Here is a 51,004-nt window from a genome sequence, read left to right on the forward strand (position 1 = left end):
CGCAGGCTCGTCTGTCCGTTCAGCCGTTCAGTTGTTCGGGAGGGTCCAGCTGCCCGGTGGGCGCGGGGAGAGCTCCCGCCAGGTGTCCGTGCCGTCGAGCAGCGCCCGGACCGTCTCCTCGGCCTCGTCCGCACTGCCGTACTCGTAGAACCGGGAAATGCCCTCGGCGCCGCCGGCCCGCTGCTCGACGTGCCACCGGTCGGCGTCCACCCGCAGGAACACGTCCCGTCGGGCGAGTCGCCCCCATTTCCCGTTCCACCAGTGCTTGCGCTGCTCCATGGCGGGACTCTATCGAACACACGTACGAGAAAGTGCGGCCCCTGCGGGATTCCCGCAGGGGCCGATGTGCATCCGTTCGGGTCAGCGCTGCATCGGCGGGTCGGTGCGACGGCCCAGCACGTCGTCAAGCGCCCCGCGCTGCTGACCGGGGGTGGTGTGCCCGGCGGAGACGAGGGCGTCCCGGATCTCGGTGAGCAGCTTGACCTCTTCGCTGGGCGCCGAGGGCGGCGGCTCCTCGCCCCGCTTGCGCCGCTCGGCGAGCCGGTTCATCGGGTAGACGACCAGGAAGTAGAGCGCCATCGCGGTCAGCAGGAAGGTGATCACCGCGTTGACGAACGCCACCCAGTCGAACGGGATCTCCCGGAACGTGGGGACCGAGCCGGTGAGGCCGTTCTTGTTCCCGGTGATCAAGACGATGATCACCCGGACCAGCGGTTCGAGGAACGACTTGGTGAGCTGGGTGACCACGCCCGTGAACGCGGCGCCGATGACGACACCGACCGCCAGGTCGACGACGTTGCCGCGCATGATGAAATCTTTGAAGCCCTTGAGCATCCGTACTCCCGAGGTGTCCGTTTTTCCGTCGCGGACAACCTATGCCCCTTGGGCGGGCTCCAGAAAAGCGCCGGCTTCGATCGCCGCCCGGCTCGGATCGCCGGCCCGGATCGCCTCGACCAGTCGGGTGTGGTCGACGTAGCGCTCGGGCGTGAGCGCGCTACCCATCGCCTGGGCGACCGTGCTGCGCAGGGCCGTGCCGACCGAGGCGTACAGCTCGGCGAGCATGGCGTTGTGCGCGGCGGCGACCACCGCGACGTGCAGCGCCGCGTCGGCCTCGACGAACGCGTCGACCCGGCCGCCGCGCCAGGCCGCCTCGCGGTCGGCGAGCGCGCCGTCGAGCGCCGCCAGGTCGGCAGGTGTACGCCTCAGCGCGGCGAGCCGGGCGGCCTCCACCTCGAACGCGCGCCGCACCTCGATGACCTCGGTCATCCGGTCGTCGCCCAGTCGGCGGGCCACCACCGGCGCCAGTTCGTCGGTGGACACCACATACGTGCCGGAGCCCTGCCGGCACTCCAGCACCCCGGCGTGCACGAGGGCGCGGACGGCCTCCCGGACCGTGTTGCGTCCGACGCCGAGCGCGGCGACCAGCTGTGGCTCGGTGGGGATGCGCCCGCCGACCGGCCACTCGCCGCCCAGGATCCGGGCCCGGAGCTGCTCGATCGTCTGCCGGACGCGATGGCCGCGGGGCGGCACTGCGGACTGGCCGCGGGGCGGCACGGCGGACTGGCCGCGGGGCGGTGCCGGCGGTGCGGAGGGGGAATCGACCGACGGTGGCACTGGTTACATCACCGGCCCAGAATTCATCCCATGATTGTAGGTTAGAGGTCATGACCCCGCCACCCGTCGCCGCTTTGGCCCCGCCCGGTCCCGCCGTCGATATCCGCCCGACGCGCGACCCCGTGGGCCGGCGGCCGCACCCGGCGACCGGTGGCGCGCTCGTGCTTGTCGGGATGCTGCTGGTCGCGCTCAACCTGCGCACCGCCGTCACCAGCCTCGGCGCCCTGCTCGACGAGATCCGCGACGGCCTGGGGCTCTCCGGCACCATGGCCGGTCTGGTCACCACACTGCCGACCATCGCGTTCGCCGGCCTCGGCGCGCTCACCCCGTGGCTGGTCCGCCGGGTCGCGCCGGCCCGGGTGCTGGTGGTCGCCATGATCGCCCTGGCCGCCGGTCAGGTGCTCCGGGCGGCGACCGACTCGGCCTGGATCTTCGTGTTCACGAGCGCGCTGGCCCTGGCCGGCATCGCGGTCGCCAACATCCTGCTGCCGATGCTTGTCAAGCAGCACTTCGGCCACCGGACCGGCCTCGTCACCGGGGCGTACACCATGGCGTTGACCCTGGGCACGACCGTGGCCGCGGCCAGCGCGGTGCCGATCGCGCACGCCTTCGGCTCCTGGCGGGCCGGCCTGGGCGTCTGGGCGGCGCTGGCCGCGGTGGCCGTACTCCCGTGGGTGCCGCTGGCGCTGCGGACCCGGGCGGGCGCGCGGCGCGCGACCCCGACGGCGGCCGTCGCCGCGCCCACGCGGGTCCGGCCCGCGCGGACCCGGCTGGGCTGGGCCATGGCGGTCTACTTCGGGGCGCAGTCGCTCAGCGGGTACGCGATCATGGGCTGGCTGGCCCAGCTCTTCCGCGACGCCGGCTACCAGCCGGAGTCGGCCGGGCTGCTGCTCGCCGGGGTGACCGCGCTCGGGGTGCCGATCGCGCTGCTGATGCCCACAGTCGCCGGCCGGCTCGCCACCCTGCGTCCGCTGGTGCTCGGCCTGACCGCCGCCTCGGCGCTTGCCTACCTGGGGCTGGCGTTCGCTCCGCACGGCGCCGCACTGCTCTGGGTGGCCCTGCTGGCGCTCGGACAGGGCGCGTTCCCGATGATCCTGACGACGATCGGTCTGCGCGCGCGCACCGCCGAGGGGACCGTCGCGCTCTCCGCGTTCGCGCAGAGCACCGGGTACGTGATCGCCGCTCTCGGCCCGCTGCTGGTCGGCATCCTCTACGAGGTCACCGGCGGGTGGACGGCGCCGATCGGGTTCCTGCTGGGCGCACTTGTCGTGCAGACGGCCGCGGGCATGGCGATCGCCCGTCCCCGCTACGTCGAGGACGAGTAGGGCGCGACAGCGGTCAGGAGGACGCCGGAGTCGGTTCGCCGGCGACGGCCTCGTCCACAGTCGGATAGGTGTGCAGCACCTCGACGAGCCCGCTCACCTCGAGGATGCGCAGCACCCCGCGCTGCGGAGCGGCCAACCGCACCACACCGCCGGCCTCGTCACAGCTGTTCTTGGCGCGAACGAACACCGACAGCCCGGTCGAGTCGCAGAACGAGACGTCCGCCAGGTCGAACACCAGCCGGTTACGGCCCTTGTCGAGCAGGTCGGTGATCTGGTCCTGCAACTGCGGTGCGGTTGCCATGTCCAGCTCGCCCGCGACCGACACGACGACCACGTCGCCGCGTTGTTCCGTGTGCACCGTCAGGGACATTCGCCAGACCTCCTGTTATCGGGGGAACGGTATCCCACGACGGTGGTCCCACGCAGAACGGGAGCCGGCATCCGGTGGCCATCATCATTCCATTGCTGTGGGGCAAGTAGTTGCCTGGTTCCCGGTGATAGAGTCCGGCCGGTCCAGGTCGAGGGGGGTTTCACGATGGCGTTGAACGCCGAGGAAAGTGGTCGGCTCGTCGCGCTGCTGGGTGGGCACGCCGAGCGGGTCACGCAGCGGTGGACCGACATCGTTGCCGGTTCGCTGCGGGGCCGGCTGAGCCACGCCGAGCTGCGCCGGCAGGTCGAGGACCTGCACCGGGCCATCGTCGGCACGGGTGAGCAGGGCGCCATCGACCTGTCCGCCGAGAGCGCCGGCGAGCTGCGGGCGGCGCTCTCCGAACTGTCCCGGGGCAGGGCCCGGCAGGGCTTCTCCGCCACCGAGACGACGATCAGCATCTTCGCGCTCAAGGACGTGCTGGCCGAGCTGGTGCAGGAGGCCGGCGGCGCGAACGCGCTGCACGACTACGTCGCCTTCTCCAAGCTCGTCGACGAGCTGGGCCTGTTCACCTTCGAGAGCTTCGTACGCACCCGAGAGAGCCTGATCGCCGACCAGGCCGAGCAGCTGCTCGAACTCTCCACCCCGGTGGTCAAGCTCTGGGAGGGCGTGGTCGCCGTCCCGCTGGTCGGCACTCTGGACTCGGCCCGCGCCCAGGTGGTCATGGAGCGGCTGCTGCAGACCCTGGTCGACACCGGCTCCCCGTACGCGATCATCGACATCACCGGCGTCCCCGCGGTGGACACCCAGGTCGCCCAGCACATCCTGAAGACCGTGGTGGCCGCCCGGCTGATGGGCGCCGACTGCATCATCTCCGGCATCCGTCCGCAGATCGCGCAGACCATCGTGGCGCTCGGCATCGAGTTCGGCGACATCGCCACCAAGGCCAGCCTCGCCGACGCGCTGCGCCACGTGCTGCGGCTCACCGGGGTGGAGACCGCTCGTCGCCAGCCACGCCGGGACGCCTGATGGAGCGCGTGCCGATCCTCAAGATCGGTGACATCCTGCTCGTCTCCATCCAGCTCGACATGTCCGACCAGACGGCGGTCCAGCTCCAGGACGACCTCGCCGAGCGGATCGTGGCCACCGGCTGCCACGGCGTCATCATCGACATCACCGCGCTGGACATCGTCGACTCCTTCGTCGGACGGATGCTCTCCACCATCGCGTCGATCTCCAAGGTCCTCGACGCGGAGACGGTGGTGGTCGGCATGCGACCCGCCGTCGCCATCACCCTTGTCGAACTGGGGCTGTCGCTGAACGGCATCCGTACCGCGCTGAACGTCGAGCGCGGCATGGAGCTGATCGCGGCGGCCCGCGCCGACGAGCTCGACTACCAGCTCGACGACGATCCGGACGCCGAGACGGCCACGCCGTGACCGCGGGCGTCGACCTGGGCCAGCCGCAGGCGCAGTCGGTCCGCAGCGACGAGGACGTGGTCCGCGTCCGGCAACTGGTCCGCACGGTGGCGGTCGCCGTCAAGCTGTCGCTTGTCGACCAGACCAAGGTGGTCACCGCGGCGAGCGAGCTGGCCCGCAACACCCTGGTGTACGGCGGTGGCGGCACCGTGGAGGTGACGACCGTGGACAACGGGCGTCGCAAGGGCGTCCGGATCGTCTTCGCCGACTCGGGCCCCGGCATCGCCGACCTCGACATGGCCCTGACCGACGGCTACACCACAGGCGGCGGGCTCGGCCTCGGGCTCAGCGGATCCCGCCGACTGGTCGACGAGTTCGAGATCGAGACGTCGGCGGAGACCGGCACGCGGATCACGGTCACCAAGTGGTCCAGGTGAACGGGGACGCGGTCACCGACAGCGGCATCTGGTTCCGCGTGGAGGCCAGCAGCGCCGCCAGCGCCGTACGGCGGGCCGCGGAACGCCTCGGCGAGCAGATCGAGATGGGTGCGACGCGCATCGCCGACCTGGCCATCGTCGCCGCCGAACTGACCAGCAACCTCGTCAAGCACGCCGACAACGGCGTCCTGCTGCTCCGGCCGGTCCGCCGCGCCGGGCAGGCCGGCGTGGAGCTGGTGGCCATCGACTCCGGGCCCGGCATGGCCGACCTCACCGTGTCGTCCCAGGACGGGCACTCCACCACTGGCACGCTCGGCATCGGCCTCGGCGCCATCGTCCGCCAGGCGAGCTGGTTCGACGGATACTCCCTGCCTGGCCGGGGCACCGTCCTCGCCGTGCAGGTCTGGCCGGCCGAACCGGCCCAACCGTCCTGGGCCGGCGCCCTCACCCGGCCGATCACCGGCGAGACGGTCAGCGGCGACGGGTACGCCGTCCGGCTCGCCGACGGCCGGCACCAGGTGTTGGTCAGCGACGGACTGGGGCACGGCCCGTTGGCCGCCGCCGCCACCGAGGCGGCGCTCGCGGCCTTCCGTGACGCCCCGGCCAGCCCACCGGCCGCGGTGGTCAGTCACCTGCACCGGAGCATGTCGCACACCCGCGGCGCCGCGCTCGCGGTCGCCGAGCTGGCGGCCGGGGTGCTGCACTACGCCGGGCTGGGCAACATCGCCGGGGTGATCGTCGAGGGCGACGGTCAGCGCCGGGGGCTGGTGTCGCTGCCCGGTATCGCCGGGCACCAGCGGCCGACGGTCCGCGGCTACGACTACCCGTTCGGGCCGGGCGCCCGGCTGGTGATGCACAGCGACGGAGTGGTCGACCGCTGGCGGTTGACCGACTACCCGGGTCTCGCCGAACGGTCTCCGCTGGTGATGGCGGCGACCCTGCTGCGCGACGCCGGGCTGCGGCGCGACGACGCCTGCGTTCTGGTCGCGAGGTCCTGGGCATGACCGCCGAGCCGGCCGCGCTGCCGCTGTTGCAGATGGCGCTGCGGGTCGAGCAGGACATCTTCGTCATCCGCCAGCGCGGCCGCGAGGTGGCCGGCGTGGTGGGCCTCGAACACCAGGACCAGGTCCGGATCGCCACCGCGCTCAGCGAGGTCGCCCGGGACCTGCTGCGCATGACCGGCGGCGCGGACGTCGCGTTCCACATCGACGCGGGACCCGACGGCCGGTTCCACCTCCGCGCCGACCTGGCCCCGGTGGGTCCGCTGCCCGACGGCCGGTACGAGCCACAGTCGGGTGCGGTGTCCCGACTGGTCGACACACTGAGCGTGTCGACCGCCGAGGGGGTTACGGTCGTACGGATGTCCCGAAGAGTCCCGGCCAACGCGCCGACGCCGACCCCGGAGCGGCTGGCCGAGTTCCGCGCTGAACTCGGCCGCACCGCGCCGGGCAGCGCGCTGGACGAGTTGACCGTGCAGAACGGCCAGCTCATCGCCGCACTCGACGAGGTACGCAGCCAGCGCGACGAGCTGGCGGTGCTGAACGACGAGCTGGCCGAGACCAACCGCGGTGTGCTGGCGCTCTACAACCAGCTCACCGAGGAGCTGGAGGCGACCAACCGGGGCGTCGTCGCCCTCTACGCCGAGCTGGACGAGAAGTCGGCCCAACTGCGCGCCGCGAGCGAGTCGAAGAGCCGCTTCCTGGCGAACGTGAGCCACGAACTGCGCGCCCCGGTCACCGCGATCATCGGGTTGGGGCGGCTGCTCGCCGACTCCTCCTCCGACCCGCTCACCGCCGAGCAGGCCCGCCAGGTGGGCCTCATCCGCTCGTCGGCGGAGGATCTGCTCGGGCTGGTCAACGAACTGCTGGATCTCGCCAAGGCCGAGTCGGGCCGCATCGAGCCGGACTGGGCGGACGTGGATCTGCGCCCGGTCTTCGGTCAACTGCGCGGCACCATGCGGGCGCTCGCCACCCGGCCGGGTGTGGGCCTCGTGGTGGAGGAGCCGACCGAGCCGGCCGTGCTCCGCACCGACGAGGTGCTGCTCGGCCAGGTGTTGCGCAACCTGCTGCACAACGGGTTGAAGTTCACCGAGCGCGGCGAGGTGCGGCTGCGCGCCCGACGGCGGGACGACCGGTGGAATTTCGAGGTCAGTGACACCGGCCCGGGCATCGCGCCCGAGCTGCACGATCGGATCTTCGAGGAGTTCTACCAGGTGCCGGGGGCGACCCGGGTCGGCGGCACCGGCCTCGGCCTGCCGTACGCCCGGCGGCTGGTGACCCTGCTCGGGGGCACCCTGGAGCTGGCCAGCGAGCCGGGCCGGGGCAGCACGTTCACCGTCTCCCTGCCGACAGGCGGAGCGTGACGGTGGACGGCGGCCCGGCGACCGTCCTGGTGGTCGATGACAGTCGTACCAAGCGCTACCTGCTGGTCAGCTGGCTGACCCGGGCCGGGTACACAGTCCTCGAAGCGGAGAACGGCGCCGAGGCGCTGGCTCGCGTCGACACGGACCGGATCGACCTGGTGGTGCTCGACGTCCGGCTGCCCGATCTGAGCGGCTACGAGGTCTGCGAACGGATCAAGGCGGCGCACCCGGTGTTGCCGGTGATCCACGTCTCCGCGCACGCCGTGGACGTCGCCGACCGGGCCCAGGGGCTCACCCGGGGTGCCGACGCCTACCTGGCCGAGCCGATCGAGCCGGAGGAGCTGATCGCCACCAGCCGGGCGGTCCTGCGCTACTACCAGGCCCGCAAGCGTGCCGAACTGCTCGCCGAGCGGCTCCTCGGCCTCGCCGACACCACAGTGGCGGTGCACGCCGCGTCGACCTTCGCGCGGCTGCTCGAGGTCGCCGCGGAGGGGGCCGCGCAGATCTTCAAGAGCCCGGCGGCGGTGATCGCCGAGACGTTCGACGGCGACTGTCTGGCCGGGATCTGCGCCGGCCCGGGCGCCGAGGCGGCAATCGTGCCGTGGGTCGTCGACGACACCGGGGTGCCCACGGGCGCAACGGTCAAGGTGGAGGTTCCGGCGAACTGGGGGCTGCTGGCCTGGCCGGCGGACGACACGGTGACGGTGGCCGCCGCCCGGCTGCGGGAGGACCGGGCCCCGCTGTACGTGGTGGTCCCCACCGCCACCCAGACCGCCCGGACGCCGGTGCTCGTGCAGCTCGCCCAGGCCGTCGCGGCGGCGGTCGAGGCCCAGCGCTCCTTCGACGAGGAGCACCGGATCGCCGTCACCCTCCAGCGCAGCCTCCTCCCACGCAGCCTGCCGACGGTGGCCGGCCTGGACCTCGCGGTGCGCTACGAGCCGGCCAGCGCGCAGACCGAGGTGGGCGGTGACTTCTACGAGCTGGTGATGCTCGACGGGCACCTGCTGCTGGCGATCGGCGACGTGGCGGGCCACTCGCTGCACGCGGCCACCGTGATGGCCGAGCTGCGGCACGCGGTGCGGGCGTACGCGGTCGAGGGGCACCAGCCCGGCGAGATCCTGCACCGGGTCAACGAGCTGATGCGGACCCTGCTGCCGAACGAGTTGGCCACGCTCTGCGTCCTGCTGCTGCACCCGCCGACCGGGCGGGTCCGGCTGGCCAGCGCCGGCCATCTCCCCCCGCTGCTCCAGCAGAACGGCAAGATCGAGTTCGTGCAGCACTCGGCGCCACTGCTCGGCGTCCGCGCGCCCCGACCGGCCGACCTGGAGTTCGTCCTGCCGGCCGGCGCCACGCTTGTGTTCTACACCGACGGGTTGATCGAGCGTCGGGACGCCACCATCGACGAGGGGCTGGCCGCGCTCGCCGCGGTGGCCGCCACCGTCGACGACGACCTGGACGAGTTCTGCGCCCGCCTGCTTGTGGAACTGGCCCCGTCCAAGATCCAGGACGACGTCGCCGTGGTAGTCCTGCGCCGTCGCTGAGGGCCCGCTGCGCTGGCGGCTCAGTGCACCGAGCGCGCGTACGCGGCGGGTGACACCCCGGCGACGGCGGTGAAGTCGCGGACCAGGTGGGCCTGGTCGCTGTAGCCGAGGTTGGCGGCGAGTCCCGCCCAGTCGAGCGGAGCCCCGGCGGCCCGCTCGACTGCCTCCTGGAGGCGGTAGCGGCGGATCACCCACTTCGGGCCGACCCCCACGTACTCAGTGAAGAGCCGTTGCAGCCGGCGGACCGGGACGTCGTGCCGCGCGGCGAAATCGTCGACGCGCAGCACCGTCCGGTCGGCCCGGATGGACTCGGCCAGCCGGACGGCCTCCGCGGCGGCCGGGTCCGGGTCGGGCGCCCACGCGGTGAGTGCCGCATCGAGCGCGCGACAGCGGTCGGCGTCGCTGCCCGCGCACACCGGATGGGTGGGACCGGTCAGCCGGCCGACGGGCAGCGGCAGTCGACGTCCGGTCAACTCGGCCACGGAACGACGCCAGAACGGGTGGAAGCCACCTGGGCGGAACTGGATCCCGCAGACCCGGCCGGTGCCGGTGAGCGTGATCCGGAACAGGTCGCGGCCCACCCCGGCCACCTCGCCGGCCTCCACCCCGCCGCGGTGGCCGACGCCGTCGCGATCGCCGTTGCGGTCGTTGTCGCGGTCGTTGTCGCGGTCGCTTTCGCGGTCGCCCTCGTCGTCGCTCCGGAACACCACGTTGACCGCCGGGTGCGGCACGATGCGCTGCTCGAACGGCGCGCTCAACGTCCAGTCGATCAACCAGTAGTGCTCGACCCACAGGCGCAGGGGTTCGGCCGGCAGGTGCCGCCGGAAGCGGACCTCGCGCAGCAACCGCGCCGGGTCGAGAATGCCCCGACTGTCGCCACGCGGTCGCTGTCGCATTTCTTCAAGACCACCCTCATACGCTGGCCATATGGCCACTCAGACTAGCGATCTGCTGGCGGCTGCGGCGCCGCGAACCGTCGACGTGGTACGCGGTGTCGCCGACGACCAGCTCGACCTGCCCACTCCGTGCCGCGACTACGTGGTCCGTGATCTGCTCAACCACCTGTTCGAGGTGGTGGTGAACTTCCAGGACCTGGCTCAGAAGAGGCAGGTGGAGTGGGCCGAGAAACCCGACCACCTGGACGACGGCTGGCGGGACCGGTTCCCGGTCGAGACCGACCGCCTGGTCGCCGCCTGGTCCGACCCGTCCACCCTGGAAGGTGTCTCACCCGGCATGGGGCTGCCGCAGACCGTCATCGGCGGCATGGCGCTGCTGGACCTGATCGTGCACGGCTGGGACCTCGCCGTGGCGACCGGCCAGCCCTACCGGCCCGCCCCGGAGGCGGTGGCCGAGCTGCACGCCCTGGTCGAGCAGCTGGGCCCGACCGCCCGCAAGATGGGCGTCTTCGCCGACCCCGCCCCAACCGAACCCACCGCAACCCCCACCAACCCCGACCTGGACCGCCTCCTGACCCGGACCGGCCGAACCCCCACCTGGCCCCGGACTCCCTGACTCCACCCCATCCCCTGCGGTGATCAAGAGGTTTGCGTCATCAGCGCGACGAAATCTGACCCAAATCTCTTGATCACCGCTGCGGGAGGGGCGGGGCAGGGGAGTCGGAGCGGGGTGGGTGGTTGACTTGGGTATTCGCTCGGTGAATAGTGTGCCGGGTGTCCACGCCGCATGTGCTGCTCGGGTTGCTCGCTGGGGGCAGCCGGCACGGGTATGAGCTCAAGCGTGCGCACGACCAGCGGTTGCCCCGGGCTCGGCCGTTGGCGTTCGGGCAGGTCTACGCCACCCTCGGTCGCCTGGAACGGGACGGCCTGGTGGCCACCGCCGGCCAGGATCGGGCCTCCGGGCCGGACCGCACGGCGTACGAGCTGACCGGTGAGGGTCGCGCCACGCTGGACCGGTGGCTGTCCGCTGTGGAACCACCGATGCCGTACGTGGCCAGCACGCTCTTCGCCAAGGTCGTGGTGGCGCTGCTGGTGGCCGACGTCGACCGCGCCCGGTCGTACCTGGTCGCCCAGCGGGCCGCCCACACCGCACGGCTGCGGGAGCTGACGGCGGTCAAGGCCGACCCGGCCGCAACCCTCAGCGACGTCGTCGCGGCCGACTTCGCGATCGCCCACCTCGACGCGGACCTGCGGTGGCTGCACACCACCCTGGGCCGGGTCGCCGACTGGCACCGGGAGGTGCATCCGTGACGCAACTCCAGGCTCGCGGCGTGGTTCGGGCGTACGGCCCGACGCCCGCCCTGCGCGGTGTGACGCTCGACGTGGCCGAGGGCGAGATCGTCGCGGTCACCGGTCCGAGTGGCTGCGGCAAGTCGACCCTGCTGCACTGCCTGGCCGGGATCCTCCGGCCCGACGCGGGCGAGGTCACCTGGCGCGGCCACCGGATCGACACCTGGTCGGAGGCGGCCCGGTCCCGGCTGCGGCGCACCGAGTTCGGGGTGCTGTTCCAGTTCGGCCAGCTCGTCGCCGAGCTGACCGCGGCCGAGAACGTGGCCCTGCCCCTGCTCCTCGCCGGCACGGGGCGGCGAGAGGCACGGACGGCGGCGCTCACCTGGCTGGAACGCTTCGGGGTGGCCGACCTGGCCGACCTCCGGCCGGGGGAGATGTCCGGAGGTCAGCAGCAGCGGTGCGCCACCGCGCGTGCCTTGGTCACCGAACCGTGGGTGCTCTTCGCCGACGAGCCGACCGGCGCGCTCGACACGCTGACCGGCGAGCAGGTGCTCACCCAGCTCGTACGCCTGGCCCGCGAGCAACGCACCGCCGTCGTGCTGGTCACCCACGAGCCGCGGATCGCGGCGTACGCCGATCGGGAGATCGTGCTGCGCGACGGCCTGGTGGACCACACCGGCCTGGGGCTCGACGTGCCGTTGGCGGGCGGCGCCCGGTGAGGCCGGCGACGTTGGTGCGGCTCGCGCTGGCCGGCAACCGGACCGACACCGCACGGGTGGTGCTGACCGCGCTCAGTGCCCTGCTGGCGACGCTGGCCGGGCTGGCGGCGCTCACCGTGCTGGCGATCCAGAAACCGGCGGGTGACGCCTGGGCGGAGTCCGAGCAGTACCGCAACGAGTTGCTGCGGGAGCCGGGGTTGCGCGGGGGGACGGCGTTCGCGCTGCTGATGCTTGCCATCCCGGTGCTGGCGCTGGCCGGCCAGTGCGCCCGACTCGGCGCCCCGGCGCGGGACCGCCGCCTCGCTGCCCTCCGGCTGGCCGGCGCCACCCCCGGTCAGGTCACCCGCCTGGCGGTGCTGGAAACCGGCCTGGCGAGCCTGCTCGGCACCATTGCCGGGCTGGGCGTCTACCTGGTCGGTCGTGAGCTGCTGCACCGGCCGGACGAGCGGGGTCGCCTGGCCCTGCCCACCGACGTGCTGCCGTCGACAGGCGCGCTTGTCGCGGTGGTGCTGGGTCTGCCGGTGCTCGCGGCGGCAGCCACCGCCCTGATGCTGCGTACGGTCACGACCAGCCCGCTCGGGGTCAGTCGCAAGGCCGTGCGGGAACGGGGTCCCCGTCCCTGGGCCGGGCTGTTGATCGGCCTGGGCCTGGTCTCCTTCGTCGCCGTACGCCCGGCGATGGACCGGATCGACGGGAACGACGTGGTGCGGGGGTGGGTTCTGCCACTGCTGGTCCTGGCGGGTGGCCTCGCCGCGATGATCGGTGTGGTCATCGGCACCGGCTGGATCTCGCACACCTGCGGACGTCTGCTGCACCGGCACGCCCGTGGCGCGGCGGCGCTGCTCGCGGCGGGCCGGCTGATGGCCGACCCGTGGGCGGGCAGCCGGACGTTCGCCGCGCTGCTGGCGGCCGTGATCTTCGGTGCCGGCGCGGCGGCGCAGCGCGCCTACTTCGCCACCCAGGATGAGCTGGAACGGGAGCAGAACCGCCTCGCCGGGGTGGACGCCGGCACCAACCCCTTCTACCTCTCGACGATGGACCTGGTCGACGCCGCGGTGGCCGTGGCGGTGCTGATCGCGGCGGGCGGGCTGCTCGTCGCGCTGGTCGAGGGGATCGTCGCCCGCCGCCGCGCCTACGCCGCGCTGATCGCCACCGGCGTGCCGCGTTCCACGCTGAGCGGATCGGTGGCGTGGCAGGCGCTGGCCCCGGCGGTGCCGGCGATCCTGCTGGCACTCACCATCGGACTGCTGCTCGGCCGAGGACTCTTCGGCAGCGTCAGGGTCAGCGCGGGCGGGTCGTCGACGGTGGTGTGCGAGGCCACGGCGGCGCTCTGTGACGATCCGGCGACCCGCGACCAGTACACCCGGATCGTGCAGGTCGCCGGGGCGGAGCGGGTGATCCCCGTACCCCTGGAACAGCTGGCCTGGCTCGGCGCCGGCGCCCTGGCGGCGGTGCTGGTGACGGTCGGCGTCGGCCTGCTCTTCCTGCGGGTGAGCACGGCGGTGGACGAGCTGCGGACGGCCTGAGTCGGGGCCGACCGCCGACCGGCGTCAGGCGCTGAGCAGGCCGGCGGAGAGCGCGACAAGCGTGCCGACGACCGCCGAGCAGCAACACACCAGGAGGCCGGCGACGATCGCGAGGATCAGCCAGACGCGACGGTCCCGGGCGACGGCCGCGATGCTCGGCCGCCGGCGGGCCTCGTCGGCCGACCCGTCGTCATCCTCCGTTGCCCCGGTCACGCCGAAAGTCTAGGCCCGTGACCTTTCCGGCCCGGTCCGGACCGCGCCCGCCCCGTCATGATCGCGCTCGATCCTGGGAACACTCCCGGGATCGGGCGCGATCATGCGACGTGCGGCGGCGCTGGTCAGGCGCGACCGAGGCGGTCCAGGATCCAGGCGTTGATGAACGCCTCCTCGCGCCACGCGTCGTACCGGCCGCTCGGGCCACCGTGCCCGGCGCCCATCTCGGTCTTGAGCAGGTAGTCGCCCTGCGGGGCGGTCGCCCGCAGCCGCGCGATCCACTTCGCCGGCTCGGAGTAGAGCACCCGCGTGTCGTTGAGGCTGGTCACCGCGAGGATCGCCGGGTAGTCCACCGCCGCGACGTTCTCGTACGGCGTGTACGACTTCATGTACGCGTAGACCTCGGGGTCGTCGAGGGGGTTGCCCCACTCCTCCCACTCGGTGACGGTGAGCGGCAGCGACGGGTCGAGGATCGAGGTGAGCGCGTCCACGAACGGCACCTGCGCCACGATCCCCGTGAACGCGTCCGGGGCGAGGTTGGCGACCGCGCCCATCAGCAGCCCACCTGCCGAGGCGCCCCTGGCGACCAGCCGGTCGCCGGCCGTCCAACCCGACTTGACGAGGTGCCGGGCGCAGGCGACGAAGTCGGTGAACGTGTTCTTCTTGGCCAGCATCTTGCCCTGGTCGTACCAGCGCCGGCCCAGCTCGCCACCGCCGCGGATGTGCGCCACCGCGAAGACCACGCCCCGGTCCAGCAGGGACAGGCGGGCCACCGAGAACCAGGGGTCCATGCTTGCCTCGTACGAGCCGTAGCCGTACAGCTCGCAGGGCGCCGAGCCGTCCCGGGGCGTGCCGACCCGGCACACAAGCGAGATCGGCACCCGCGTGCCGTCGTCGGCGAGCGCCCAGTCGCGGTGCTGCTCGTACTCCGCCGGGTCGTACGGCCGCCCGTCCGGGCCGGGCAGCACCGGCTTCTGCTTACGCAGCACCATCTGGCGGGTGACCAGGTCGTAGTCGTACACCGAGTCGGGGGTGACGAGCGACGAGTAACGTAGCCGGATCTGCCCGGTCCGGTACTCCGGGTTGGCGTCCAACCCGACGCTGTAGAGCGGTTCGGGGAAGTCGATGTCGTACGAGTCGTCGCTGCCGACCGGCAGCACCCGCAGGCCGGTGAGCCCTTCGGTGCGCAGCGACACCACCAGGTGGTTCGCGAACGCGTCGACCGCCTCCAGGCGGGTGCCCGGGGTGTGCTCGATCAGCGGCACCCAGTCGCCCGGGGTGTCCGCCGAGGTGAACGCCAGCGCGAAGTCCTCCGCGCCGTCGTTGTGCAGGATCAGGAAGCGGTGGCCGTGGTGCTCCACGGCGTACTCGACACCCTGCCGGCGGGGCGCGATCACGGCCGGCGCCCCGGTGGGGTTGCCGGCCGGGATCACCAGCACCTCGCTGGTGATCTTGCTGTGGATGTCGATCAGGATGAACTTCTCCGACCGGGTCAGCTCCACGCCCACCCAGAACCGCTCGTCGTCCTCCTGGTGGACCACCACGTCGTCGGCCGCCGCGGCGCCGATGGTGTGCCGCCACACCCGGTTCGGCCGCCAGGCGTCGTCGACTGTCACGTAGAACAGCACCGACGCGTCGGCCGACCAGGCGGTGCCGTAGAACGTGTCGGGCACCTCGTCCGGCAGCAGCTCGCCGGTGCCCAGGTCCTTCACGCGCAGGGTGAACCGTTCGTCGCCGGAGAAGTCGGTCGAGTACGCCAGCCAGCGGCCGTCCGGGCTGACGTCGAACGCGCCGAGCGAGAAGAAGTCGTGCCCCTCGGCCAGCAGGTTGCCGTCGAGCAGCACCTCCTCGCCGTCGAGCGGGGCGCCGTCCGCGCTGACCGGTGGGTCGGTCTCGCCGTCGCGGACCGCGCGCCGGCAGTGCACCCCGTACTGCTGGCCCTCGATCGTCCGGGTGTAGTACCAGTGGCCGCCCTTGCGGGTGGGCACGGACAGGTCCGTCTCCCGGGTGCGCTGACGGGTCTCCTCGAACAGGTCCGCGCGCAGGGCGGCCAGGTGCGCGGTGCGCTCCTCGGTGTACGCGTTCTCGGCGGTCAGGTAGGCGATCGTCTCCGGGTCGTCCTTGGCGGCGAGCCAGGCGTACTCGTCGACGACCGTGTCGCCGTGGTGGGTGCGCTCGGTGGGCACCCGCTTCGCCGCGGGCGGGGCAGTCTCGGTGGTCACGGCGGCCACGTTACCGGCCGGCTCACTCCGTGCGCCGGACCCGCCGCATCCCGAAGGCCGTCACCACGACTTTCGAACACATGTACGATAGCCGGCATGGCGGCAGCAGCGAGTTCCCTCGGCCGGTCCGGAGCCCTTGAGATCACCAGGCGGCTGACGGCGATCTGCGGTCCGCCGTTCGCCCGACTCGCCGGCCCGGCCGACGAGGTGGCCGGCCGCCCGGCCCGCTGGGTGGCGGTGCCCGGTGGCCCGCACGCCGCGGCCGAGGTGCTGCGGCTGGCCGCCGCGCACGACCTGGCGGTGGTTCCCCGGGGCGCCGGCACGAAGATCGACTGGGGTGCCACCCCGACGCAGGTCGACATCATGCTCGACACCGGCCGGCTGGCGGGCATCGGCCACGAGCCGGTCGGAGCGCCGGTGGCCGAGGTGGGAGCGGGCACCCCGCTGCGGGCGGTGCAGGCCACTCTGGAGCGCACCGGGCAGCGGCTCGCGATGGACGCCCCGTCGCCGGGCGCGACGCTGGGCGGGGTGCTCGCCGCCGGGGAGGCCGGGCCGCTCCGGCACCGCCACGGCAGCCCGTGCGACCAGCTCCTCGGCGTTCGCTACCTCGCCGCCGACGGTGAGCTGGTCAGCGCCGGTGGTGGCGCGCCCGGGCTCGACCTGGCCCGGCTGCTCTGCGGCTCGCAGGGCGCCCTCGGCGTGCTGGTCTCGGCGAGCCTGCGGGTGCAACCGGTGCCGGCCAGCCGGCTCTGGGTGTCCCGTCCGGTGTGGACGCCACTGGAGGTCCACGACCTGGTCCGGGCGATTCTCGCCGCCCGACTGGAGCCGGCGGCCATCGAGCTGGACCTGCCCGGCGGGCTGCCCCGGCCGCGCACGGCCTATCCGCCGGGCCACCCGGCCGCCACCGCCCGCGAGCGCCACCCGTCGATGTCCGGCCGGTCCGGCGCCCCGTCCCGAGCGGGCAGCCTGGTCGTGCTGCTGGAGGGCGGTCCGGCCGAGGTCACCGAGCGCGCCGAGCGGCTGGTCGGCCTGCTGCACGGCGAGGCGACCGTCGCCCACTCCGCCCCGCCGTGGTGGCGGCGTTACCCGTTCGCGCCCGGCGACACGGCGCTGCGCCTGGAGGTGCCGATCAGCGACCTGCACGCCGCCGTCTACGCCCTGCGCGACGCGGCAGGCGCTCCCGTGCCGGTGCGCGGCTCGGCCGGGCTCGGCGTCGTGCACGCCGCCCTGCCCGGCGCGGTGGCGCCCGACCGGGTGGCGTCCATCCTGGCCGCCGTCCGCGGCGTGCTGCTGGCCCGGCAGGGTCGCTGCGTGGTCGTCTCCGCTCCCCCTGCGGTGCGTCAGGCCGTCGACCTCTGGGGCGAGCTGGCCGGCCTGGCCCGGCTCCAGGCCGCCAAGGAACACCTCGACCCGGAGCACCGCCTCGCCCCCGGCCGCCTCCCCGGTGGCCTGTGACCCGGCGGCCCGTGCTGCGGCGGCCCGTGACCCGGCGGCCCGTGACCTGGTGGCCCGCGACTTGGTGGCCCGTTGTGCGGCGGCCTGGCCCGGGCTCAGCCGCTGGGGTCGCGTCGGCGGTCAGACCGCGTCGTTGCGGAGCACCAGCACGGCGATGTCGTCCCGGGGCGGCTCGACCGAGAAGTTGATCGCGGCTGCGCGCAGTCGGGCGGCGACCACGTCCGCCGAGTAGCCGGCCAGCGGCGCTGCCGCGTCCCGCAGCCGGTCGGTGCCGAACAGCTCCCGGCCGCGCCGCCGCTCGGTGACGCCATCGGTGTAGAAGATCAGCGAGTCACCCGGCGCGAGCGTGATCTCCGCAGTCGGGGAGGTGATCGTGTCGAGCAGGCCCAGCGCCGTGCCCCCGGTGCCCACGAAGCGGGCGCCGCCTCCACCGGCCAGCAGCACCGGCCGGTCGTGCCCCGCCAGGTGCAGGGAGACGTCCAGGTGGTCGCCGTCGCCCGGGCCGACCGCCGCCAGGGCCAGCGTGCAGTACCGGCCGCCACCCCGCTCGACGAGCGTCTCGTTGAGTCGGGCCAGCGCCTCCGGCAGCGGCTTGCCGTCGCCGACCAGCACCCGGATCACGTCGCGGACCAGCCCGGTCACCGCCGCCGCCTGGACGCCCTTGCCCGAGACGTCCCCGATGACCACGAGCCAGCGCCCGTCGGGCAGCGGCACCACGTCGTAGAAGTCGCCACCCACCTCGGCGTCGTCTCCGGTCGGCACGTACTCGGCGGCGAAGCCGATGCCGTCCACCACGGGCAGCACGGGCGGCAGCAGGGACTGCTGGAGCGTCTGCGCGACCCGTCGACGCTCGGCGTGGATGCGAGCGTTCTCGATCGCCAGCGCGGCCCGCCGGGCCACGTCCTCCAGCACCGCCACCTCGTCCGGGTCGTGCCGGTGCCGTTGGTGCCGGCCCACCGCCAGGGTGCCGAGCCGCTGGCCGCGGGCGATCAGCGGGACCGCGAAGCCCTCCATCGGCCCGCCGAGCGGGATCTGCGCCGCGCTGCGGGACGCCTCGCGCAACCGGGCCTGGATCGAGTCCGGGCCGGTCTCCGCCAGCACCTTGTGCAGTTGCGGCAGCATCGACTCGTCGGCGTGGCTGGCCGCCGCCAGCCGCAGCCGGCCCCACTCGTCGGTGGTGTGCACCGCGCACCACTGGCCGAGGCGGGGCACCACCAACTGCGGGATCAGCGCCATGGTCAGCTCGACGTCCAGCGACTGGGCCAGCAACTCGCTCGCCTCGGCCAGGAACGTCAGCCACGCCTGCCGGCGTACGTCCGCCCGGCGCAGCCGGTCGTTCTCCAGGTGCAGCGACAGGCGCTCGGCGGTGAGCACCGCAAGCGGCCGGGCGTACGCCGACGGCGCGGCGTCCAGCTCCAGCTCCCCGGCGTACGGGCGGTGCACGGTCAACGGCACGCGCAGCAGCTCGCTGTCGGGGCGGGGCTGCCGGCCGAAACGGGCCAGCAACTGTCGGCCCTGACCGTCGCCCCGGTCCAGACGGATCGCGCCGCCGGCCGCGCCGACCATCTCGGCGACCCGGCTGAGCAGGCTGGTGGCGAAGTCGGGCAGCGGGTCGTCCGCGTACACGTCGGGGGCGGTCTGCATGAGTTCGCTCATCGCGCCGGCGCTCGGCGCCGAGCTGTCGACGGACCCGGGGTTGCCCGACATCGACGTGCCGCCGGCGCTGGACCCGGCCGCCGGTTCGGCCCCGGGTCGGTCCAGCCGGAACCAGACGCCCTTGCCCGTCGGCAGGTACGTGGTGCCCCAGCGGCTGGCGAAGTGGTCGACGAGCAGCAGCCCGCGACCCCGCTCGGAGACCTCGTTGATCTCGGTCGCGTCGTTGCGGGTGCCGACGGTCAACTCGTCGTTGCCCGAGCTGGGCGCGAAGTCGGAGACGGTCACGGAGAGCCCGACACCGTCCGCGACGACCTCGATGTCCAGTTCGGTGCCGGCGTGCTCCACCGCGTTGGTGGTCAGCTCGGTGGTGAGCAGCAGCGCCTCGTTGACCAGGTCGTCCAGGTGCGCCTCGGCGAGGACGGAGCGGACGACCGCGCGGGCGGCGGCGGGCGTACGGCGGTCGGCGGGCAGGCGCACACGCCGGGCGGCCCCGCTCCCGGCCCCGGCCGTCGCGGCCCCCGCCTCGGCTGACATCCCCGTATCCTCCACCGTTCCCCCGCCGGGTGCCAAGCCGATGCACGATCGGCGGGCCGGGCGCCGGCAGGCGGGTGGCGGCGGCCACGAGATTCCCCGGTGATCAGCGCCACTCGGCGAGGTCTGTGCCGGGTTGGGTGTCGCCGGGGGGATCGTGGAGGCCGCCAGGGTCGGCCGGCGGGTCGCGCACCCTGGCACTACGGCGCGCGCGGGCACAATATGGGGTGCCGGTGTGTCCGTACGGGCACGGCGCCCCCGAGTTGAGCGAGGAATGATGACCACGGCGAAGCAGTCGGTCGCGGATCCGTCCGCGCCCGACCACGAGGCGCTCCTCAGTGAGTTGACCGAGGCGCTGCGACGGATCGGTCGCGGCGACCTGAAGGTTCGACTTCCCCGCCGTGCCGGCGCTGTCGGTGAGGTGGCGGACGCCTTCAACGAGATGGTCTCGCTCCAGGAGCGGCAGCACCTCGACCTGCGGCGGATCAGCCGGATCGTCGGTCGGGACGGCCGGCTCACCGAGCGTCTCGACGACGAGGGGCTGGACGGCTCCTGGGCGGAGGGGCAGCGGGCGATCAACTCGCTCATCGACGACCTGGGCCGGCCCACCACGGAGATCGCCCGGGTCATCGTGGCGGTCGCCGACGGCGACCTGTCCCAGCACATGGCGCTGGAGATCGACGGTCGGCCGCTGCGCGGTGAGTACCTGCGCATCGGGCGCACCGTGAACACGATGGTCGACCAGCTGTCGTCGTTCTCCAACGAGGTGACCCGGGTGGCCCGCGAGGTGGGCACCGAGGGCAAGCTGGGCGGCCAGGCCGACGTCCGGGGCGTCGCCGGCACCTGGAAGGACCTCACCGACTCGGTGAACACCATGGCGTCGAACCTGACCGGCCAGGTGCGGTCGATCTCGCAGGTGGCGACGGCGGTGGCCAAGGGCGACCTGTCGCAGAAGATCACGGTCGGCGCGCGCGGTGAGGTCGCCGAGTTGGCCGCGACGATGAACTACCTCACCGACACGCTGCGGCTCTTCGCCGAGCAGGTGACCCGGGTGGCCCGCGAGGTGGGCACCGAGGGCAAGCTCGGCGGCCAGGCCGAGGTGCCGAACGTGGCAGGCACCTGGAAGGACCTGACCGACAGCGTCAACTCGATGGCGTCGAACCTGACGGCCCAGGTCCGCAACATCGCCCAGGTCTCCACCGCGGTCGCGCGCGGTGACCTCTCGCAGAAGATCACCGTGGCGGCGCAGGGCGAGATCCTGGAGCTGAAGGACACCGTCAACACGATGGTGGACCAGTTGTCGTCGTTCGCCGACGAGGTGACGCGGGTGGCCCGTGAGGTGGGCATCGAGGGCAAGTTGGGCGGTCAGGCGCAGGTACGCGGGGTCTCCGGCACCTGGCGGGACCTCACCGAGAACGTCAACCAGTTGGCCGGCAACCTGACCAGCCAGGTCCGCAACATCTCCCAGGTCTCCACGGCGGTGGCGAAGGGCGACCTGTCGCAGAAGATCACGGTGGATGCGCGGGGCGAGATCCTGGAGCTGAAGTCGACTGTCAACACGATGGTGGACCAGCTCTCGTCGTTTGCCGACGAGGTGACCCGGGTGGCCCGCGAGGTGGGCACCGAGGGCAAGCTGGGCGGTCAGGCGCAGGTCAAGGGCGTCTCCGGTACGTGGCGGGACCTGACCGACAACGTGAACTCGATGGCGTCCAACCTGACCAGCCAGGTCCGCAACATCGCCTCGGTGACCACCGCCGTGGCGAAGGGCGACCTGAGCCAGAAGATCACCGTCGACGCGCAGGGCGAGATCCTGGAGTTGAAGTCGACTGTCAACACGATGGTGGACCAGCTCTCGTCGTTTGCCGACGAGGTGACCCGGGTGGCCCGCGAGGTCGGTATCGAGGGCAAGCTCGGGGGTCAGGCGCAGGTCAAGGGCGTCTCCGGCACCTGGCGGGACCTCACCGAGAACGTCAACCAGCTCGCCTCGACGCTCACCACCCAGTTGCGGGCCATCGCGCAGGTGTCCACGTCGGTGACCCGCGGTGACCTGACCCAGCGGATCGCGGTCAAGGCGCAGGGCGAGGTCGCCGAGCTGAAGGACAACATCAACCAGATGATCGTCACCCTGCGGGAGACGACCAAGAAGAACGCCGAGCAGGGCTGGCTGGACTCCAACCTGGCCCGCATCGGTGGCCTGTTGCAGGGCCAGCGGGACCTGGGCGAGGTCTGCCGCATGATCATGACGGAGGTGACCCCGCTCGTCGACGCCCAGCTCGGCGCCTTCTTCCTGGCCGACGACGCCGACGGCAGCATGCGGCTGCGGTTGACCTCGTCGTACGGGTACGTGGCGCGCGGGCACGACGTCACCTTCGGACCGGGTGAGGGGTTGGTCGGGCAGACCGCCCTCTCGCGCCGGACGATCCGGGTCAGCGCCTCCCCGAACAGCCGTCTCACGCTGCGCTCCGGCCTGGCCGAGACACCCCCGTCCGACCTGGTGGTGCTCCCCGTGCTGTTCGAGGGGGAGTTGCTCGGGGTGATCGAGTTCGCAAGCGTGGCCGCCTTCTCCGAGCTGCACCTGTCGTTCCTGGAGCGGCTGGTGCTCACCATCGGTATCGCGGTCAACACCATCCAGGCCAACAGGCGTACGGAGGAGCTGCTGGCCCAGTCGCAGCGACTCGCGCACGAGTTGCAGGAGCAGTCGGCGGAGTTGCAGCGCACCAACGCCGAGCTGGAGGAGAAGGCCACCCTGCTCTCCGAGCAGAAGGGCAACATCGAGACCAAGAACCGGGAGATCGAGCTGGCCCGGCTCGGCCTGGAGGAGAAGGCGCAGCAGCTCACGCGGGCCTCGGCGTACAAGTCCGAGTTCCTGGCCAACATGAGCCACGAGCTGCGTACGCCGCTGAACTCGCTGCTGTTGCTGGCCCGGCTGCTGGCGGAGAACTCGGAGCAGAACCTCAACCCGAAGCAGATCGAGTTCGCGCGAACCATCCACAGTGCCGGCTCGGACCTGCTCTCGCTCATCGACGACATCCTGGACCTGTCCAAGATCGAGGCCGGCCGGATGGATGTCGAGCCGACCGAGATCCGGTTCACGGAGATCCGCGGCTACGTCGAGCAGGCCTTCGCCCCGCAGGCCGAGGAGAAGAACCTCGACTTCCAGGTACGCGTGAGCAAGGATCTGCCGCCGGCGTTGGTCACCGACGCGCAGCGGTTGCAGCAGATCCTGCGCAACCTGCTCTCCAACGCGGTGAAGTTCACCGACAACGGCGCGGTGACGTTGCGGATCGCCCCGGCGGCGGAGAACGCGGTGTTCGACGTGCCGGCGCTCACCAACGCCCAGCAGGTGATCGCGTTCACGGTGATCGACACCGGCATCGGCATCTCCGACGACAAGTTGTCGATCATCTTCGAGGCGTTCCAGCAGGCGGACGGCACGACCAGCCGCCGCTACGGCGGCACCGGCCTGGGGCTGTCGATCAGCCGCGATCTGGCCCGCCTGATCGGGGGCACCATCACGGTGTCGTCGGCGCCCGGGCAGGGTTCGACGTTCACGTTGTTCGTGCCGCAGGTGCTGGCGCCGGACGCGGTGGTCGCGCCCCAGTCGCCGTCGCCGCAGCGTGCCGGCCTGCCGTCGTCGCTGCTGATGCCGCCGCTGGAGCTGCTGCCGGCGCGGCCGGAGGCGCCGGTCACCCGTCAGTTGGACGGCGCCACCGTGCTGATCGTGGACGACGACGTCCGCAACGTCTTCGCTCTGACCAGCGCGTTGGAGCTGCACGGCATGACCGTGCTGTACTCGGACAACGGGGCGGACGGCGTCCGCCTGCTGGCCGAGCACCCGGAGGTGGACATCGTGCTGATGGACGCCATGATGCCGGACCAGGACGGATACGAGACGACCCGCCAGATCCGCCGTAACCACCGGTTCGCCGACCTTCCGGTCGTCTTCCTGACCGCGAAGGCGATGCCGGGTGACCGCGAGTCCGCGCTCGCGGCCGGGGGAAGCGACTACATCACCAAGCCGGTCGACCTGGACGACCTGATCGAGCTGATGTCGTCCTGGATCAGCGGCGGCCGGACCGAGGAGACTTCGTGACCCAGATGGCCAAGGCGCTGCTCGTGGACGATCGCCGGGAGAATCTGATGGCCCTGGAGGCGATCCTCCAGGGTCTGCCGGTTCAGTCGGTGGCCGTGGAGAGCGGCGAGGCGGCGCTCAAGCAGCTGCTTGTGGACGACTTCGCGGTGATCCTGCTGGACGCGCAGATGCCGGACATGGACGGCTTCGAGACGGCCAGCCACATCAAGCGCCGGGAGCGGACCCGGCACGTGCCGATCATCTTCCTCACCGCCGCCGACCGGGACGCCCAGCTCGCGCTCCGGGGTTACCAGGTGGGTGCGGTGGACTACCTGACCAAGCCGTTCGACCCGTGGGTGCTGCGGGCCAAGGTGTCGGTCTTCGTCGAGCTGTGGGTGAAGACCCGGCAGTTGGCCGCCCAGTCGGATCTGGTTCGGGAGCGCGACACGCAGTGGCGGCGGCTTACCGACGCGGTCGACGAGGCGACGACCCTGCTCCGCTCCGACGACCAGGGGTCGCGGGACCGTGCGGTGGAGCTGCTCGAGCAGGCCCGCTGGGGCAGCTCCGCCTGACCGGACCGGTCAGGCGTCGCCGGGGCGCAGGTGGCCGGTCTGGGCCCGGCGGATCCGCCAGCGCTCACCGAGCGAGTCGATTTCCTCCTGCACGAAGATGAAGAAGTCGCGCATCTCGGCCACCCGTTCGCCGGCCGGGGTCTCCGGACCGTTCAGGGCGACCACACCGCCCTCGGCCGCGTCGATGAACGTCTTGTAGATCGCGGTCTTGGTGATGGTCCCCTCGTACCAGGGGTTGTCCGGCATCCGGTAGCGATCGCGGCGGGACCGGGGGACCGGCTCGCGGATCAGCATGCCGAACTGGGTCAGGTAGCGGACCGCGCCGCTGACCGCCGCCGCGCTGACCCCGAGCCGCTCGCCGATCTCGGCGGCCGTCAGCGGGTCGTCGGCGCTCATCACGGTGAACAACACCCGGGCGGCCATCCGGGGGAAACCGACCTCGGCAAAGGTCAGGGCCATCCGTTCGACGAAGAGGTGCACCGGGTCGTGGCCGTCGCCGGTTGCCATGGTGGTCCCCTCCCGCGTGTCGGTGTGAGCCTCGATGCTGCCCAGATCTCACTGTCTTCACAACTTTGTGAAACGAGTGTAGCTTCCGAGATATGGAAACTCCGATTGCGGTGTCCGGCCTGGTCAAGACCTTCGGCCGGACCCGGGCACTGGACGGCCTGGACCTGACCGTCCGCGCCGGCGAGGTGCACGGCTTCCTCGGCCCGAACGGCGCCGGCAAGTCGACGACGATCCGGGCGCTGCTCGGCCTGCTGCGGACGGACGCGGGGGACGTCCGCCTGCTCGGCGGTGACCCGTGGCACGACGCGGTCGCCCTGCACCGCCGGCTGGCGTACGTGCCGGGCGACGTCACGCTCTGGCCCAACCTCTCCGGCGGCGAGGTCATCGACCTGCTCGGCCGGATGCGCGGCGGCCTCGACCCGGCCCGCCGAGCCGAGCTGCTCGACTCCTTCGAGCTGGACCCCCGTAAGAAGGGTCGGGCGTACTCCAAGGGCAACAGGCAGAAGGTCGGCCTGGTGGCCGCCCTCGCGTCGGACGTCGAACTGCTCATCCTGGACGAGCCGACCTCCGGCCTGGACCCGCTGATGGAGGAGGTGTTCCAGCACTGGGTGCGCCGGGCCAAGGACGATGGCCGCACCGTGCTGCTCTCCAGCCACATCCTGGCCGAGGTGGAGGCGCTCTGTGACCGGGTGACGATCATCCGCAACGGGCGGGACGTGGAGACCGGCACCCTGAGCGAGCTGCGGCATCTGCGCCGCACCTCGATCGAGGCCGAGCTGACCGGCCCGGCGGACGGGCTGGGGCAGCTCACCGGCGTACACGACCTGCGGGTGGACGGGCAGCGGGTGCGCTTCGACGTGGAGGACGTCGCGCTGGACGTCGCGCTTCGTCGGCTCACCGAGATCGGCGTACGGAGCCTGGTCAGCCAGCCTCCGACGCTTGAGGAGCTGTTCCTGCGGCACTACCAGGCCGAGCAGGTGCGGTCATGACCGCGTTCACCGGCACCCGGCACCTGATGCGGCTGATCCTGCGGCGGGACCGGGTCGTGCTGCCGATCTGGGTCCTCCTGCTGGCCGTGCTGCCGGCCAGCTACGCCGGCACGTACGCCGGGCTGTACCCGACCGCCGCCGAGCGGGCCGCGTACCTGGACAGCACGGCGAGCAACCCGTCGATCGTCGCGCTGCTCGGGCCGGTGTTCGGCGACAGCGTCGGCGCGCTCACCGTCCAGCGGGCCGGTCTGCTGGTGCTGATCGCCGCGCTGGTCAGCGTGCTGACTGTCGTACGACACACCCGCACCGAGGAGGAGGCCGGCCGGCGGGAGTTGCTCGGCGCGACTGTCCTCGGCCGGTACGCCGGTCTGACGGCGGCGCTGCTGGTGACGTACGCCGCGAATGTGCTGCTCGGCCTGCTCATCGCCGGCGGTCTGGTCGCCGCGGGTCTGCCCGGCGCGGGTTCGCTGCTCTTCGGCGCCGGGTTGGCGCTCACCGGCGTCGCCTTCGCCACGGTCGGCGGCCTGGCCGCGCAGCTCACCGAGGGCGCCGGCGGCGCGCGCGGCATCGGCCTGGGTGTGCTCGGGTTGGCCTTCGTGCTGCGGCTGGCGGGCGACGCCGGAGGATCCGGCGGCACGGGTGGAAAGGCCGAGTGGCTGAGCTGGCTCTCGCCGCTGGGCTGGGCGCCCCGGGGGCGGGCCTTCGCCGGTGAGCGTCCGTGGGTGCTGCTGCTGCCGGTGCTGTTCGCCGCGGTGGTCGCGCTCGTCGCGTACCCCGTCTCGGTGCGCCGGGACCTCGGCGCGGGGGTGCTGCCGCCGCGGCTCGGTCCGGCCACCGCCGGTCCGGGGCTGGCCGGTCCGTTCGGCCTGGCCTGGCGGCTGCACCGCGGCCAACTGCTCGGCTGGACCGTCGGCTTCGGGCTGCTCGGTCTGGTGCTGGGCGGCGCGGCGGACGCGGCCGGCGAAGCGGTGCAGGGCAACGAGCAGATCGCCGAGATCATGGCCCGGCTGGGTGGCACGTCGGCGCTCGCCGAGGCGTACCTCGGTGGCACGTTGAGCCTGACCGCGTTGGCCGCCGCCGGGTACGGCATCCAGGCCGCGCTGCGGGCGCGGGCGGAGGAGACCGCCGGGCGGGCCGAACCGCTGCTCGCCACGGCGGTGAGCCGGACCCGCTGGCTGGCGGCGCACCTGCTCTTCGCGCTGCTCGGCCCGGTGGTGGTGCTTGCCGTGGCCGGCCTGACGACCGGGCTGGCGTACGGCCTCAGCGTGGGCGACGTCGGCGGTGAGCTGCCCCGACTGCTCGGCGCCGGGCTGGCCCAGGTGCCGGCGGCGTGGGTGCTCGCCGGGCTCGCGGCGCTGCTGGTGGGCTGGCTGCCCCGGTTCTCCTCGGCGGCGTGGGCGGTGCTCGCCGGCTGCCTGCTGCTCGGTCAGATCGGCGCGGTGCTGAAGCTGAGCCAGTGGGCGCTGGACCTGTCCCCGTTCACGCACACCCCACAGGTCCTCGGCGACAACTGGACAGCAACCCCGCTGGCAGCCCTGACGGTGATCGCAGCGGCCCTGCTAGCGCTGGCCCTGCGCACCTTCCACACCCGAAACATCCCCACCCCCTGACCCCCGCTCTCACCGCGTTGATCATGAGGTTGACGGGCGATCTGGTGCCCAAACGACCCGTCAACCTCATGATCAACCCCGAGAGAGCAGGGGGGTGGGGGGAGGTGGGGGAGGGCGGGGGCGGGGTCAGCCGGTGGGTTGGTCGTTGCGGATCATCAGGGCGCTGCGCAGGCCGGTGATGTCCAGGACGCGGATCAGGAAGTCGCCCACGTGGGTGAGCATCAGCAGGCTCTGCGCGTGACTGGCCTTGCGGCTGAGCACCACGAGCGTGCCCAGGCCCTGCGAGTCGCAGAAGGTGACGCCGCCGAGGTCGAGCACGATCCGCGGAGGCGGGTCGGCCAGCACCTCGTTGACCACGGTGCTGAGCTGGGCGGCCGTGAGCATGTCGATCTCACCGGCCAGGCGCAGCACTGCTTCGTCGCCCGTCCGGTGTAGCGTGATGGACAGTTCGGCACGATCCACCCGGTCAGCCTAGCGCGATCCCGCCGACCCGGCCTGTCGAGGCCGCGAGCCGCCGCCCCACCCGCATGCGGGCTGGTCGCAGGCACCGGCGGCGGGTGAGCCTGGTAACCCCGGCCCGGGGTGGCTGCCGGTTGACCGCCCGGCGCTGACACAATGGCGGCATCGTGACCGACATCGTTTCCGCCGGAAGAGGCCGTTACCCGGCCGACGCGCCGGCCTCCGAGGCCCTGTTCGACCGCGCCCGCGCCATCGTGCCGGGCGGGGTGAACTCCCCCGTGCGCGCCTTCCAGGCGGTCGGCGGCACCCCGCGATTCATGGTCCGTGGCGAGGGCCCGTGGCTGTACGACGCCGACGGTCGCCGCTATGTCGACCTGGTCTGCTCGTGGGGGCCGCTGATCCTCGGGCACGCCCACCCCGAGGTGGTGGAGGCCGTCCAGGCCGCCGCCGCCAAGGGCACCAGCTTCGGCACGCCCACCCCGGGCGAGGTGGAGCTGGCCGCCGAGCTGGTCGACCGGACCCCGATGGAGCAGGTACGCCTGGTCAACTCCGGCACCGAGGCCACCATGTCGGCGATCCGGCTGGCGCGCGGTTTCACCGGCCGCTCCAAGATCGTCAAGTTCGCCGGCTGCTACCACGGGCACGTCGACGCGCTGCTCGCCTCCGCCGGGTCCGGCGTGGCCACCCTGGGCCTGCCCGACTCACCCGGCGTGACCGGCGCGGCGGCAAGCGAGACGATAGTCCTTCCGTACAACGACATCCGGGCCGTCGAGGAGGCGTTCGCCGCCGAGGGCCCGCACATCGCCGCGGTGATCACCGAGGCCGCCGCCGGCAACATGGGCGTGGTGGCGCCCCGCGACGGGTTCAACCAGCAGCTCGCCCGGATCGCGCACGCGCACGGCGCGCTGCTCGTGGTGGACGAGGTGATGACCGGGTTCCGGGTCTCCCGCGCCGGGTGGCACGGCCTCGACGCCTCCGATGCCGACCTGTGGACGTACGGCAAGGTCATGGGTGGTGGCCTGCCCGCCGCGGCCTTCGGCGGGCGCGCGGACATCATGGCGCGTCTCGCGCCGGCCGGCCCGGTCTACCAGGCCGGCACGCTCTCCGGTAACCCGCTTGCCTGCGCCGCCGGCCTGGCCACCCTGCGGCTGGCCGACGACGTGCTGTACCGCAAGCTCGACGACACGGCCGACGTCGTGGGCAAGCTGGCGTCCGACGCGCTGGCCGCCGCCGGGGTCCCGCACCGACTGTCGTACGCGGGCAGCATGTTCTCGATCTTCTTCACCGACGCCGACGTCGTCGACTACGACAGCGCGCGCACCCAGCAGGTGCCGGCGTTCAAGGCGTTCTTCCACGCGATGCTCGCGGCCGGCGTCTACCTGCCGCCGAGCGCGTTCGAGTCGTGGTTCGTGTCGGCGGCGATCGACGACGCCGCTCTGGAGCACATCGCCGCAGCGCTGCCCACGGCGGCGAACGCGGCGGCAGCGGCGGGTCACGGTGGGTAGCGTGAGCGCGAGGAGTGAGCCGCTCTTGCGAGCCCCGCAGTCGGGAACAGAGGGAGCGCAGCCTTGAGCAAGACGGTGGTCCACGTGCTTCGGCACGGCGAGGTGCACAACCCCGACCAGATCCTCTACGGGCGGCTGCCCGGTTTCCGCCTGTCCGAGCTGGGCGTGCAGATGGCCAAGGCCGCCGCGGAGGGTCTCGCCGATCGGGAGATCGTGCACGTGGTGGCCAGCCCGCTGGAGCGCGCCCAGCAGACCGCCGAGCCGATCGCCGCCCAGTTCGGGCTGCCGGTCGGGGTGGACGAGCGGCTGATCGAGAGCGCCAACTGGTTCGAGGGCAAGAAGGTGTCCCCGGGTGACGGGTCCTTCCGCGACCCGCGCAACTGGTGGGTGCTGCGCGACCCGGTGACGCCGTCCTGGGGTGAGGCGTACCGGGTGATCGCCGAGCGGATGTTCGCCGCCGTGCACGCCGCCCGCGTCGCCGCCGAGGGGCGCGAGGCGGTGCTGGTGTCGCACCAGCTCCCGATCTGGACGCTGCGTCGCCACGTGGAGCGCAAGCGGCTCTGGCACGACCCGCGCAAGCGGCAGTGCGGGCTGGCGAGCCTCACCTCGTTCCACTTCGACGGCGCGAAGGTTGCGGGCATCGGCTACAGCGAGCCGGCCGCGCACCTCATCGCCCTCTCCGCGACAGCCCGGACGGCCAAGGGGGCCTGATGACCACCCGGAGGTGGACCGCGGGTCTGCTCGCCACCGTCGCCGCGGTGGCGCTGGCCGGCTGCTCCTCCGGGGGCAGCGAGGAGAAGAGCTGCACCAGCGACGGCCTCACGATCACCTGTGCGCCGGACGAGCGGTCGAAGACCCCGAAGGTGACAGGTGAACTCCTCACCGGCGGCCAGTACGACGTCTCGCAGGCACGCGGGCAGGTCGTGGTCGTCAACTTCTGGGGTTCCTGGTGTGCCCCCTGCCGGGCGGAGGCCGACGACCTGGAAGCCACCTACCAGGCCACCAAGGCGTCCGGGGTGACCTTCCTGGGGGTCAACGTGCAGGACAGCAGGGACAAGGCGATCGCCTTCGAGCAGGGGCGGGCCACCTACCCGAGCATCTTCGACCCGTCCAGCCGCCAGGCGCTGAACTTCGACATCCCGCCCAACACCACGCCGGCGACAGTGGTCCTCGACCGTGACGGCCGGATCGCCGTGGTGATCCGTCGCGCCGTGACGCAGGACGAGCTGAAGCCCATCGTCGAACGGATCGCGGGCGAGAAACCGGCGCCGAACTGATGGGTGAGACCTTCGAGGAGCTGGCCCGCAGCGGGCCGCTGGTGCTCGCCATCGGCGCGGCGGCGCTCGCCGGGCTCGTCAGCTTCCTCTCCCCGTGCGTGCTCCCACTCGTTCCCGGCTACCTGTCGTACGTCACCGGTCTGGCCGGCGCGGACCTGGAGGGTCGGCGGCCGGCGGCTGATCCCACACCGGCCAGCGAGGGCGGCGGGGGCGTCGCTCTGCGCGAGCGCGCCGGGACCGTCGCGCTCAAGGGCCGGGTGCTCGCCGGCACCCTGCTCTTCATCGCCGGCTTCACAGTGGTCTTCGTCGCCACCGCGATCCTGTTCGCCAGCATCGGTCGGGTCTTCTTCGACTACAAGCGCGAACTTCAGATCGGCGTCGGCGTGTTGATCATCGTGCTCGGCCTGGGCTACCTCGGCATGATCCCGGCGCTGCAACGCGAGTTCCGCATCTCCCGGCTGCCGTCGGCCGGCCTGCTCGGCGCACCCGTGTTCGGCGCGGTCTTCGCGCTCAGTTGGGTGCCGTGCACCGGCCCGACGCTCGGCGCGGTGATGGGCATGGCCGCCACCAGCGGTCAGAGCGACCGCGCGGTGGTGCTCGCCGTGGCGTACTGCCTCGGTCTGGGGATACCGTTCGTCGTCTTCGGGCTGGGCTTCGAGCGCCTGCTCGGGGTCTTCCGCGCCATCCGGCGCAACAGCCGCTGGGTCACCCGGGTCGGCGGCGCCCTGCTCATCCTGGTCGGCCTCGCGCTGGTCACCGGCGGATGGCAGAGCTTCGTGATCTGGTTGCAGACCACCGTCGGGGTGGGCGAGGTGAGCATCTGATGACTGTCGTCGACGACCGACCGGAGACCGTGGCCCCGGCGCCGCGACGCCGGCCCAACCGGCTGCTGGCCCTGCTGCGCAACTCGTGGCGGCAGCTCACCAGCATGCGTACGGCGCTGATCCTGCTCTTCCTGCTGGCCGTCGCCGCGATCCCCGGTTCGGTGCTGCCGCAGCGCGGGATCAGCCCGGAGAAGGTCAACAAGTACTTCACCGACCACCCGGACTGGGCACCCCGACTGGACCGGATCGGCGCGTTCGAGGTCTTCGGCTCGGTCTGGTTCTCCGCGATCTACCTGCTGCTGTTCACGTCGCTCATCGGCTGCATCACGCCCCGGCTGCGCGACCACGTCCGGTCGCTGCGCTCCCGGCCACCTGTCGCGCCCAAGCAGTTGGCGCGACTGCCGCAGCACGCCGTCCTGCCCGCCCCGGCCGGTGGCGTGGCCGCCGTCGCCGATGTGCTGCGCAAGCGACGCTGGCGGGTCGAGGTCCGCGGCGACGAGGTCTCCGCCGAGAAGGGCTACCTCAAGGAGACCGGCAACCTGCTGTTCCACACCTCGCTGATCGCGGTGCTGATCGGTGTCGCGCTCGGCTCGTGGTACGGCTGGAGCGGCAACCGGCTGCTCGTGGCCGGCGCGGACAACGCGTTCTGCAACACCCGCCAGCAGTACGCCGAGGCCAAGCTCGGCCCCCGCGTCGACAGCGCCGACCTGCCCCGCTTCTGCCTGCGGCTGGACGACTTCCAGGCCCGGTTCCTGCCGTCCGGCCAGCCGGAGTCCTTCAACGCCCGGGTGACAGTCGACGGCCCGGACGAGCCGACCCGCAGCGCGGACTTCTCGGTGAACTCGCCGCTGCGCCTCGCCGACGCGAGTGTCCACCTGCTCGGCCACGGGTACGCCCCGGTGATCCGCTACACCGACCGGTTCGGCAACAGCCAGGTCAGTGACGAGCCGTTCCTGGCCACCGGTGACAGGGGGCTGACCGGCGAGGGAGTGGCCCAGTTCCCGGACGCCAACGTCGACCCGGCCACCGGCAGGCGGGCACCGGACCAGCAGGTGGCGTTCAGCGGCATCTACCTGCCCACGGCCCCGCAGCAGGGCCCGTTCGTCCGCTCGGAGTACCCGACCGAGCGCAACCCTGTGCTGAACCTGGTCGCCTACCGGGGCAACCTGGGCCTGGACGCCGGCATCCCCGGCTCGGTCTACCAGCTCGACCAGCGGCAGGTCCGCAACGGCAAGGTCAAGGAGATCGGCAGCAAGCTGCTCCGCAAGGGCGAGACCTGGACGCTCGACGACGGCAGCACCGTCCAGTTCCTGGGCACCGAGCGGTACGTCACGCTCTCCATCCGGCACGACCCCGGCTCGATGCCGCTGCTGCTGAGCTGCGGCACCCTGCTGGTCGGGCTGATGGGCTCGCTGTTCGGTAGGCGTCGCCGGGTGTTCTTCCGGGTGGCGTCGACCGACCCCGGGAACGGATCTCCGACGGGCGGTAGTAGCTTGATGGAGGCCGGTGGGTTGCCGCGCACCGACTATCCAGGGTTCGCCGACGAGTTCGCCCAGCTCGTCACCGCTGTGAGCGGTGCCGACCGGGCTGCCGAGCGGGCCGGCACCGACGCTGACTCCAGCGACCGGGCCGGTGTGCGAGAAGGGACCGAGTGATGTCCGCGCTCTCCGACAATCTGGTGACCTTCGCGATCCTGACGTACCTGATCGCGATGATCAGCCACGCCGTCGAGTACGCGCTGGGCAACGCGCGTACCCGGGTCGCCGTGGCGTCGCCCGCCCGCGAGCTGGTGGGTGCGGGGGTCGGCGCCGGTGGCGGCGTCATCCCGGAGCCGCCCGCGTACGTCCCGCCCTCGCCCGATGCCTCGGCGCGTCGGGCCCGGATCGCCGGCCTGGTCGCGGTGGGTGCGACCGCGCTCGCCGCCGTACTGCACCTCGCGGCGCTTGTCACCCGCGGTCTCGCGGCGGACCGGATGCCCTGGGGCAACATGTACGAGTTCGTGCTCACGGTGACGTTCATCGGGGTGACGGCCTGGCTCGTGGTGCTCTGGAAGCGGCCTATGCTGCGCAAGCTCGGGCTGTTCCTCACCCTGGTCATGGTGCTGCTGGTGGCCACCGCCGAGCTGGTCCTGTACGTGCCGATCGTGCCGCTGGTGCCGGCCCTGAACTCGTACTGGTTCGTCATCCACGTCTCGACGATCGTCTTCGCGTCCGGCATCTTCCTGGTCGGCGCGGTGCCGGCGGTCGGCTTCCTGATGCGCAACGGCTACGAGCAGGGCAAGCGGAGCTTCCCGTACACCCTGGCGAAGCGGCTGCCCGGCGCGGTCGGCCTGGAGCGGTTGACCTTCGCGCTGCACGCGTTCGCCTTCCCGGTCTTCACGTTCGCGGTCATCGCCGGCGCGATCTGGGCCGAGGCGGCCTGGGGTCGGCCGTGGGGCTGGGACCCGAAGGAGACCTGGGCGTTCATCTCCTGGGTGGTCTACGCCGGCTACCTGCACGCCCGTGCCACGCCAAGCGTCAAGCGCAACGTGGCCACCTGGCTCGCGGTGCTCGGCTTCCTCACCATGCTGATGAACCTGTTCGGCGTGAACATCTTCTTCACCGGCCTGCACTCGTACGGCGGGCTGAGCTGACCCGACCAACGTGAGAACGGGCCGGCCACGGAGTTGTCCGTGGCCGGCCCGATTCGTGGTGGGCCCGATTCGTCGTGGTGGCTCGGTCAGCTCACCGTGACCGGGGCGATGTCGTTGCCCGGGTTGTCGTCCACGCGGGGGTAGCGGCCGCTCGGCTGGACCTCTCCGGCCGCTCCGGCGAGGCTGTCGATCCGCAGATCGAACGTGACAGTGTTGCTGGTCCCGGCAGGGAACACGGCACCCCGTCCGGTGCAGTGCCAGGTACGCGTAAGTGGCTCACCGTCCTCACCGCCGGTCCGACCGCAGCCCAGCGGGTTGGCCAGCACGGTGACCCCGGTGGGCGGGGTGAACAGGAACGCACCGACCGTGTCGCCGGAGTTCGTGCCGTCCGGCACGCCCGGCCCCTCGTTGCGGAGGCCCACGGTGACGTGGACGGTGTCGCCGACGGCACCGGTGACGGTGGCGCCCTGGGCGACGACGTCGAAGGCACCCCGGACGTCGTGCAGGTAGGTCTGCCCGCCAGCGCCGTCCACCCCGACCGGAATCACGCCGAGCGGCTTTCCGACCGGCCGCAGCCGCAGCGCCTGATCGGCCTCGCGGTGCCGGAGCCGCACACCGCTCGGGAGGGGACCGGCGTCGGCCAGCGGCTCCACGATCTGCGTGATCCGCTTGCCGCCGAGGGTGGCCGGGCCGACAGTGGTGGCGAGTCCGCCACGCAGCTCGTGCCGCTGGCCCGGCGCGAACGTGCCGCGCACGGTGCAGACGACCACTGTGGCGAGCACCTGGTCGGTGCCGTACCGGCAGTTGCGGTAGCTCGCGGGGACCAGGCCCACCGCGAAGCGCATGGTGAGCCGCAGGTCGACGGCCGGCTGGTCACCGGCGTTGACCACTGCCACCGGAACCTGGCGCGTGTCGCCCACCTCGACGCCGCTGACGTTCTCGTCGACCATGTCGAGCAGCCCGGGACCGGAGCGCACGGTGATCGTCGCCTGCTGGGCGTACGCCTCGGTCTGCTCGCCGGACGCCGTGTAGTCGAGGGTGCCGCTGGCACCGTCGGCGGCACCGGGCGCGGCCCGGAACACCACCGGCACGACGCCGGTGAGCGTGCCGTTCTCGTCGACGGCGGTCGGTGGCATCGGGCAGGTGACCGAGGTGCCCCCGGTGACACACCAGTCGGGGAAACTCGCCGTTGCGACGCCGGTCAGGCCGGCCAGGTCGATCGTCACCCGAGGCTCGGTGGCCCCGGTGCTGCTCAGGTTGAGCGGCACCGTGCGACCGGGAGCGCCCGGGCCGCCGACCGTGACGTCGCCGAGCCAGCCGCTGACCCAGCCGGGGTCGCCTTCCGCCGCAGCCGGGCCGGCCGTTGCACCGACCGCCGCGGTGGCCACGACCAGCGCGGTCAGGCCGCGCAGGAGCCTGCCACGCGTAACGTGCACAGATCTCATCGATCTCCTTGGTGAGGGGTGAACCGGTCGGAAGAAGCCGGGGCTGCTCACCCGCGACCCGACCGGCACCCCTGATCCTAGAGATCGCCTGTGACAGTTCTCGATCAGTCGACGGGGCCGTGATCGCCGCCGCAAGGCGTGTCTGAAGGGGACTGACGCTCGGGCCGCCACGCGCGCAGCGCCCGCTCGACCTGGACGGTGACCTGGTAGGACACCTCCGGCAGGTCGGCCAGCTCGATCCGCTCGCCGCGCAGCGCCACCTGCGCGTGCAGTTCCCGGGCGATGGCGTCGCGCAGCGCGACCAGCAGAGGCGACAACCCGTCCGGGTCGCCGACGACGTACGCGTCCGACATGGATCCACCCTGCCCCCGCGTCCCACCGTCGCGCCACGACCGGTGACATGTGTCCGCCAGGCTTGACCGGGCCACGGCCGGCGTTTGATCCACTCGAGTTCCGTGAAGGCGCGGTGTCCTGCGAGCCGGAGGCCCCGATTTCAAGGAACGCGAGTGGATCTTTCTGTGACGGCCAGCGAAAGCGAGCGATGGGGCTGGCTGTAGCTCGCGTTACCCCGATATCCGCGCCCTCTGATGACAGAGCGTTCGCTGCTCGCTACGGTGCGGCAGGTGGGTTGCGAGACCTCGACAATCGGCGGCGGAAGGCGGGCGTGATGACCACAGTGGTGTCCACGGCGGCACTCATCCGGGAGCAGCGTCGGCGGTCGCGGCTCGCGGCCGGGCTGACCCAGGAGGAGTACGGCAAGCGGGCGCACTACTCGCCGTCGATGGTGTCGGCGGTCGAGTTGGGGCAGGCGGCGCCCAACGAGGCGTACCTGACCCGGGCCGACGAGGTCCTCGGCACCGGTGGCCTGCTGGTCTCGCTGCGGGAGCTGGGCCGGCGCGACGGCGAGCCGGTCTGGTTCCGCCCCTGGCTGGAGGTCGAACGGGTGGCCACCCAGTTGCGCTGCTTCGGAGCGACGATGATCCCGGGGCTGTTGCAGACCGCCGACTACGCCCGCACGGTGTTCCGGCTCGACCTGGGGTTGACCGCCGATCGGGTCGAGGAGTTGGTGGCGGCCCGGCTCGAACGGCAGGCGATCCTTGACCGGGAGCACCCGCCGCAGCTCACCGCCGTGATCGACGAGGCCGCGTTGCAGCGCTTCGCGGAGAGCTGCGCCGGGGTACTGGCGGCGCAGCTCCGACACCTGGTGGCGTGCGCCCGCCGTCCACACATCCGGGTGCACGTGCTGCCGCAGGGGGTGGGGCTGCACGCCGGCCTCTTCGGGCCGTTCATCCTCGGCCGCACCGCCGACGGCAGTTGGCTCGGCTTCCTCGACAACCAGACCGGCGGCACCGCCGTGGACGACATCAACGAGGTGGCGACCCTGCTTGGAAGGTGGGAGAGTCTGCGCAGTGACGCGCTGCCCCGGCAGCAGTCCATCGACCTGCTCGAGGAGATCGTGAAGCCATGGATCTGACCGGAGCCCGCTGGCACAAGTCCACCCGGAGCGGCAACGACGCCGGGGCATGCGTCGAGGTCGCCGACAACCTGCCCGGCCGGGTGCACGTCCGCGATTCCAAGGACCGTGACGGCGGCCTGCTGACCTTCACCCCGGCCGCGTGGCGGGCCTTCGTCGAGCTGGCCCGCACCCACTGACCCTCCGCTGAGGCGGGCAGCAGCAGGCGAAACCGCACGTGGGTCGGGTCGCCCGACAGCTGCCACCTCGGCGAACGGCGTCGATTTGATTCATGACTCGACGCCAGGCGAATGTCACCCCGGGCGGACGGCCCGAGCCGGTCGGTGCCGATGCGGCCGTGCTTGTCGGACAGTCGCCGGCGCGGCGGTCGGTGCGGCGGTGCCTGTCGGGCAGTCGCCAGCGCGGCAGCCGGTGCGGCGGTCGCGGTCAGCCGCCGAACCAGCCCGGCACGTCGAGGCGGAACCAGTTGGCGGCGGCCATGGTGCGCAGGTCGTCCTCCAGCGCGTCGACCCGGTCCGGGCCGAGGGTGTCGGCCCACTGTGCGCGCAGCCGGTCGAAGACCTCGGCCGAGCGGCGTAGGCCGTCGACGCCGCGCGGGGTCACCCGGACCAGCCGGCGGCGGGCGTCGGAGGGGTCGTCGACCCGTTCCAGATAGCCGACGGCGACCAGCCGGTCGACCGTCTTGCCGGCGGCCTGCTTGGAGATGCCCAGCCGTTGACCCAGCTCGGTGGCGGTGGTGCCGTCCACGCCGACGGCCTGGAGCACGAAGCCGTGCAGCGGTCGCAGTTCAGGGTGCCCCTGGCGGGCCAGCTCGGCGTGCAGGTCGTCGATGAGCGTCCGGAAGCCGGCCAGCAGCAGCAGCGGCAGGTGGAATCCGGGGCGCGCGGGATCAGCGGTTGCCATGTTCGACAACCACGTTTACTATTTCGTCAACCACGTTGACTATCGTACGGGATGCGGCACCGGCCCTCCCGATCGACGCTGCCGAAAGCAGGTAACCGTGTCCGTCTTCACCGAGCACACCGCCGAAACCGCACCCGCCGCCGCCCGTCGGACCATCGAGGGGGTGCGGGGCCGGTTCGGCTGGCTGCCGACCCCGGTGGCGCTGATGGCCGAGTCACCACAACTGCTCGCCGGCTTCTTCACCGCAAACGCCGGGTTCGAGCAGACCGATCTCGCACCCCTGGAGCGGGAAGTGGTCGTCCTCGCCGTCGCCACGACCTACGAGTGCCACGTCTGCGTCGCCCTGCACACCGGCACGCTCACCCGACTCGGCGCGTCCGACGAGCTGATCGCCGCGCTGCGTTCCGCCACCGAGCTGCCCGAACCACGACTGGAGGCGCTGCGCCGGTTCACGCTTGCCGTCCTGGCGCACCGGGGCGCGGTGCCCGACGGCGAGCTGGACGACTTCCTGGCCGCCGGCTACCAGCCCCGGCACGCGCTGGACGTGGTGCTCGGCGTCGGGGCGTACACGATGTCGACCTTCGCCAACCGACTCACCCGCGCCCCGCTCGACCCGCCACTCGCCGCTCACGCCTGGACGCCCGCCGCCTGACCGGGGATGGCCGCGGGGCAGGCGGCACCGCCCGCGCCTGGACGTCTGCGGCCTGATCGGGATGGCCGAGGGGCAGGTGGCACCGCCCGCGCCTGGACGCCCCCGCCTGACCGGGGATGGCCGACGATCAGGCCGCACCGCCCGCGCCTGAACGCCGCCGCCTGATCCGAGTGGTGCAGGTCAGGCCGCCTGAAGGAAGTCGCGCAGCAGGGCGAGCATCTCGTCCGGGCGCTCCTCGTACAGCCAGTGCCCGCAGTCCTCGATCACCTCGCCGCGGACGGTGTCGGCGTAGCGGCGAGCCTGTTCGGCGACCTGCCCGCCGAGGCTGGCCGCCGCGCCGACGGCCAGCACCGGCATCGTCAGCTTCGTCGACAGGTGCTCGGCGTTGTCGGCGACGTCCTGCTCGAACGCCCGGAAGTGAGCGAAGCTGGCCCGCAGGTGCGCCGGGTCGCGCAGGTGGCTGGCGAACTCCTCGATGTCGGGCGCGGCGATGCTGCCCTTGCGCACCATCAGCGCGTCGGTGAACCGGTCCACCCAGAGTGACTCCCGCCCACTGACCAGGTCCTCCGGGAGCCCGTTGCCGAGGGAGAAGAAGCCGAAGTTCCACACGCCGGGTCCGGCCTGGGTGAGCGCGGGGAAGGTGTAGATGCTCTCGTCGGGGATCGGCGCCTCGCTGAGCACCAGTCGGCTCACCCGCTGGGGATGGGCGGCGGCGTACGCGTACGCCACCATGGTTCCCAGGTCGTGCCCGACCAGCCGGAGGTCACCGACCAGGCCGAGTTGGTCGAGCAGGCCGTGCAGGTCGGCGGCGACTGTCTTCTTGTCGTATCCGCCGGCCGGGGCGTCGCTGTTCCCGAAGCCGCGCAGGTCGGGTGCGACCACGTCGAAGGAGCGTCCCAGCTCGGGCAGCAGGTTCCGCCACATGTACCAGCACTGCGGGTAGCCGTGCAGCAGCACCAGGGGCGGGCCACTGCCGCCCCGGACGTAGTTCATGCTGATCTGGCCGACCCGCGCCCGTTGCTCGGTGAACCCCGCCGGAACCCGTTCCACGCCCATCGTCGCCCCCGTCCGCCGGCTGCCCGGCTACCCACTCAACCGCCCGCCACGCCCGGGAGATGTGGGTTGATCCACTCGCCTTCCTTGAAGTCGCGGTGTCCTGCGGCCGGGGATACCGCGGTTTCCTGGAAGCCGAGTCGATCTAGACCCGCCGACCGTCGCCGGCTCGGGTCATCGCGAGTGTCACAGCACCCGGCCTGGGCCGTGCGGGAGCCGGTGCGGGAGACTGGGCGACATGGCGGCTCGTGGCTTCCCGTACACCGATCTCAAGGACTTTCTCGCGGCGCTGGAGCGCGCGGGGGAGCTGCGGCGGGTCGACGTCCCCGTCGACCCGACCCTGGAGATCAGCGAGGTGGTCACCCGCACGGTGCGCGCCGGCGGGCCGGCGCTGCTCTTCGAGCACCCCACCCGGGGCGAGATGCCGGTGGCGATCAACCTGTTCGGCACCGAGAAGCGGATGGCGATGGCCCTCGGCGTCGACTCGCTGGACGAGATCGGCGCCCGCATCGGCGCGCTGGTCAAGCCGGAGCTGCCGGTCGGCTGGTCGGGCATCCGCGAGGGCCTCGGCAAGGTCATGCAGCTCAAGTCGGTGCCGCCGCGCAAGGTGAAGACCGCACCCTGCCAGGAGATCGTCTACCGCGGTGACGACGTCGACCTGAACCGGCTGCCGGGGTTGCAGGTCTGGCCCGACGACGGGGGCATCTTCCACAACTACGGGCTGACCCACACCAAGCACCCGGAGACCGGCAAGCGCAACCTGGGCCTCTACCGGCTCCAGCAGCACGGCCGCAACACCCTGGGCATGCACTGGCAGATCCACAAGGACTCGACGGCGCACCACGCGGTCGCCGAGCGGCTCGGGCAGCGCCTGCCGGTCGCGGTCGCGATCGGTTGCGACCCGGTCGTCTCGTACGCGGCCAGCGCTCCGCTGCCCGGCGACATCGACGAGTACCTGTTCGCCGGGTTCCTGCGCGGCGAGCGGGTGGAGATGGTCGACTGCCTGACCGTCCCGTTGCAGGTGCCGGCGCACGCGCAGATCGTGCTGGAGGGCTACCTGGAGCCCGGCGAGCGGCTGCCCGAGGGGCCGTTCGGCGACCACACCGGCTACTACACCCCTGTCGAGCCGTTCCCGGTGCTGCACATCGAGGCGATGACGATGCAGCGCAAGCCGGTCTACCACTCGATCGTCACCTCGAAGCCGCCGCAGGAGGACCACGGCCTGGGCAAGGCCACCGAGCGGATCTTCCAGCCGCTGCTCAAGCTGATGATCCCGGACATCGTCGACTACGACCTGCCGGCCGCCGGGGTGTTCCACAACTGCGCGATCGTGTCGATCCGCAAGCGCTACCCGAAGCACGCGCAGAAGGTCATGAACGCGATCTGGGGCGCGCACCTCATGTCGCTCACCAAGTTGATCGTGATCGTCGACGAGGACTGCGACGTGCACGACTACAACGAGGTCGCCTTCCGTGCCTTCGGCAACGTCGACTACGCCCGCGACCTGCTGCTCACCGAGGGGCCGGTGGACCACCTGGACCACTCGTCGTACCAGCAGTTCTGGGGCGGCAAGGCCGGCGTCGACGCGACCCGCAAGCTGCCCACCGAGGGCTACACCCGCGGTTGGCCGGAGGAGATGAGCATGGCCCCGGAGGTCACGGCCCTGGTCGACAAGCGCTGGAAGGAGTACGGGATCTGATGGCCGTCCTCGACGCACCGGTGGAGAAGCCGGGCCGGGTCAAGTCCTTCCTCAAGCTCGTCGCGATCGAGCACTCCGTGTTCGCGTTGCCGTTCGCCTACCTCTCGGCCCTGACCGCCATGCAGGTCAACGGCGGGCACGTGCGGTGGCTCGACCTGCTGCTGATCACCGTGGCGATGGTCGGGGCGCGGACGTTCGCGATGGCCGCCAACCGGATCCTCGACCGGCGCATCGACGCGCGGAACCCGCGTACCGCCGGACGGGAACTGGTCACCGGGGCGGTGAGCGTGCGGACGGCCTGGACCGGCGCGGCCGTCGCGCTTGTGGTCTTCCTCGTCGCCGCCGCGCTGCTCAACCCGCTCTGCCTGGTGCTCGCGCCGCTCGCCGTGGTGCCGCTCGTCGTCTACCCGTACGGCAAGCGGTTCACCAACTGGCCGCACGCCATCCTCGCGATCGCCCAGGCGGTCGGCCCGGTCGGCGCCTGGCTGGCGGTCACCGGCACCCTGGACGGCTCCGGTCCGGCCTGGCTGCTCGGCGCGGCGGTCGGCCTGTGGATCGGCGGCTTCGACCTCATCTACGCCTGCCAGGACTCCGAGATCGACCAGGAGATCGGCGTGCACAGCGTGCCCGCCCGGTACGGCAGGCGCTTCGCTCTGCACGCCTCCACAGTCGCGCACGTGGTGACCTTCGGGCTGTTCATCTGGTTCGGCGCGCTCATCGGGTTCGGCTGGCTGTGGTGGATCGGGCTGGCGTTCACCGCTGTCGCGTTCGCCTACCAGCACCTGGTGGTCAGCCCGACCGACCTCAGCAAGGTCAACCGGGCGTTCTTCACGGCCAACGGCTTCGTCGGCATCGCGCTGTTCGTGTTCGCCCTGCTCGACCTGGTGATCCGCCTCGACCTGCGCCCGTAGGGCCAGATCTAGGCGTTGGTCGGGTAGCGGGCGCTCTCCAGCGTCCAGTCGATGGTGCCGCGCACCGCGTACGCGACCCCGTCGAGATGGTCGGTGACCGCCTCGTCCAGCGCCGGCCCGAACGACGGCACGGCGGCGCGGAGCGCCTCGAACTGCCGCATCGACTCCCGCCAGCGCTCGGCCACCCGGTCGACCGCCTCCGCCGTCGACACGCCCCACTCGGCCTGCGTGGCCAGGACCAGGTTGTGCCCGCCCGAGGTGGCCCGGTCCCGGTCCAGCGAGGCAATGTCGTTGTACCAGGAGAGCAGGTCGTTGCCGGTGCGCGCGACCTGCCGCAGCAGCGGGTGGTGGTAGACGGGGTCGGGCAGCGGTCGGCCGCTGACGAACTCCACAAGCGGGTACGACACCTCGGCCGCCGAGGTCTCGCGCCGCAACTCGACGTACTCGCCGACGCTGGGCCGGCGGGCGGTCTCCTTGTTGACCGCCTCCCGCCAGGTGCCGTCGAGGTGCCGGGCCACCGCGTCGGCGAAGCGCAGCCGCCACCGGGCCGGCATCCGGCGACGCGGCTCCCGCCAGGCCAGCACCAGCAGCCGCCGCAGCGGACCGGTCAAGCCGCCGTGCCGCAGCCGGGGACCGCCGTGCAGCAGTGCCAGCGTCCCGTCGCGCAGCGCCCGGATCTGCGCCGGGTCGAGCCGGTGCGGGCCGTCGCAGGCGTCGTCGACCAGGAAGAACCAGGTGAAGAGGGCGGTCAGCACTCGCAGGTCGGCTTCGCTGGCGTCCGGGTAGAGCCGCCCCGCGTACCGCGCGAAGCCTCCGCGGGCCAACCGGTGCAGCGCGGCCTCGTCCAGCGGCAGACCCAGTTCGGGCAGCAGACCGAGCAGCCACTGCTGGACCCGGTCCGCGTGCGGTGAGAGCCGGGCAGGAATCGGGCACTCGGCGCGCAGCGCCCAGAGGACCTCGCCGGTCGTCACCCTGCCTCCCGTGCGATCTGCTCCCGGTGCGAATCGCCACCGGCAGCATGTCAGGTCGCCGGGACAGGCAGGTGCCCGCCCGGACAACTCGGACGGCTCACGTCGACCGGATCGCGGGGGTGCCCACCGGCGCGCGACGTCGACCAGGCAGGCTGGAGGCATGCGGGAACCATGGGTGGTCGGGGTCTCCGGAGCCTCCGGCACGCCGTACGCGGCGGCCGTCGTCGGCGGGCTGCTCGACGCGGGCGAGCCGGTGGACCTCATCGTGTCCCGGGCGGCACGGCTCACCGTGCTCGACGAGACCGGCCGGTCGTTCCGCGACGCGCACTGGGCCGAGGACCTCGCGGCCTGGCTCGACCGGGACCTCACCGACGCGGACGTACGGCACTGGCCGGCGGGCGACCTGGCGGCCGGGCCCAGCAGCGGCTCCTACCGGGTACGCGGAATGGCAGTGGTGCCCGCGAGCACGGCGGCGTGCGCGGGCATCGCGATCGGGCTCTCCAAGGACCTGCTGCAACGCGCCGCCGAGGTCAACCTCAAGGAGCGCCGACCGGTGGTGGTGGTGCCCCGGGAGACCCCGGTGACCCGCAGCCACCTGGAACATCTCATCGCGTTGCACGACGCCGGCGCGGTGGTGCTGCCGGCCAGCCCGGGCTTCTACGGCGCGGGCGCGGCAGCCAGCGCGCAGCAACTCGTCGACTTCGTGGCCGGCAAGGTGCTGGACGCGCTCGGCGTGCCACACACCCTGTTCCGCCGGTGGTCCGGCCAGCTCGGCGCGGCCCGGAGCTGAGCCGTCGGCTCAACCCGTGCTGCCGTGCCGTCCGGTGGATCGTCGCAGCGGGACGCGGACCGGACTGGTGTCCGGTCCGCCTGACGTTGTCCGCACCAGTTCAGTACATGCCGGCGTTGGCCGGACCCGGCCCGGTGGAGGCTGCCGGACCCACGTTGCGTGGCTTTCCGACCTCATCCACCTCGTCCAGCATGCCCTCCCCCTCAAGCAGGGCCCGCACCTCGGATTCCCGAAACCGGCGATGCCCGCCTGGAGTCCGGATGCTTCCTATCCGGCCGGCCGCCGCCCATCTCGTCACAGTTTTCGGGTCCACCCGAAACAGCGCGGCGACCTCACCCGGTGTCAGCAGGCGATCTCCAGTGTCCACAGCCCCCTCCTCGCGTCGACGAAGCCCCTGGCTGAACACACTGCCCCCGGCTGGTGCGAGCCCAGAGCCGTCATGAGGGACGTATGGCAATTACAGCACCAGGGACCTGGCCTGTCCGCCAAACGCGAAAAATGCACTGACTGGGAAGTTAGTAAATGGTACTGGTGCGACCCCTACCTAGACCGTCAGTTTATGAACAGTTACTCACTGTTCTGTCCAACGGATGCCGAAGGCGTCGCGTTACGCCCAACCCGTTAAGGTCACTCTCCGTGGACGCCATCGACCTGAGCCTCGTCGACCTGCTGCGGAGCAACGCCCGCCTCTCGTACGCCGAGCTGGCCCGACAGGTGGGCCTCTCCGCCCCGGCCGTGCACGAGCGGGTCGGCAAGCTGGAGAGCAGCGGCGTGGTCCGGGGCTACCGCGCCGACGTGGAACCCGAGGCGATCGGCCTGGGCGTCACCGCGCTCATCGGCATCGTCGAGGACTCCGGCGCGGACTCCGACGACATGCTCGAGTCGCTGCGGGTGCTGCCGGAGATCGAGTCCTGCTACTTCATGGCCGGCGTCGAGTCGTTCCTGCTCAAGGCCCGGGTCGGCACGATCGCCGAGCTGGAGCAGCTCATCGTGCGGCTGAACCGGACCCCCGGGGTCGCCTCCACGCGTACCGCCATCGCCCTCTCCACCAAGTGGGAGAACCGCCCCCAGCCGGTCGGTCCGTCGCCCGCCTGACCGCCGCGTACACCTGGTGTCGTCTGCTCCGCGGCGGTAGCGTGCGCCGATGACCTCGCCGGGACGCGGCGCGGCAGTGGTGACCGGGGCCGCAGGCGGCCTGGGCCGCGCCGTCGCCGCCGCGCTGCACGCCGACGGCTGGTCGGTGCTGCTCACCGACCTCGACCCCGCCGCGGCGGCGGCAGCCGCGGTGCCGTTCGGCGGCTGGTCGGCCGCGCTGGACGTCCGCGACGAGGCCGCCTGCGCCGAGATCGCGGCGACCGCCGCGAGTCGAGGCGGCCTCGGCCTCTGGGTCAACAACGCCGGCATCCTGGTCACCGGCCCCTCCTGGGAGCACGACGGGCCGACCCGCCGCCGCGTGCTCGACGTGAACGCGCACGGCGCCATGAACGGCACGCTCGCCGCGCTGGCGGTCATGCGCGGCCAGGGCCACGGCCACGTCCTGAACATCGTCTCGCTGGCCGGGCTCGTCGCCGCACCGGGCGAGACGGTGTACGCCGCCAGCAAGCACGCCCTGCTGGCGTTCAGCCTCGGCACCCTGTCCGACCTGCGCATGGCCGGATACCGGCGGGTGCACGTCTCCTGCCTCTGCCCCGACGGCATCTGGACCCCGATGCTGCACGACCGGCTGGACGACCCGGGCGCGCTGGCCTCGTTCACCGGGTCGATGCTGACCCCGCAGCGGGTGGCCGCCCGGGTCGTCCGGCTGGCCCGCCGGCCTCGCCCGGTGGTCAGCCTGCCCCGCTGGCGGGGAGCGCAGGTGCGCCTGCTGGACGCGCTGCCCGGATTGGCCGTCGCGCTGACTCCGCTCGTCCGGGCCGCCGGCCGCGCAGGTCAGCGCCGCCAACACCGCCGGTCGACGCCGCCGGACCGGCGCTGACCACCGCTGGCCTGCTTGCTAGGTTTCCGAGCGTGACTCATCTCGACCGGTGCGACGAGGCCAGCCGCAGCTGGGTGACCGAGGCGATCGCCGCCGTCGAGGCGGACGCGAACCGCTCGGCCGACACCCACCTGCTGCCGTTCCCACTGCCCCGGGCCTGGGGAATCGACCTCTACCTCAAGGACGAGTCGTCACACCCGACCGGCTCGCTGAAGCACCGGCTGGCCCGTTCGCTGTTCCTCTACGGCCTCTGCAACGGCTGGATCGGGCCGCGTACCACGATCGTCGAGGCGTCCTCGGGCTCCACGGCGGTCTCCGAGGCGTACTTCGCCCGGATGCTCGGGCTGCCGTTCATCGCCGTGATGCCCGCCTCCACCTCACCCGAGAAGATCACGCAGATCGAGTTCCAGGGCGGCCGGTGCCACCTCGTGGACGACCCGGCGAGCGTCGTGGTCGAGGCCCGCTGGCTGGCCGAGGACTCCGGCGGCCACTTCATGGACCAGTTCACGTACGCCGAGCGGGCCACCGACTGGCGGGGCAACAACAACATCGCCGAGTCGATCTACGCGCAGCTGGGGTTGGAACGGCACCCCATCCCGGCGTGGGTCGTCGTGGGCGCCGGCACCGGGGGCACCAGCGCCACCATCGGCCGGTACGCCCGCTACCGCCGCCTGTCCACCAAGCTCTGCGTCGTCGACCCGGACAATTCCGCCTTCTATCCGGCCTGGCTGGCCGCCGACTGGTCGGTACGCACCGGCAAGGGCTCCCGCATCGAGGGCATCGGCCGGCCCTCGGTCGAGGCGTCCTTCCTGCCGTCGGTCGTGGACCGGATGGTCCAGGTGCCGGACGCCGCGTCACTGGCCGCGATGCGCGCCGGCTCGGCGGTGCTCGGCCGCCGGGTGGGCGGCTCCACCGGCACCAACCTGTGGGGCGCGTTCGGCCTGATCGCCGAGATGCTCGCCGAGGGCCGGACCGGCTCGGTGGTCAGCCTGATCTGCGACGCCGGTGACCGGTACGCCGACACGTACTACTCCGACGACTGGGTGGCCGCCCAGGGCCTCGACCTGGCACCCCACGCCGCCACCATCGAGCGCTTCCTGACCAGCGGCGCCTGGCCCGCCTGAGCAGCGCGTCCCCGGCCGGCCTGTCTCTCCGCGCGGGCTCTGGCCTGCGCTGCGGGCCTGGCCCGCCTGAGCAGCGCGTCCCCGGCCGGCTTGTCACTCCGCGCGGGCTCTGGCCTGCGCTGCGGGCCTGGCGTCGGCTGTCGGCCCGGCGGCCCGGCGGCGCGTCGGACCGGCTCGGTCAGCGTGGGTCGATGCGCTCCGCCAGGCCGGGATAGCGCACCACGTAGCCGTCGGCGTCCAGGTCGATGTCTGCCGTGAAGGTGCCGCTGGCGAACCGCACCCGGCCCGGCCCGAGCCCGCTGTAGATCTGCTCGGCCGGCACCACCTCCAGGCCGGGCAGCAGCACCCACGCGACGGTGATCCGGCGCGGCATGTCGGCCGGCCCACTGGTCAGCCCGAGCCTGCGCACCGGGACGGAATTGAACAGCGGCGAGCCGCTCAGGTCGACGTCTTGCGCCTCGGCCAGGCGATCCGGGTCGTCGGTGCCCGGCAGGCCGGACCGTGGATGCCCGGCCCTGGTCAGCGCCGCGTCCAGGTCGCCCTGCTCGGCGGTGGTCACCCGCCACCGGGACGCGGCCCGCTCCAACGTCACCCGGCGCAGCCAGCCCGACCCCTCGGCCTCGACCTCGACACGGGCGGTGCTCCAGTCGGGCGCGGTGGTCAGCCGGTAGCGGGCGGTGAACGGAATCGGGTCCACGGCGAGCAGCGTGCCCCGCGCCGCCAACCCGTCGCCGTCGGTGAACAGGGCCTGCTCGCTGCCGGCGGTGTCCGTCCGGGACCAGAAGATCGACTTCGCCATGGTCGCCATGAGCCGGACGTTACGCGACCGGACCGACATCGGCAGGGCATGCGCGAACGCCGCCGCGAAGCATGCGCTCCGCGACGGCGTTCCGGTGGATCAGTGCGTCAGTGCGTCAGTGGGTACGCGCCGGCGGCCGGCCGCCGAAACCGCGCCGGTCGTCACGCTGCCGGTCGTCGCGCGGCCGGTCGTCCCGACCACGGCCCTCGGAGCGGTAACCACCCCGGGTGTCCCGGTCGGCGAAACGCCGCTCACCGGCCGGCCGGTCACCCCGGTCGGCCTGCGGTCGGTCGCCGAAGCGACGCTCGCCGGTGGGCCGGTCACCGTACTGGCGGTCGCCCTGCGGCCGGTCGCCGAAGCGACGCTCGCCGGTCGCCCGCTCGCCCTGCGGACGGTCGCCGTAGCGGCGCTCGCCCTGCGGACGGTCGCCGTACTGGCGGTCGCTGGTGGGACGGTCGCCGTAGCGGCGCTCGCCCTGCGGCCGGTCACCGAAGCGACGCTCGCCGGTCGGCCGGTCGCCCCGGCCATCCCGGTCGCCGAACTGCGGGCGGTCGCCGTAGCGGCGCTCGCCGGTGGGCCGGTCGCCGTAACCCCGGCTGTCCCGGTCGGCGTAGCGGCGGTCGCCGGTGGGCCGGTCCCCGTACTGGCGGTCGCCGGTGGGACGGTCGCCGTAGCGGCGCTCGCCCTGCGGACGGTCGCCGTAGCGACGCTCGCCGGTCGGTCGGTCGCCGAAGCGACGCGGGCCGCCGGAACGGTCGTCGAAGCGACGCGAGCCGCCGGAGCGGTCGCCGTAGCCGCGCGGCTCCGCCTCGACGCGCACCGGGACGCCGCTGGGCTCCCGGGCACCGATCAGCTCGCCCAGCACCGGGTCACCGAGCCGGACCCGGGTCTCGGCCGGCGCCACGCCGGCCTTCTCCAGCATCGCGAGGGTGGTACGGCGCTGCTTGGGCAGCACCAGCGTCGCGACCGCGCCGGACTCGCCGGCCCGGGCGGTACGGCCGGCCCGGTGCAGGTAGTCCTTCGGGTCCTTCGGCGGGTCGACGTGCAGCACCAGGGTGACACCGTCGACGTGGATGCCCCGGGCCGCCACGTCCGTGGCGACCAGGACGTTCATCCGACCCTCGCGGAACTCGGCAAGGGTCTTGGTCCGCATCCGCTGGGTCTTGCCGCCGTGCAGCCCGCCGGCCCGGACGCCGACCGCCGCGAGCTGCTCGACGAGCCGGTCGACGCCGAGCTGGGTACGCGCGAAGACCATGGTCCGGCCGTCCCGAGCCGCGATCGAGGCGGCCACCGGGAACTTCTCGTGCGGCGGGATCAGGAGCATGTGGTGATCCATGGTGGACACCGACGCGGTGGACGGCGCGGTGGAGTGGGTCACCGGGTCGTTCATGAACCGCCTGACCAGCGCGTCGACGTCACCGTCGAGGGTGGCCGAGAAGAGCAGCCGCTGACCGTTGGCCGGCGTCTTCGCCAGCAGCTCGGTCACCTCGGGCAGGAAGCCCATGTCGGCCATCTGGTCGGCCTCGTCGAGCACCGTCACCTCGACGTCGTCGAGCTGGCAGATGCCCCGCTCGATCAGGTCGCCGAGCCGGCCCGGGGTCGCCACGATGATCTCCACGCCACGCCGGAGCGCGTCGATCTGGCGGTCGTACGGAACGCCGCCGACGGCGGTCTTCAGGAAGATACCGACGGACTTGCCCAGCGGCACCAGGGCGTCGTTGACCTGCATGGCCAACTCCCGGGTGGGGACCAGGACCAGGGCGCGCGGACGCATCGGCCGGGCCCGGTTGCGGTTGGCCAGGCGGGCGATCATCGGCAGACCGAAGGCGAGCGTCTTGCCCGACCCGGTCTGCCCACGGCCCAGCACGTCCCGGCCGGCGAGCGCGTCCGGAACGGTGGCCCGCTGGATCTCGAACGGGCTGGTGATGCCCTGTTGCGCCAGTGCCCGAACCAGCGGCTCGGGCAGGCCCAGGCCGGCGAAGTCGATCGGCTCGGCGGTCTCGGCCGGCGTGTCCTCGGTCGAGCCAGGCTCGACCGCGACGACGTCGGACGTCTCCGGGGCTGCGTCGATCGCCACCGGGGCGGAATCGAAAACGGACGAAACGGTGCTGGAGTCAGCAGAGGTGGTCAACAAATGCCTTTCAAGCGGGGCGCATCTTCGCGATGGCCTGCCGCGGCTGTGCCGCCGGATCGCCCGCAAGATCGCCCAAGGGCGCGCACCACGCGCGCCGGGTCAGTGATCTCGACCAGTGTACGGCGGTTCGGCGAAGCCGCCAGCCGGTTGACCGACGGTAGTGGGCGGACTCACGGAACCGCGAGGGCGCCCAGCCGTCGGATCAGCCGTTGAGCACGCTGCCCACCAGGCCGTCCATGGCATCGCTCGCGAGCAGGACGACCAGCACGCTGATCGCCACCAACAGCCCCAACGCGGCGATCAGCACGATCACCACCCGGGTGTTTCGCGATCGCTCGGTCGGCGTGTCGGACCAGCCCTGGGCAAGAATGTGCCCGGTCAGCGAGCCGGAATTCTCCACCGCCGCGTTGGCCGGCAGGGCGATCGTGGCGAACCCCGGCCCCTCGCCGCTGCCGTAGACGGTGCCTGCCAGATCGGTCCCGCCGTCGCGCCTCCCGGCGTGGAGGCCGGTCGGCGCGTCCCGCCGGGCAGGGCCGCCCGGCGGCGTGCTCGTCCGGTGGTCCGTACCACCGGTCCCCGGCGTGCCGGCGGTGGACGGCGTACGGGCGGTCGTCGGCGTGCCGGTGGTGGACGGCGTACCGGCGGTGGACGGTGGCCAGCTGGGCAGCGCGGGCGCGGGCACCACAGGTGGGGCCGAGACCGGCGCCTCGGCTCGGGCGCTGCTCGGGGTCGACGACGCGCCAGCCGACGTCCATGCGCTGCTCGGGGCCGACGACGCACCAGCCGACGTCCACGCGCTGCCCGATTTTTGTGGTGCGGCATCCGACATCGGCTGTGCCGTGGTCGGGGCAGCGTGCGGGGTGCCGACGGCTCGCGGTGCCGCGTCGGTCGAGGACGGCCAGGCTGCCGGCGGTGCCGAGACCGAGGCGGTGGCCCGTATGCCCGGGCTGGATGACGCACCGGAGACATGCCGGTCGGAGTCGGCGCGCTCGACCGGCGGAGAGGCGGTCCATCCGGCCGAGCCGGCCGGCGGCGCGGAGACCGACGCGGTGGCC

At 72.4% G+C, this 51,004-nt stretch carries 51 protein-coding genes; 32 read left to right on the forward strand and 19 right to left on the reverse strand.

Going from position 1 to position 51,004, the window contains the following annotated elements:
* Nucleotides 1-27: 27 nt before the first annotated feature.
* The 3 genes from MILUP08_RS02490 to MILUP08_RS02500 form a co-directional block, all read right to left on the reverse strand.
* Nucleotides 28-279, reverse strand: coding sequence for a hypothetical protein (locus tag MILUP08_RS02490; RefSeq protein WP_007454456.1), 252 nt, complete (start codon nt 277-279; stop codon nt 28-30).
* Between the two features lie 81 nt (nt 280-360).
* Nucleotides 361-834 carry a large conductance mechanosensitive channel protein MscL gene (mscL, locus tag MILUP08_RS02495; protein ID WP_007454458.1) on the reverse strand — a complete coding sequence of 158 codons (474 nt, stop codon included), beginning with the start codon at nt 832-834 and terminating at the stop codon, nt 361-363.
* 39 nt (nt 835-873) lie between these two features.
* Nucleotides 874-1,554, reverse strand: a complete 681-nt coding sequence (locus tag MILUP08_RS02500; RefSeq protein WP_007454460.1) for a FadR/GntR family transcriptional regulator — start codon at nt 1,552-1,554, stop codon at nt 874-876.
* A gap of 233 nt (nt 1,555-1,787) precedes the next feature.
* Between MILUP08_RS02500 and MILUP08_RS02505 the strand changes: the two genes are divergently transcribed.
* Nucleotides 1,788-2,939: an MFS transporter gene (locus MILUP08_RS02505; RefSeq protein WP_237747223.1), complete on the forward strand. Its 1,152-nt coding sequence runs from the start codon at nt 1,788-1,790 to the stop codon at nt 2,937-2,939.
* A 13-nt stretch (nt 2,940-2,952) separates the two neighbouring features.
* Here MILUP08_RS02505 and MILUP08_RS02510 read toward each other — a convergent pair whose 3' ends face one another.
* Entirely contained in the window at nt 2,953-3,309 is a 357-nt protein-coding gene (locus MILUP08_RS02510) for an STAS domain-containing protein (protein WP_007454464.1), read from the reverse strand.
* A 165-nt stretch (nt 3,310-3,474) separates the two neighbouring features.
* On the opposite strand from MILUP08_RS02510, the gene MILUP08_RS02515 reads away from it, so the two are divergent.
* The 6 genes from MILUP08_RS02515 to MILUP08_RS02540 are packed head-to-tail and all read left to right on the forward strand — an operon-like array spanning nt 3,475 to nt 9,064.
* A complete protein-coding gene (locus MILUP08_RS02515; RefSeq protein ID WP_007454465.1) occupies nt 3,475-4,335 on the forward strand; it encodes an STAS domain-containing protein in 861 nt (286 codons plus the stop codon).
* Complete coding sequence (locus tag MILUP08_RS02520; RefSeq protein ID WP_007454467.1) at nt 4,335-4,745, forward strand: STAS domain-containing protein; 411 nt, start codon at nt 4,335-4,337, stop codon at nt 4,743-4,745. The genes MILUP08_RS02515 and MILUP08_RS02520 overlap by 1 nt, the downstream gene beginning before the upstream one ends.
* The gene (locus MILUP08_RS02525) at nt 4,742-5,161 is read left to right on the forward strand and encodes an ATP-binding protein (RefSeq protein WP_007454469.1); all 420 of its coding nucleotides are present in this window, start codon (nt 4,742-4,744) and stop codon (nt 5,159-5,161) included. The genes MILUP08_RS02520 and MILUP08_RS02525 overlap by 4 nt, the downstream gene beginning before the upstream one ends.
* Entirely contained in the window at nt 5,158-6,165 is a 1,008-nt protein-coding gene (locus MILUP08_RS02530) for a SpoIIE family protein phosphatase (RefSeq protein ID WP_007454471.1), read from the forward strand. The genes MILUP08_RS02525 and MILUP08_RS02530 overlap by 4 nt, the downstream gene beginning before the upstream one ends.
* Nucleotides 6,162-7,523 (forward strand): sensor histidine kinase, encoded by a 1,362-nt coding sequence (locus tag MILUP08_RS02535; RefSeq protein ID WP_007454472.1) that lies wholly within the window; start codon nt 6,162-6,164, stop codon nt 7,521-7,523. The genes MILUP08_RS02530 and MILUP08_RS02535 overlap by 4 nt, the downstream gene beginning before the upstream one ends.
* 2 nt (nt 7,524-7,525) lie before the next feature.
* A complete protein-coding gene (locus tag MILUP08_RS02540; protein WP_039907183.1) occupies nt 7,526-9,064 on the forward strand; it encodes a SpoIIE family protein phosphatase in 1,539 nt (512 codons plus the stop codon).
* Nucleotides 9,065-9,084: 20 nt separating this feature from the next.
* Here MILUP08_RS02540 and MILUP08_RS02545 read toward each other — a convergent pair whose 3' ends face one another.
* The gene (locus MILUP08_RS02545; RefSeq protein WP_007454474.1) at nt 9,085-9,960 is read right to left on the reverse strand and encodes a helix-turn-helix domain-containing protein; all 876 of its coding nucleotides are present in this window, start codon (nt 9,958-9,960) and stop codon (nt 9,085-9,087) included.
* Between the two features lie 31 nt (nt 9,961-9,991).
* Between MILUP08_RS02545 and MILUP08_RS02550 the strand changes: the two genes are divergently transcribed.
* The 4 genes from MILUP08_RS02550 (at nt 9,992) to MILUP08_RS02565 (ending at nt 13,495) form a co-directional block, all read left to right on the forward strand.
* Nucleotides 9,992-10,576, forward strand: a complete 585-nt coding sequence (locus MILUP08_RS02550) for a TIGR03086 family metal-binding protein (RefSeq protein WP_007454475.1) — start codon at nt 9,992-9,994, stop codon at nt 10,574-10,576.
* 158 nt (nt 10,577-10,734) lie between these two features.
* On the forward strand, nt 10,735-11,271 hold the full coding sequence (locus tag MILUP08_RS02555; protein WP_007454476.1) for a PadR family transcriptional regulator: 537 nt from the start codon (nt 10,735-10,737) through the stop codon (nt 11,269-11,271).
* A complete protein-coding gene (locus MILUP08_RS02560) occupies nt 11,268-11,969 on the forward strand; it encodes an ABC transporter ATP-binding protein (protein ID WP_007454477.1) in 702 nt (233 codons plus the stop codon). Before MILUP08_RS02555 ends, MILUP08_RS02560 begins: the two co-directional genes overlap by 4 nt.
* A complete protein-coding gene (locus MILUP08_RS02565; RefSeq protein ID WP_007454478.1) occupies nt 11,966-13,495 on the forward strand; it encodes an FtsX-like permease family protein in 1,530 nt (509 codons plus the stop codon). The genes MILUP08_RS02560 and MILUP08_RS02565 overlap by 4 nt, the downstream gene beginning before the upstream one ends.
* Nucleotides 13,496-13,519: 24 nt before the next feature.
* On the opposite strand, the gene MILUP08_RS02570 is transcribed toward MILUP08_RS02565, so the two are convergent.
* Together MILUP08_RS02570 and MILUP08_RS02575 are read right to left on the reverse strand one after the other, a co-directional pair.
* A complete protein-coding gene (locus MILUP08_RS02570; protein ID WP_007454479.1) occupies nt 13,520-13,708 on the reverse strand; it encodes a hypothetical protein in 189 nt (62 codons plus the stop codon).
* A gap of 125 nt (nt 13,709-13,833) precedes the next feature.
* Nucleotides 13,834-15,930: a S9 family peptidase gene (locus MILUP08_RS02575; RefSeq protein WP_039907184.1), complete on the reverse strand. Its 2,097-nt coding sequence runs from the start codon at nt 15,928-15,930 to the stop codon at nt 13,834-13,836.
* Between the two features lie 96 nt (nt 15,931-16,026).
* On the opposite strand from MILUP08_RS02575, the gene MILUP08_RS02580 reads away from it, so the two are divergent.
* On the forward strand, nt 16,027-17,385 hold the full coding sequence (locus tag MILUP08_RS02580) for an FAD-binding oxidoreductase (RefSeq protein ID WP_007454481.1): 1,359 nt from the start codon (nt 16,027-16,029) through the stop codon (nt 17,383-17,385).
* Nucleotides 17,386-17,505: 120 nt separating this feature from the next.
* On the opposite strand, the gene MILUP08_RS02585 is transcribed toward MILUP08_RS02580, so the two are convergent.
* Nucleotides 17,506-19,575, reverse strand: coding sequence for a SpoIIE family protein phosphatase (locus MILUP08_RS02585; protein ID WP_007454482.1), 2,070 nt, complete (start codon nt 19,573-19,575; stop codon nt 17,506-17,508).
* 274 nt (nt 19,576-19,849) lie between these two features.
* Here MILUP08_RS02585 and MILUP08_RS02590 point away from each other — a divergent pair, with 274 nt between their 5' ends.
* Both MILUP08_RS02590 and MILUP08_RS02595 read left to right on the forward strand, forming a co-directional pair.
* Nucleotides 19,850-23,665, forward strand: a complete 3,816-nt coding sequence (locus MILUP08_RS02590) for a HAMP domain-containing protein (protein ID WP_007454484.1) — start codon at nt 19,850-19,852, stop codon at nt 23,663-23,665.
* Entirely contained in the window at nt 23,662-24,216 is a 555-nt protein-coding gene (locus tag MILUP08_RS02595) for a response regulator (RefSeq protein ID WP_007454486.1), read from the forward strand. Before MILUP08_RS02590 ends, MILUP08_RS02595 begins: the two co-directional genes overlap by 4 nt.
* Nucleotides 24,217-24,225: 9 nt before the next feature.
* On the opposite strand, the gene MILUP08_RS02600 is transcribed toward MILUP08_RS02595, so the two are convergent.
* Nucleotides 24,226-24,723 carry a GbsR/MarR family transcriptional regulator gene (locus tag MILUP08_RS02600; RefSeq protein ID WP_007454487.1) on the reverse strand — a complete coding sequence of 166 codons (498 nt, stop codon included), beginning with the start codon at nt 24,721-24,723 and terminating at the stop codon, nt 24,226-24,228.
* 92 nt (nt 24,724-24,815) lie between these two features.
* Between MILUP08_RS02600 and MILUP08_RS02605 the strand changes: the two genes are divergently transcribed.
* Together MILUP08_RS02605 and MILUP08_RS02610 are read left to right on the forward strand one after the other, a co-directional pair.
* The gene (locus MILUP08_RS02605; protein WP_007454489.1) at nt 24,816-25,712 is read left to right on the forward strand and encodes an ABC transporter ATP-binding protein; all 897 of its coding nucleotides are present in this window, start codon (nt 24,816-24,818) and stop codon (nt 25,710-25,712) included.
* Nucleotides 25,709-27,322, forward strand: coding sequence for an ABC transporter permease (locus tag MILUP08_RS02610; RefSeq protein ID WP_007454491.1), 1,614 nt, complete (start codon nt 25,709-25,711; stop codon nt 27,320-27,322). The genes MILUP08_RS02605 and MILUP08_RS02610 overlap by 4 nt, the downstream gene beginning before the upstream one ends.
* A 126-nt stretch (nt 27,323-27,448) precedes the next feature.
* Here the strand turns inward: MILUP08_RS02610 and MILUP08_RS02615 are convergent, their stop codons facing one another.
* Entirely contained in the window at nt 27,449-27,784 is a 336-nt protein-coding gene (locus tag MILUP08_RS02615; RefSeq protein WP_007454492.1) for an STAS domain-containing protein, read from the reverse strand.
* A gap of 164 nt (nt 27,785-27,948) precedes the next feature.
* Between MILUP08_RS02615 and hemL the strand changes: the two genes are divergently transcribed.
* From hemL to ccsB, 6 genes are all read left to right on the forward strand, one after another.
* Complete coding sequence (gene hemL / locus MILUP08_RS02620; protein ID WP_007454494.1) at nt 27,949-29,286, forward strand: glutamate-1-semialdehyde 2,1-aminomutase; 1,338 nt, start codon at nt 27,949-27,951, stop codon at nt 29,284-29,286.
* A gap of 63 nt (nt 29,287-29,349) precedes the next feature.
* Nucleotides 29,350-29,997 (forward strand): histidine phosphatase family protein, encoded by a 648-nt coding sequence (locus MILUP08_RS02625; protein WP_007454496.1) that lies wholly within the window; start codon nt 29,350-29,352, stop codon nt 29,995-29,997.
* The gene (locus MILUP08_RS02630; RefSeq protein WP_007454498.1) at nt 29,997-30,563 is read left to right on the forward strand and encodes a TlpA family protein disulfide reductase; all 567 of its coding nucleotides are present in this window, start codon (nt 29,997-29,999) and stop codon (nt 30,561-30,563) included. Before MILUP08_RS02625 ends, MILUP08_RS02630 begins: the two co-directional genes overlap by 1 nt.
* On the forward strand, nt 30,563-31,387 hold the full coding sequence (locus tag MILUP08_RS02635; RefSeq protein ID WP_007454499.1) for a cytochrome c biogenesis CcdA family protein: 825 nt from the start codon (nt 30,563-30,565) through the stop codon (nt 31,385-31,387). The genes MILUP08_RS02630 and MILUP08_RS02635 overlap by 1 nt, the downstream gene beginning before the upstream one ends.
* Nucleotides 31,387-33,042: a cytochrome c biogenesis protein ResB gene (gene resB / locus MILUP08_RS02640; protein WP_007454500.1), complete on the forward strand. Its 1,656-nt coding sequence runs from the start codon at nt 31,387-31,389 to the stop codon at nt 33,040-33,042. Before MILUP08_RS02635 ends, resB begins: the two co-directional genes overlap by 1 nt.
* On the forward strand, nt 33,042-34,019 hold the full coding sequence (gene ccsB, locus MILUP08_RS02645; protein WP_007454502.1) for a c-type cytochrome biogenesis protein CcsB: 978 nt from the start codon (nt 33,042-33,044) through the stop codon (nt 34,017-34,019). The genes resB and ccsB overlap by 1 nt, the downstream gene beginning before the upstream one ends.
* Nucleotides 34,020-34,105: 86 nt before the next feature.
* On the opposite strand, the gene MILUP08_RS02650 is transcribed toward ccsB, so the two are convergent.
* Nucleotides 34,106-35,464, reverse strand: coding sequence for a hypothetical protein (locus MILUP08_RS02650; protein WP_007454503.1), 1,359 nt, complete (start codon nt 35,462-35,464; stop codon nt 34,106-34,108).
* Nucleotides 35,465-35,568: 104 nt separating this feature from the next.
* The gene (locus MILUP08_RS02655; RefSeq protein ID WP_007454504.1) at nt 35,569-35,817 is read right to left on the reverse strand and encodes a hypothetical protein; all 249 of its coding nucleotides are present in this window, start codon (nt 35,815-35,817) and stop codon (nt 35,569-35,571) included.
* Nucleotides 35,818-36,131: 314 nt separating this feature from the next.
* Here MILUP08_RS02655 and MILUP08_RS02660 point away from each other — a divergent pair, with 314 nt between their 5' ends.
* Entirely contained in the window at nt 36,132-36,938 is an 807-nt protein-coding gene (locus tag MILUP08_RS02660; RefSeq protein WP_007454505.1) for a helix-turn-helix domain-containing protein, read from the forward strand.
* Nucleotides 36,935-37,117 (forward strand): DUF397 domain-containing protein, encoded by a 183-nt coding sequence (locus MILUP08_RS02665; protein WP_030334025.1) that lies wholly within the window; start codon nt 36,935-36,937, stop codon nt 37,115-37,117. Before MILUP08_RS02660 ends, MILUP08_RS02665 begins: the two co-directional genes overlap by 4 nt.
* 247 nt (nt 37,118-37,364) lie before the next feature.
* Here MILUP08_RS02665 and MILUP08_RS02670 read toward each other — a convergent pair whose 3' ends face one another.
* The gene (locus MILUP08_RS02670; protein WP_007454507.1) at nt 37,365-37,841 is read right to left on the reverse strand and encodes a MarR family winged helix-turn-helix transcriptional regulator; all 477 of its coding nucleotides are present in this window, start codon (nt 37,839-37,841) and stop codon (nt 37,365-37,367) included.
* 97 nt (nt 37,842-37,938) lie between these two features.
* Here MILUP08_RS02670 and MILUP08_RS02675 point away from each other — a divergent pair, with 97 nt between their 5' ends.
* The gene (locus tag MILUP08_RS02675; protein WP_007454508.1) at nt 37,939-38,493 is read left to right on the forward strand and encodes a carboxymuconolactone decarboxylase family protein; all 555 of its coding nucleotides are present in this window, start codon (nt 37,939-37,941) and stop codon (nt 38,491-38,493) included.
* Between the two features lie 180 nt (nt 38,494-38,673).
* Here MILUP08_RS02675 and MILUP08_RS02680 read toward each other — a convergent pair whose 3' ends face one another.
* Nucleotides 38,674-39,549, reverse strand: coding sequence for an alpha/beta fold hydrolase (locus MILUP08_RS02680; protein WP_007454509.1), 876 nt, complete (start codon nt 39,547-39,549; stop codon nt 38,674-38,676).
* A 235-nt stretch (nt 39,550-39,784) separates the two neighbouring features.
* On the opposite strand from MILUP08_RS02680, the gene MILUP08_RS02685 reads away from it, so the two are divergent.
* Both MILUP08_RS02685 and mqnP read left to right on the forward strand, forming a co-directional pair.
* Nucleotides 39,785-41,245 (forward strand): menaquinone biosynthesis decarboxylase, encoded by a 1,461-nt coding sequence (locus tag MILUP08_RS02685; protein ID WP_007454510.1) that lies wholly within the window; start codon nt 39,785-39,787, stop codon nt 41,243-41,245.
* Nucleotides 41,245-42,156, forward strand: coding sequence for a menaquinone biosynthesis prenyltransferase MqnP (gene mqnP, locus MILUP08_RS02690; protein WP_007454511.1), 912 nt, complete (start codon nt 41,245-41,247; stop codon nt 42,154-42,156). Before MILUP08_RS02685 ends, mqnP begins: the two co-directional genes overlap by 1 nt.
* An 8-nt stretch (nt 42,157-42,164) precedes the next feature.
* Here mqnP and MILUP08_RS02695 read toward each other — a convergent pair whose 3' ends face one another.
* Entirely contained in the window at nt 42,165-43,127 is a 963-nt protein-coding gene (locus MILUP08_RS02695; RefSeq protein ID WP_007454512.1) for a terpene synthase family protein, read from the reverse strand.
* 160 nt (nt 43,128-43,287) lie between these two features.
* On the opposite strand from MILUP08_RS02695, the gene MILUP08_RS02700 reads away from it, so the two are divergent.
* The gene (locus MILUP08_RS02700; protein WP_007454514.1) at nt 43,288-43,917 is read left to right on the forward strand and encodes a UbiX family flavin prenyltransferase; all 630 of its coding nucleotides are present in this window, start codon (nt 43,288-43,290) and stop codon (nt 43,915-43,917) included.
* A gap of 100 nt (nt 43,918-44,017) precedes the next feature.
* Here the strand turns inward: MILUP08_RS02700 and MILUP08_RS02705 are convergent, their stop codons facing one another.
* Complete coding sequence (locus MILUP08_RS02705; protein WP_007454516.1) at nt 44,018-44,284, reverse strand: BldC family transcriptional regulator; 267 nt, start codon at nt 44,282-44,284, stop codon at nt 44,018-44,020.
* Between the two features lie 269 nt (nt 44,285-44,553).
* Here MILUP08_RS02705 and MILUP08_RS02710 point away from each other — a divergent pair, with 269 nt between their 5' ends.
* Genes MILUP08_RS02710 through cds1 form a run of 3 tightly spaced genes read left to right on the forward strand, consistent with a single transcriptional unit; the run spans nt 44,554 to nt 47,016 of the window.
* The gene (locus MILUP08_RS02710) at nt 44,554-45,012 is read left to right on the forward strand and encodes an Lrp/AsnC family transcriptional regulator (protein WP_007454517.1); all 459 of its coding nucleotides are present in this window, start codon (nt 44,554-44,556) and stop codon (nt 45,010-45,012) included.
* A 49-nt stretch (nt 45,013-45,061) separates the two neighbouring features.
* On the forward strand, nt 45,062-45,892 hold the full coding sequence (locus MILUP08_RS02715) for an SDR family NAD(P)-dependent oxidoreductase (RefSeq protein ID WP_007454519.1): 831 nt from the start codon (nt 45,062-45,064) through the stop codon (nt 45,890-45,892).
* 32 nt (nt 45,893-45,924) lie between these two features.
* Nucleotides 45,925-47,016 (forward strand): L-cysteine desulfhydrase Cds1, encoded by a 1,092-nt coding sequence (gene cds1, locus MILUP08_RS02720; protein ID WP_007454521.1) that lies wholly within the window; start codon nt 45,925-45,927, stop codon nt 47,014-47,016.
* A 178-nt stretch (nt 47,017-47,194) separates the two neighbouring features.
* Here cds1 and MILUP08_RS02725 read toward each other — a convergent pair whose 3' ends face one another.
* From MILUP08_RS02725 to MILUP08_RS02735, 3 genes are all read right to left on the reverse strand, one after another.
* Nucleotides 47,195-47,815 carry a putative glycolipid-binding domain-containing protein gene (locus tag MILUP08_RS02725; RefSeq protein WP_039907186.1) on the reverse strand — a complete coding sequence of 207 codons (621 nt, stop codon included), beginning with the start codon at nt 47,813-47,815 and terminating at the stop codon, nt 47,195-47,197.
* 115 nt (nt 47,816-47,930) lie between these two features.
* Nucleotides 47,931-49,892 (reverse strand): DEAD/DEAH box helicase, encoded by a 1,962-nt coding sequence (locus MILUP08_RS02730; protein ID WP_007454523.1) that lies wholly within the window; start codon nt 49,890-49,892, stop codon nt 47,931-47,933.
* A gap of 259 nt (nt 49,893-50,151) precedes the next feature.
* Nucleotides 50,152-50,349, reverse strand: coding sequence for a hypothetical protein (locus MILUP08_RS02735; RefSeq protein WP_083915956.1), 198 nt, complete (start codon nt 50,347-50,349; stop codon nt 50,152-50,154).
* 181 nt (nt 50,350-50,530) lie between these two features.
* Here MILUP08_RS02735 and MILUP08_RS35750 point away from each other — a divergent pair.
* On the forward strand, nt 50,531-51,004 hold a 474-nt coding region (locus MILUP08_RS35750; RefSeq protein ID WP_202805307.1), incomplete at its 3' end, for a hypothetical protein.

The organism is Micromonospora lupini str. Lupac 08, assembly GCF_000297395.2.
GTDB classification, from domain to species: Bacteria; Actinomycetota; Actinomycetes; order Mycobacteriales; family Micromonosporaceae; genus Micromonospora; species Micromonospora lupini.

Excerpts from the sequence above, each read along its gene's own strand:
- MILUP08_RS02680 (WP_007454509.1), bottom strand. The coding sequence starts at position 39,549 with ATGGGCGTGGAACGGGTTCCGGCGGGGTTCACCGAGCAACGGGCGCGG.
- MILUP08_RS02515 (WP_007454465.1), top strand. The coding sequence starts at position 3,475 with ATGGCGTTGAACGCCGAGGAAAGTGGTCGGCTCGTCGCGCTGCTGGGT.
- MILUP08_RS02585 (WP_007454482.1), bottom strand. The coding sequence starts at position 19,575 with ATGTCAGCCGAGGCGGGGGCCGCGACGGCCGGGGCCGGGAGCGGGGCC.
- MILUP08_RS02600 (WP_007454487.1), bottom strand. The coding sequence starts at position 24,723 with ATGGCAACCGGCGACGGCCACGACCCGGTGCACCTCTTCGTCGAACGG.
- mqnP (WP_007454511.1), top strand. The coding sequence starts at position 41,245 with ATGGCCGTCCTCGACGCACCGGTGGAGAAGCCGGGCCGGGTCAAGTCC.
- resB (WP_007454500.1), top strand. The coding sequence starts at position 31,387 with ATGACTGTCGTCGACGACCGACCGGAGACCGTGGCCCCGGCGCCGCGA.
- MILUP08_RS02630 (WP_007454498.1), top strand. The coding sequence starts at position 29,997 with ATGACCACCCGGAGGTGGACCGCGGGTCTGCTCGCCACCGTCGCCGCG.
- MILUP08_RS02715 (WP_007454519.1), top strand. The coding sequence starts at position 45,062 with ATGACCTCGCCGGGACGCGGCGCGGCAGTGGTGACCGGGGCCGCAGGC.
- MILUP08_RS02635 (WP_007454499.1), top strand. The coding sequence starts at position 30,563 with ATGGGTGAGACCTTCGAGGAGCTGGCCCGCAGCGGGCCGCTGGTGCTC.
- MILUP08_RS02670 (WP_007454507.1), bottom strand. The coding sequence starts at position 37,841 with ATGGCAACCGCTGATCCCGCGCGCCCCGGATTCCACCTGCCGCTGCTG.
- MILUP08_RS02610 (WP_007454491.1), top strand. The coding sequence starts at position 25,709 with ATGACCGCGTTCACCGGCACCCGGCACCTGATGCGGCTGATCCTGCGG.
- mscL (WP_007454458.1), bottom strand. The coding sequence starts at position 834 with ATGCTCAAGGGCTTCAAAGATTTCATCATGCGCGGCAACGTCGTCGAC.
- MILUP08_RS02520 (WP_007454467.1), top strand. The coding sequence starts at position 4,335 with ATGGAGCGCGTGCCGATCCTCAAGATCGGTGACATCCTGCTCGTCTCC.
- MILUP08_RS02655 (WP_007454504.1), bottom strand. The coding sequence starts at position 35,817 with ATGTCGGACGCGTACGTCGTCGGCGACCCGGACGGGTTGTCGCCTCTG.
- MILUP08_RS02700 (WP_007454514.1), top strand. The coding sequence starts at position 43,288 with ATGCGGGAACCATGGGTGGTCGGGGTCTCCGGAGCCTCCGGCACGCCG.
- MILUP08_RS02725 (WP_039907186.1), bottom strand. The coding sequence starts at position 47,815 with ATGGCGAAGTCGATCTTCTGGTCCCGGACGGACACCGCCGGCAGCGAG.
- MILUP08_RS02685 (WP_007454510.1), top strand. The coding sequence starts at position 39,785 with ATGGCGGCTCGTGGCTTCCCGTACACCGATCTCAAGGACTTTCTCGCG.
- MILUP08_RS02545 (WP_007454474.1), bottom strand. The coding sequence starts at position 9,960 with ATGCGACAGCGACCGCGTGGCGACAGTCGGGGCATTCTCGACCCGGCG.
- MILUP08_RS02605 (WP_007454489.1), top strand. The coding sequence starts at position 24,816 with ATGGAAACTCCGATTGCGGTGTCCGGCCTGGTCAAGACCTTCGGCCGG.
- MILUP08_RS02535 (WP_007454472.1), top strand. The coding sequence starts at position 6,162 with ATGACCGCCGAGCCGGCCGCGCTGCCGCTGTTGCAGATGGCGCTGCGG.
- MILUP08_RS02490 (WP_007454456.1), bottom strand. The coding sequence starts at position 279 with ATGGAGCAGCGCAAGCACTGGTGGAACGGGAAATGGGGGCGACTCGCC.
- MILUP08_RS02660 (WP_007454505.1), top strand. The coding sequence starts at position 36,132 with ATGACCACAGTGGTGTCCACGGCGGCACTCATCCGGGAGCAGCGTCGG.
- MILUP08_RS02505 (WP_237747223.1), top strand. The coding sequence starts at position 1,788 with ATGCTGCTGGTCGCGCTCAACCTGCGCACCGCCGTCACCAGCCTCGGC.
- MILUP08_RS02550 (WP_007454475.1), top strand. The coding sequence starts at position 9,992 with ATGGCCACTCAGACTAGCGATCTGCTGGCGGCTGCGGCGCCGCGAACC.
- ccsB (WP_007454502.1), top strand. The coding sequence starts at position 33,042 with ATGTCCGCGCTCTCCGACAATCTGGTGACCTTCGCGATCCTGACGTAC.
- MILUP08_RS02510 (WP_007454464.1), bottom strand. The coding sequence starts at position 3,309 with ATGTCCCTGACGGTGCACACGGAACAACGCGGCGACGTGGTCGTCGTG.
- MILUP08_RS02650 (WP_007454503.1), bottom strand. The coding sequence starts at position 35,464 with ATGAGATCTGTGCACGTTACGCGTGGCAGGCTCCTGCGCGGCCTGACC.
- MILUP08_RS02580 (WP_007454481.1), top strand. The coding sequence starts at position 16,027 with ATGGCGGCAGCAGCGAGTTCCCTCGGCCGGTCCGGAGCCCTTGAGATC.
- MILUP08_RS02590 (WP_007454484.1), top strand. The coding sequence starts at position 19,850 with ATGACCACGGCGAAGCAGTCGGTCGCGGATCCGTCCGCGCCCGACCAC.